General features: G+C 45.4%; 44 protein-coding genes, 15 tRNA genes, 1 rRNA gene and 2 pseudogenes (1 of these 62 cut by a window edge). 16 read left to right on the forward strand and 46 right to left on the reverse strand.

Features of this window, described 5'->3' with window-relative positions; translation table 11 throughout:
- The 5 genes from BAZ21_RS12570 to BAZ21_RS30110 all read right to left on the reverse strand — a co-directional run.
- Nucleotides 1–917, reverse strand: the 5' portion of a protein-coding gene (locus BAZ21_RS12570) for a beta-glucoside-specific PTS transporter subunit IIABC (protein ID WP_068500787.1). 973 nt of this gene lie to the left of the window's left edge; 917 of the gene's 1,890 nt are visible here — the first part of the coding sequence; its start codon is at nt 915–917; its stop codon lies off the left edge, out of view.
- 250 nt (nt 918–1,167) lie between these two features.
- Nucleotides 1,168–1,998 (reverse strand): BglG family transcription antiterminator LicT, encoded by an 831-nt coding sequence (gene licT / locus BAZ21_RS12575; RefSeq protein ID WP_068500791.1) that lies wholly within the window; start codon nt 1,996–1,998, stop codon nt 1,168–1,170.
- 280 nt (nt 1,999–2,278) lie between these two features.
- Nucleotides 2,279–3,718 carry a 6-phospho-beta-glucosidase gene (locus BAZ21_RS12580; protein ID WP_068500794.1) on the reverse strand — a complete coding sequence of 480 codons (1,440 nt, stop codon included), beginning with the start codon at nt 3,716–3,718 and terminating at the stop codon, nt 2,279–2,281.
- A gap of 296 nt (nt 3,719–4,014) precedes the next feature.
- Nucleotides 4,015–4,353 (reverse strand): substrate-binding domain-containing protein, encoded by a 339-nt coding sequence (locus BAZ21_RS30105; protein WP_305953036.1) that lies wholly within the window; start codon nt 4,351–4,353, stop codon nt 4,015–4,017.
- Nucleotides 4,354–4,743: 390 nt separating this feature from the next.
- Complete coding sequence (locus tag BAZ21_RS30110; protein WP_305953037.1) at nt 4,744–4,875, reverse strand: helix-turn-helix domain-containing protein; 132 nt, start codon at nt 4,873–4,875, stop codon at nt 4,744–4,746.
- A 371-nt stretch (nt 4,876–5,246) separates the two neighbouring features.
- On the opposite strand from BAZ21_RS30110, the gene BAZ21_RS12590 reads away from it, so the two are divergent.
- From BAZ21_RS12590 to BAZ21_RS12635, 10 genes are all read left to right on the forward strand, one after another.
- Nucleotides 5,247–6,707 carry an L-fucose/L-arabinose isomerase family protein gene (locus BAZ21_RS12590; protein WP_068500797.1) on the forward strand — a complete coding sequence of 487 codons (1,461 nt, stop codon included), beginning with the start codon at nt 5,247–5,249 and terminating at the stop codon, nt 6,705–6,707.
- A gap of 24 nt (nt 6,708–6,731) precedes the next feature.
- Nucleotides 6,732–7,577, forward strand: coding sequence for a transketolase (locus BAZ21_RS12595; RefSeq protein WP_068500800.1), 846 nt, complete (start codon nt 6,732–6,734; stop codon nt 7,575–7,577).
- 3 nt (nt 7,578–7,580) lie between these two features.
- Entirely contained in the window at nt 7,581–8,516 is a 936-nt protein-coding gene (locus tag BAZ21_RS12600) for a transketolase family protein (protein WP_068500802.1), read from the forward strand.
- A 15-nt stretch (nt 8,517–8,531) separates the two neighbouring features.
- Nucleotides 8,532–10,073 carry a glycerol kinase GlpK gene (gene glpK, locus BAZ21_RS12605; RefSeq protein WP_068500806.1) on the forward strand — a complete coding sequence of 514 codons (1,542 nt, stop codon included), beginning with the start codon at nt 8,532–8,534 and terminating at the stop codon, nt 10,071–10,073.
- Between the two features lie 233 nt (nt 10,074–10,306).
- Nucleotides 10,307–12,253, forward strand: a complete 1,947-nt coding sequence (locus BAZ21_RS12610; protein WP_068500810.1) for a BglG family transcription antiterminator — start codon at nt 10,307–10,309, stop codon at nt 12,251–12,253.
- Between the two features lie 226 nt (nt 12,254–12,479).
- The gene (locus BAZ21_RS12615) at nt 12,480–12,833 is read left to right on the forward strand and encodes a PTS lactose/cellobiose transporter subunit IIA (RefSeq protein WP_068500814.1); all 354 of its coding nucleotides are present in this window, start codon (nt 12,480–12,482) and stop codon (nt 12,831–12,833) included.
- Complete coding sequence (locus BAZ21_RS12620; protein ID WP_068500817.1) at nt 12,833–13,132, forward strand: PTS sugar transporter subunit IIB; 300 nt, start codon at nt 12,833–12,835, stop codon at nt 13,130–13,132. Before BAZ21_RS12615 ends, BAZ21_RS12620 begins: the two co-directional genes overlap by 1 nt.
- A gap of 95 nt (nt 13,133–13,227) precedes the next feature.
- Nucleotides 13,228–14,532 (forward strand): PTS sugar transporter subunit IIC, encoded by a 1,305-nt coding sequence (locus BAZ21_RS12625; protein ID WP_068500819.1) that lies wholly within the window; start codon nt 13,228–13,230, stop codon nt 14,530–14,532.
- A gap of 75 nt (nt 14,533–14,607) precedes the next feature.
- Nucleotides 14,608–15,888, forward strand: a complete 1,281-nt coding sequence (locus BAZ21_RS12630) for an apiosidase-like domain-containing protein (RefSeq protein WP_068500822.1) — start codon at nt 14,608–14,610, stop codon at nt 15,886–15,888.
- 225 nt (nt 15,889–16,113) lie between these two features.
- On the forward strand, nt 16,114–16,359 hold the full coding sequence (locus BAZ21_RS12635; RefSeq protein WP_068500826.1) for a putative quinol monooxygenase: 246 nt from the start codon (nt 16,114–16,116) through the stop codon (nt 16,357–16,359).
- A 586-nt stretch (nt 16,360–16,945) separates the two neighbouring features.
- Here BAZ21_RS12635 and BAZ21_RS29600 read toward each other — a convergent pair.
- The 4 genes and pseudogenes from BAZ21_RS29600 to BAZ21_RS12655 form a co-directional block, all read right to left on the reverse strand.
- A pseudogene (locus tag BAZ21_RS29600) lies at nt 16,946–17,944 on the reverse strand (family 1 glycosylhydrolase); the annotation flags it as partial.
- 35 nt (nt 17,945–17,979) lie between these two features.
- Nucleotides 17,980–19,875, reverse strand: a complete 1,896-nt coding sequence (locus tag BAZ21_RS12645) for a beta-glucoside-specific PTS transporter subunit IIABC (RefSeq protein ID WP_068500828.1) — start codon at nt 19,873–19,875, stop codon at nt 17,980–17,982.
- 148 nt (nt 19,876–20,023) lie between these two features.
- On the reverse strand, nt 20,024–20,860 hold the full coding sequence (licT, locus tag BAZ21_RS12650) for a BglG family transcription antiterminator LicT (RefSeq protein WP_068500831.1): 837 nt from the start codon (nt 20,858–20,860) through the stop codon (nt 20,024–20,026).
- 268 nt (nt 20,861–21,128) lie between these two features.
- Nucleotides 21,129–21,722: a TetR/AcrR family transcriptional regulator gene (locus tag BAZ21_RS12655; protein WP_068500834.1), complete on the reverse strand. Its 594-nt coding sequence runs from the start codon at nt 21,720–21,722 to the stop codon at nt 21,129–21,131.
- Nucleotides 21,723–21,837: 115 nt separating this feature from the next.
- On the opposite strand from BAZ21_RS12655, the gene BAZ21_RS12660 reads away from it, so the two are divergent.
- Nucleotides 21,838–23,250, forward strand: coding sequence for an MDR family MFS transporter (locus tag BAZ21_RS12660; protein ID WP_256020781.1), 1,413 nt, complete (start codon nt 21,838–21,840; stop codon nt 23,248–23,250).
- Between the two features lie 529 nt (nt 23,251–23,779).
- Here BAZ21_RS12660 and BAZ21_RS12665 read toward each other — a convergent pair.
- The 7 genes and pseudogenes from BAZ21_RS12665 to BAZ21_RS12695 form a co-directional block, all read right to left on the reverse strand.
- Nucleotides 23,780–24,742: an alpha/beta hydrolase gene (locus BAZ21_RS12665; RefSeq protein WP_068500837.1), complete on the reverse strand. Its 963-nt coding sequence runs from the start codon at nt 24,740–24,742 to the stop codon at nt 23,780–23,782.
- A 179-nt stretch (nt 24,743–24,921) separates the two neighbouring features.
- Entirely contained in the window at nt 24,922–25,452 is a 531-nt protein-coding gene (locus BAZ21_RS29605; RefSeq protein ID WP_256020812.1) for a hypothetical protein, read from the reverse strand.
- A pseudogene (locus BAZ21_RS29610) lies at nt 25,370–26,349 on the reverse strand (serine hydrolase domain-containing protein). The gene BAZ21_RS29605 and the pseudogene BAZ21_RS29610 overlap by 83 nt, the downstream one beginning before the upstream one ends.
- A gap of 169 nt (nt 26,350–26,518) precedes the next feature.
- Nucleotides 26,519–27,880 (reverse strand): sensor histidine kinase, encoded by a 1,362-nt coding sequence (locus tag BAZ21_RS12675; RefSeq protein ID WP_068500840.1) that lies wholly within the window; start codon nt 27,878–27,880, stop codon nt 26,519–26,521.
- Complete coding sequence (locus BAZ21_RS12680) at nt 27,877–28,551, reverse strand: response regulator transcription factor (RefSeq protein ID WP_068500842.1); 675 nt, start codon at nt 28,549–28,551, stop codon at nt 27,877–27,879. The genes BAZ21_RS12675 and BAZ21_RS12680 overlap by 4 nt, the downstream gene beginning before the upstream one ends.
- 1,239 nt (nt 28,552–29,790) lie before the next feature.
- Nucleotides 29,791–30,585, reverse strand: a complete 795-nt coding sequence (locus BAZ21_RS12690; protein WP_068500845.1) for a TrmH family RNA methyltransferase — start codon at nt 30,583–30,585, stop codon at nt 29,791–29,793.
- Nucleotides 30,586–30,655: 70 nt separating this feature from the next.
- On the reverse strand, nt 30,656–31,318 hold the full coding sequence (locus tag BAZ21_RS12695; protein WP_068500848.1) for a potassium channel family protein: 663 nt from the start codon (nt 31,316–31,318) through the stop codon (nt 30,656–30,658).
- A gap of 162 nt (nt 31,319–31,480) precedes the next feature.
- On the opposite strand from BAZ21_RS12695, the gene BAZ21_RS12700 reads away from it, so the two are divergent.
- The gene (locus BAZ21_RS12700; RefSeq protein ID WP_068500852.1) at nt 31,481–31,714 is read left to right on the forward strand and encodes a small acid-soluble spore protein SspI; all 234 of its coding nucleotides are present in this window, start codon (nt 31,481–31,483) and stop codon (nt 31,712–31,714) included.
- Between the two features lie 152 nt (nt 31,715–31,866).
- Here BAZ21_RS12700 and BAZ21_RS12705 read toward each other — a convergent pair whose 3' ends face one another.
- The 3 genes from BAZ21_RS12705 to BAZ21_RS12715 all read right to left on the reverse strand — a co-directional run bounded on the left by BAZ21_RS12705 (nt 31,867) and on the right by BAZ21_RS12715 (nt 36,210).
- A complete protein-coding gene (locus BAZ21_RS12705) occupies nt 31,867–33,447 on the reverse strand; it encodes a peptide chain release factor 3 (protein ID WP_068500966.1) in 1,581 nt (526 codons plus the stop codon).
- A gap of 254 nt (nt 33,448–33,701) precedes the next feature.
- Nucleotides 33,702–35,258 (reverse strand): glucose-6-phosphate dehydrogenase, encoded by a 1,557-nt coding sequence (zwf, locus tag BAZ21_RS12710; RefSeq protein WP_068500856.1) that lies wholly within the window; start codon nt 35,256–35,258, stop codon nt 33,702–33,704.
- Nucleotides 35,259–35,445: 187 nt separating this feature from the next.
- A complete protein-coding gene (locus tag BAZ21_RS12715; protein WP_068500967.1) occupies nt 35,446–36,210 on the reverse strand; it encodes a YwmB family TATA-box binding protein in 765 nt (254 codons plus the stop codon).
- Nucleotides 36,211–36,455: 245 nt separating this feature from the next.
- Between BAZ21_RS12715 and BAZ21_RS12720 the strand changes: the two genes are divergently transcribed.
- The gene (locus tag BAZ21_RS12720; RefSeq protein ID WP_068500859.1) at nt 36,456–36,929 is read left to right on the forward strand and encodes a hypothetical protein; all 474 of its coding nucleotides are present in this window, start codon (nt 36,456–36,458) and stop codon (nt 36,927–36,929) included.
- Between the two features lie 76 nt (nt 36,930–37,005).
- On the opposite strand, the gene BAZ21_RS12725 is transcribed toward BAZ21_RS12720, so the two are convergent.
- The 10 genes from BAZ21_RS12725 to BAZ21_RS12770 all read right to left on the reverse strand — a co-directional run bounded on the left by BAZ21_RS12725 (nt 37,006) and on the right by BAZ21_RS12770 (nt 44,923).
- Nucleotides 37,006–37,656, reverse strand: coding sequence for a response regulator (locus BAZ21_RS12725; RefSeq protein WP_068500860.1), 651 nt, complete (start codon nt 37,654–37,656; stop codon nt 37,006–37,008).
- Complete coding sequence (locus BAZ21_RS12730; protein ID WP_068500862.1) at nt 37,634–38,713, reverse strand: sensor histidine kinase; 1,080 nt, start codon at nt 38,711–38,713, stop codon at nt 37,634–37,636. Before BAZ21_RS12730 ends, BAZ21_RS12725 begins: the two co-directional genes overlap by 23 nt.
- Before the next feature lie 15 nt (nt 38,714–38,728).
- Nucleotides 38,729–39,376, reverse strand: a complete 648-nt coding sequence (gene liaF / locus BAZ21_RS12735) for a cell wall-active antibiotics response protein LiaF (protein WP_068500865.1) — start codon at nt 39,374–39,376, stop codon at nt 38,729–38,731.
- A gap of 146 nt (nt 39,377–39,522) precedes the next feature.
- Nucleotides 39,523–40,227, reverse strand: a complete 705-nt coding sequence (locus tag BAZ21_RS12740; protein WP_068500868.1) for a PspA/IM30 family protein — start codon at nt 40,225–40,227, stop codon at nt 39,523–39,525.
- The gene (locus BAZ21_RS12745; RefSeq protein ID WP_068500871.1) at nt 40,227–40,712 is read right to left on the reverse strand and encodes a PspC domain-containing protein; all 486 of its coding nucleotides are present in this window, start codon (nt 40,710–40,712) and stop codon (nt 40,227–40,229) included. The genes BAZ21_RS12740 and BAZ21_RS12745 overlap by 1 nt, the downstream gene beginning before the upstream one ends.
- Before the next feature lie 7 nt (nt 40,713–40,719).
- Entirely contained in the window at nt 40,720–41,388 is a 669-nt protein-coding gene (locus tag BAZ21_RS12750; protein ID WP_068500874.1) for a PspA/IM30 family protein, read from the reverse strand.
- Between the two features lie 87 nt (nt 41,389–41,475).
- On the reverse strand, nt 41,476–41,787 hold the full coding sequence (locus BAZ21_RS12755) for a LiaF transmembrane domain-containing protein (protein WP_007432079.1): 312 nt from the start codon (nt 41,785–41,787) through the stop codon (nt 41,476–41,478).
- A gap of 127 nt (nt 41,788–41,914) precedes the next feature.
- Nucleotides 41,915–43,165 carry an MFS transporter gene (locus tag BAZ21_RS12760; protein WP_373441557.1) on the reverse strand — a complete coding sequence of 417 codons (1,251 nt, stop codon included), beginning with the start codon at nt 43,163–43,165 and terminating at the stop codon, nt 41,915–41,917.
- Between the two features lie 100 nt (nt 43,166–43,265).
- Nucleotides 43,266–43,817 carry a TetR/AcrR family transcriptional regulator gene (locus tag BAZ21_RS12765; protein ID WP_068500880.1) on the reverse strand — a complete coding sequence of 184 codons (552 nt, stop codon included), beginning with the start codon at nt 43,815–43,817 and terminating at the stop codon, nt 43,266–43,268.
- A gap of 326 nt (nt 43,818–44,143) precedes the next feature.
- Entirely contained in the window at nt 44,144–44,923 is a 780-nt protein-coding gene (locus BAZ21_RS12770; RefSeq protein WP_068500883.1) for a class I SAM-dependent methyltransferase, read from the reverse strand.
- Nucleotides 44,924–45,127: 204 nt separating this feature from the next.
- Here BAZ21_RS12770 and BAZ21_RS12775 point away from each other — a divergent pair, with 204 nt between their 5' ends.
- Nucleotides 45,128–45,838 (forward strand): class I SAM-dependent methyltransferase, encoded by a 711-nt coding sequence (locus BAZ21_RS12775; protein WP_068500886.1) that lies wholly within the window; start codon nt 45,128–45,130, stop codon nt 45,836–45,838.
- Between the two features lie 459 nt (nt 45,839–46,297).
- The gene (locus BAZ21_RS28495) at nt 46,298–46,465 is read left to right on the forward strand and encodes a ParA family protein (protein WP_141694970.1); all 168 of its coding nucleotides are present in this window, start codon (nt 46,298–46,300) and stop codon (nt 46,463–46,465) included.
- Nucleotides 46,466–46,760: 295 nt separating this feature from the next.
- On the opposite strand, the gene BAZ21_RS12780 is transcribed toward BAZ21_RS28495, so the two are convergent.
- Nucleotides 46,761–47,423 (reverse strand): nitroreductase family protein, encoded by a 663-nt coding sequence (locus BAZ21_RS12780; RefSeq protein WP_068500888.1) that lies wholly within the window; start codon nt 47,421–47,423, stop codon nt 46,761–46,763.
- A 189-nt stretch (nt 47,424–47,612) separates the two neighbouring features.
- Here BAZ21_RS12780 and BAZ21_RS12785 point away from each other — a divergent pair, with 189 nt between their 5' ends.
- Nucleotides 47,613–48,203: a TetR/AcrR family transcriptional regulator gene (locus BAZ21_RS12785; RefSeq protein ID WP_068500891.1), complete on the forward strand. Its 591-nt coding sequence runs from the start codon at nt 47,613–47,615 to the stop codon at nt 48,201–48,203.
- Nucleotides 48,204–48,629: 426 nt separating this feature from the next.
- On the opposite strand, the gene BAZ21_RS12790 is transcribed toward BAZ21_RS12785, so the two are convergent.
- From BAZ21_RS12790 to BAZ21_RS12865, 16 genes are all read right to left on the reverse strand, one after another.
- Nucleotides 48,630–48,708 (reverse strand) — tRNA-Leu (locus tag BAZ21_RS12790).
- Nucleotides 48,709–48,720: 12 nt separating this feature from the next.
- Nucleotides 48,721–48,795, reverse strand: a tRNA-Cys gene (locus tag BAZ21_RS12795).
- A 12-nt stretch (nt 48,796–48,807) separates the two neighbouring features.
- Nucleotides 48,808–48,879, reverse strand: a tRNA-Gly gene (locus BAZ21_RS12800).
- Between the two features lie 7 nt (nt 48,880–48,886).
- Nucleotides 48,887–48,961 (reverse strand) — tRNA-Gln (locus tag BAZ21_RS12805).
- 9 nt (nt 48,962–48,970) lie between these two features.
- Nucleotides 48,971–49,043, reverse strand: a tRNA-His gene (locus tag BAZ21_RS12810).
- A 17-nt stretch (nt 49,044–49,060) separates the two neighbouring features.
- Nucleotides 49,061–49,134: transfer RNA gene (locus BAZ21_RS12815), tRNA-Trp, on the reverse strand.
- A gap of 7 nt (nt 49,135–49,141) precedes the next feature.
- A tRNA-Tyr gene (locus tag BAZ21_RS12820) sits at nt 49,142–49,227 on the reverse strand.
- 4 nt (nt 49,228–49,231) lie between these two features.
- Nucleotides 49,232–49,307: transfer RNA gene (locus BAZ21_RS12825), tRNA-Thr, on the reverse strand.
- Between the two features lie 21 nt (nt 49,308–49,328).
- Nucleotides 49,329–49,401 (reverse strand) — tRNA-Phe (locus tag BAZ21_RS12830).
- Nucleotides 49,402–49,438: 37 nt separating this feature from the next.
- Nucleotides 49,439–49,515: transfer RNA gene (locus BAZ21_RS12835), tRNA-Asp, on the reverse strand.
- A 15-nt stretch (nt 49,516–49,530) separates the two neighbouring features.
- Nucleotides 49,531–49,607, reverse strand: a tRNA-Met gene (locus BAZ21_RS12840).
- A gap of 25 nt (nt 49,608–49,632) precedes the next feature.
- Nucleotides 49,633–49,708, reverse strand: a tRNA-Val gene (locus BAZ21_RS12845).
- Nucleotides 49,709–49,776: 68 nt separating this feature from the next.
- A tRNA-Glu gene (locus BAZ21_RS12850) sits at nt 49,777–49,848 on the reverse strand.
- Between the two features lie 16 nt (nt 49,849–49,864).
- Nucleotides 49,865–49,956, reverse strand: a tRNA-Ser gene (locus BAZ21_RS12855).
- A gap of 3 nt (nt 49,957–49,959) precedes the next feature.
- A tRNA-Asn gene (locus BAZ21_RS12860) sits at nt 49,960–50,035 on the reverse strand.
- Between the two features lie 66 nt (nt 50,036–50,101).
- A 23S ribosomal RNA gene (locus BAZ21_RS12865) occupies nt 50,102–50,179 on the reverse strand; the annotation flags it as partial.

Raw genomic sequence — 50,179 nt, forward strand, 5'->3', positions numbered from 1 at the left:
AGGCCCCAGTGAACACCGAAAATAACGAGCAACTGCCAACAAGCACCGAGGATTGCTCCAGCCAGCAGCGGACTAAAGCTGAACGCAGCAACGAGTCCAGCAGCAATCCCATTACCTACGTACACCCCGACTGGTCCGAAGACCATCAAAGTCAGAGGAAGCATAATAACAAGTAAGATCAATGGTGTAACAAAGTTTTTGACACTCTCATGCAAGAATCGATTGCACACTTTTTCCAACTTACTCATGACGATGACAGCTAAAATGATCGGAATGACGGTAGACGAATAACTCATCATGACAATCGGAATACCGAAGAAGTCCGTAGGTGTACCTTCCGTTTTCAATGTGACGATGGACGGGTAAAGCAACCCTCCGGCAATAGTCAGGGCAACAAAGATGTTACCTCCAAATTTCCGGGCTGTTGTAACCGCTAACAAGAGGGGGAGAAAATAAAACAAGCTGTCAGCTGCAGCATACAAAATCATGTAGGTAGTTTCTTTCGGCTGCAGCCAGCCAAGGTTGCTGGCGATCAGCAGCAAACCTTTCAAAATACCGGACCCGGCCATAACTCCGAGCAGCGGTGCAAAAATACTGGAAACGACATCTATAACGGCTCCAAATCCCTTGTTGCCTTTAGCCGATTTGTCTTCTTGTCCAGTTTCGCTCAAAATGTTGGAAACTTTGCCGATTGCATTATAAACCTCCGGCACTTTGTTGCCGACGACGACCTGGAACTGACCGCCACTCTGCTTGACCGTGATAATACCATCGGTTTTTTCCAGCTTTCCTTTGTCTGCCTTTGCCTCATCTTTTAGCACAAAACGCAGGCGGGTGGCACAGTGAACGAGCGATACCACATTTTCTTCTCCACCTACCAGATGCACGATATCTTTAGCCAGTTTTTCATAACTCATGTTAGACACCTCCATGTTCTAAGGGCATTTTACATATTTAGGCACACAAAAAACCTAAGCCTTGAAAAATAGTGGGCAATGGGTGTCCCGCGATTTTTCATGACTTAGGTTTTGCCTGCATAACCAGTAACAATCCCAGTTAAAACTTATTAAATTCCTGTTGCTCTCATAATATAATTAATCTGTCATATTTGTCAACAAAAACATTTAAGCGTATATTATTGATTCATTTTCGTCGAAAGAATTCGACTTATCTATTCACCACCCGTTCAATATGCACAGTCAGATACAACTTTTCTTCATTCGTCAATTCGTGATTGTATTCTTTTTTCACAAAAGCTCCGATTTTCTCCGTACAGGCCGCGGCTTCCTTGTGCTTTTCTTTGATCATGTCGTACAAATGGTCATAGTTATTTTCGTAGTGATTCCCCTTAAATACACGCTGGGCGAAAAATTTCAGATGCGTAATAAAACGGAAATAACTCAGAGAATCCTCGTCAAAATCGACCTTAAAATGATATTTGGCGATATTGATAATTTGCTGGATGAACTTCGTAATACTCATGGTTGTAATGACTTCCTCGTTCATTTCAGCGTTCACGATGTGAATCGCAATAAAAGCCGCTTCGTCTACAGGCAGTTCAATACTGAGCCTTTGCTTGATTTGCTCCAGCGTTTTCAGACCAATCGCAAATTCTTCTTTGTATAGCTGCTTGATTTCCCATAATAGCGCGTTTTTGATCTCCAAGCCTTCCCGGTATCTTTCCACGGCGAAATTGATATGGTCGGTCAAGGAAACATAAATATTTTCGTTCAGCTTTCTGTTCAGATTATGCTTGGCCTCATTAATGATTTCTTCCACAATCACGATCAAATCAAGCGGAACTTCACGCAGCAGCATTTTGAAGTTATCGGACGTCTGCTTGTTTTTCAGAGCAAATACCTTCTGAATTCTGGTTTCGTCCACTTTATCTCCAGGCTTTTTCTTAAAAGCAATCCCCCGGCCCATCACCACGAGCTCCGTACCGTCCGTCTGATAGACGCTGATTACATTGTTGTTGATGACCTTTGCTATATTCATCTCGATCCCCCGTTCTATATGCCAGCAAGAGCCACACCTATTCCACCCTTATTACTGCAAACCAAAAAAAACCAAAGCGCAGCAAATAAACAAGACCATAAAATCTGCTTATTCGTGGCTTAGGTTTTGCCTGCTGCGCAGTAACAATCCTAAAAAAATGATGGAATTGCGTCAAGTATAGCCCGAAGAGGGTCGATTGTCAACGCTTTCACCTAAGAAATGAAGACCGGAAATCCCCGGAAATCCGGGGCATCCGATCCTATTTTTTTTTATAGTTTAATTACTCGCCCAGGCTCTCGCCGTCAGATTGAATCACATTTTTGTACCACTGGAAGCTTTTCTTTTTAATCCGCTTCAACGAACCGTTGCCTTCGTTGTCACGGTCTACATAAATATAGCCGTAGCGTTTTTTCATTTCTCCTGAGGAAGCGCTAACGATGTCAATAGGTCCCCAGCTTGTGTAACCAATAATCTCGACCCCGTCTTGAAGAGCCTCACCCATTTCGGCAATATGCCGCTTGAGGTAGTCGATACGGTAATCGTCGTTGACCTCACCCTCAGGTGTAACCACGTCGTTGGCACCAAAACCGTTTTCCACTACAAATAATGGCTTTTGGTAGCGGTCATGCAATTGGTTGGCCGTGATGCGGAAGCCCTTTGGATCAATCGTCCAGCCCCATTCGGACTTGTCGAGATACGGGTTGGACACAGAGCCAAACACATTGCCGCTGGTCATGTTCTTGACAATTTCCGGATCTGTGCTGGTCGTCCGGCTCGAATAATAGCTGAATCCGATATAATCAACAGTATGATTTTTCAGAATGTCTGCGTCTCCCGGTTCCATCTCGATGTTCAAGCCGTGATCCTTGAAGAAGCGCTTCGCATAACCAGGATATTCGCCACGTGACTGTACATCGATGAAGAAGTAGGATTCGCGGTCTTTTTCCATCCCTTGATACACATCTTCAGGATTGCACGTATACGGATAGAAGCTGCCGGCAGCGAGCATACAGCCAATCTGGACATCCGGAATGATCTCGTGGCCCGCTTTTACAGCCAGCGCGCTAGCGACAAGCTGATGATGTGCGGCCTGGTACTGAATTTGTTTAACATTTTCGCCCTCTTGGAATACGAGCCCGGCGCCAAGGAAAGGCAAATGGAGCAGCATGTTAATCTCATTGAAAGTCATCCAGTATTTTACTTTATCCTTGTAACGGGTGAATACTGTTTTTGCATAGGTTTCAAACAGACCTACCAGTTTCCGGTTCCGCCAGCTTCCATATTTCTCAACAAGATTTACCGGAACATCAAAATGAGCGAGGGTCACCACCGGCTGGATGCCATGCTTATGCAATTCGTCGAACAGATCGTCGTAAAATTGCAACCCCGCTTCATTCGGCGCAGCATCTTCTCCAGTTGGAAAAATGCGAGCCCAGGCAATGGAAACACGCAGCGCCTTAAAGCCCATTTCTGCAAATAGCGCAATATCCTCCCGATAGTGATGGTAAAAATCAATTGCTCCGTGCGAAGGATAGAATTCGCTTTCAAGCGGGGTGAGTGAAGGAACGTCCCCCTTCATAATGCTTCTTCTCTTCTCTCCGGTAGGCAGCAGATCTACGAGACTCAGCCCTTTACCGCCTTCCAAATAAGCACCCTCGGCCTGGTTGGCTGCAAGAGCACCCCCCCATAAAAAGTCTTTAGGAAAAATAAAGTTGGACATGAACGTTCTCCTTCCAAATGTGTGATAAAAGGGAGACCAAGGGGAATGGATAATAAAAAAACCTAAACAAGCCAGAGTACACTTGAAGTGTACCCATGCCGGTTCAGGTTATGCCCTATCGGTAACATCCCATGAAAAGGTAATAGTATTTGAAGAAGACTCTAACAAAGATTTGGGTACCTGTCAAATTCTCTATTACGACGGCAATTCGCTGTTGCTAGCCAGTACCTCCATCAGCTGAGCGGTTGGGAGAAGCACAAGATTTACGCTCTACAAACCGGGTATCGACTGTGATTTTAATTGCATTTTAAGGCAACGGCAAGCTCAGCCATTCGCTCTTTCTCAACGCGGATCGTTGTCAACTCTGGTGTAATAATTAATGATTCATTAATATTATCGAACCCTATAACTGAGCATTCCTCGGGCACTTTAATCCCCATTTCGGATAATGTTTTAATCGCACTTATAGCAATGTAGTCACATTCACAAAACCATGCCGTCGGAAGTTGTCGGCCATCATTCAAATATTCAGTCAATTGTTTTTTAAGCGATTCCTGCGAGCTTAGAATGGTTGGAGCCACCGACAAACGCCGAGATGTGGGGATATCGATCTGATATTCCTCTAATGCTTCCATAAATCCTCGCTCCCGCCTGGTAAGCCCCTATTCGGTTATTAATACCGATAAATTGTACGGGCAGCGTGTCAAAACAAGTACCAAATTGGACATGATATGATGTATGTCTTCGATCTGCCAGCGTGTCAAATTTGTTCCGAGAATAATGGCGCCATCACTATATTTTTCCTCGAATACATGTTTAATTTCCTTTTCAAAGAATTCTACATTTACTGTCGAAAAGATTAGCTTATACCCTTTTTGGCGGCAGTTTTCTTCTATGAAATAAATCAGTGACTTAAAAAAGGGCTGTTGATCATATTGCTCGAAAACAATACCGGAGCTTGTGCACACTAGAAAAAGCAACGATTTGTCGCCTTTCTTCTGATGTGAGGTTCGGCTCTTCGGCATTTAACCAACTTGATGAGCGATTTGAAGTATGTGCTCTCGTGTTTCAGGGCTAATCCCCGGCTTACCACTAAAAGCAAGAGAAACAGCCGATTTAGAAACATTAGCCATTTGGGCGATATCTTCCATTTTCATAAATTTATTCTCCATCTATTCAAAATACAGGTAACCGTTAAAGTCAGTTTACATATATGAATAAACAGACACAATAGACAAGCATTTTTTTAAGTAAAATTAGTCACTTGATTTTATAATATTATTCCTAGAAATTTGGCGTAAAAGAATAAATATGCGTTATTTATTCTAAATAAAATATTCAAGCTTAGTTTATTTACCTAAAATAACTAAACTAAATAATATTTTTTTTAGAATCCAGCCAATTGACAGCGATTTCTAGAGGTGATACGATGACTTTGAAAGTAAAACAACATATATTTTAGTTAGTCTAGTTTAGTTTTGTTTAGTGGAAATTCAGTTTATTGACTTCTAGTAAAGGAGAGTTATTAATGAAAAAGCTGAAACTCGGTTACGCGCCTACACGACGATTCACCTTCAGTGCTGAGGATGCATTCCGCTACAAAATTGCCATTCGCAAACAAATCGAGAGCTTCGGGATGAACATCGACATTGTGGATTTGGAAGGACTTAATGAAGAAGGTTTGCTGTATGACGATCATATTAACGCTGACTTGATTATCAAACGTTTCAAGGAAGAGGAAGTAGATGCCGTTTTCTTTCCCCACTGTAATTTTGGAACTGAGGATACGGTTGCCCGTGTGGGCAAGGCGCTTGGCAAGCCGGTTCTATTGTGGGGTCCACGTGACGAGGCTCCTTTGGCCGACGGCATGAGATTGCGGGATACCCAGTGTGGATTGTTCGCCAGCGGAAAAGTGCTTCGCCGCTTTAATGTCCCATTTACCTATATAACAAACAGTCGCGTGACTGATCCGGTATTCGAACGAGGGTTTAACAACTTTATCTCGGCCGCCAATGTAGTACGACAGTTCAATAGGTTACGGATTCTCCAGATTGGCCCTCGTCCCGCTTCCTTTTGGACCATGATCTGCAATGAAGGAGAACTGTTGGAACGATTCGGTATTGAAATCCATCCGATTACGCTGGTAGATATTCAGCTTCGTTCCAAGAAAATTGCATCCGGGAGCAGTGCTGAACTTTCAGAAGCGATTGATTACATCAAAGAGAAGCTGGATTACAGTGAAGTCACCGAAGAGGATGTCAGACGAATCGCTGCACTTAAAGTAGCCATGAAATCCTATGCGATCGAAACTGGAAGTACAGCCATCGCCATCCAATGCTGGTCCTCCCTCCAGGAAGCTATGGGAATTATGCCTTGTCTGGCAAATGCCATTTTGACAGATGAACAAATTCCGGTCACTTGCGAAACCGATATTCACGGAGCTATTACTTCGGTTATGGTACAAGCGGCTGCGATGAACGAACTGCCGACCTTTTTTGCTGATATTACGGTACGTCACCCTGAGAATGACAATGGAGAACTTCTATTCCACTGCGGGAACTTTCCAGTATCCATGTCTATTGAGAACAAACCCAAGCTCCGCAAGCATTTCCTGTTCGATGATCACGCGCCAGGCACACATGAAGGACAAATCAAAGGCGGCGGCATGACAATCGCTCGTTTTGATGGTGACCACGGGGAGTATTCCATTTTCCTCGGCAAAGCTAAAGGGATTGAGGGACCTTATACCCGCGGCTCGTATGTCTGGGTAGAAGTCAACGACTGGCCGTTATGGGAAGAAAAGCTCGTCAAAGGCCCTTACGTCCACCACTCTGTTGGCATTCACGCTAACGTCATCCCGGCTCTCTACGAGGCCTGCAATTACCTTCCAGGCGTCAAGGCAGACCCGGTAGATCCTACCGAACAGGAGATCCAACGCTGGTTGCGCGGCTCCGATCTCACTGTCACCAAGTCGGGCATTATGGTTTAACTATATTATTTTCAGGAGGACACTATGGAAATCCGAGACTTGAAAATCAAAGCCGCACAAATCCGTCAGGACCTGTTCACCATTATTCATCGTGCCAAAACAGGGCATACGGGAGGCTCGCTGAGCAACACGGACATACTCACCGCTCTGTACTACGAAATCATGAATATTGATATCGCTAATCCTAAATGGGAGGAGCGCGACCGCTTTATTGCCAGCAAGGGACATTCCGTCGAATCTTTATGGTGCATTCTGGCGGATCTTGGTTTCTTCCCCAAAGAAGAGCTGGAAACCTACAGCCAATTCGGAACCCGTCTGATTGGACATCCGAACAATAAAGTTCCCGGTATTGAGATGAATACAGGCGCATTGGGCCATGGCCTCCCCATCTCAGTCGGCATGGCGCTGGCTGCCAAGCGTGACGGGCGATCCTACCGTGTATTCTGTCTGATGGGTGACGGGGAGCAAGCTGAAGGCTCCAACTGGGAAGCTGCTATGGCAGGCGCGCATTACAAACTGGATAATCTTGTCGGAATCATTGACCGCAACGGCCTGCAAATCAGCGGTACAACCGAAGAGGTTATGGGACTTGAGCCGCTGGATGAGAAGTGGGCCGCCTTCGGCTGGAATGTCATCTCCATTGACGGTAACAGCATGGAGGAACTGGTTCATGCATTCCGCAACATCCCCGAAATTGAAGGCAAACCAACATTGGTGCTGGCAAACACGCTAAAAGGAAAAGGTGTATCCTTTGCCGAGGGTGTTCCAGGGTGGCATCACCGTGTTCCAAGCGATGATGAACTTGAACGTGCACTGGCTGAACTACAGCAAAAAATAGACGAATTATCCGGGGAAGGACAGGTGAAATAAATAATGAACAAAATCCCAAATCGTCAGGTCATCTGTGAAACACTGCTTAGCCTTGCCAAAGAGGATCGGGATATTATGGTATTGGCTAGTGATTCCCGCGGCTCTGCTGCCATGGCTCCTTTTGCCGATGCATACCCCGAACAATTTGTGGAGGTAGGCATTGCCGAGCAAAATATCGTCGGTATGTCAGCCGGACTCGCGCACAGTGGTAAAAAGCCGTTCGTCACCTCTCCTGCCTGTTTCCTCAGCATGCGTAGTATTGAGCAAATCAAGGTAGATGTAGCCTATTCCGGGACCAATGTAAAGCTGATCGGGATAAGCGGCGGTGTCAGCTACGGTGCACTGGGAATGTCCCATCACTCCGTTCAGGATATTGCCGTGGCCAGAGCAATTCCAGGTTTAATGGTCTTACTGCCCGCCGATCGTCATGAAACCAAAAAAATGACCGAAGCTCTGGTTCAGCATAACGGAGGTGCATATGTGCGGATCGGACGCAATGCTGTTGAAGATGTCTATCCGTCCGATGATTACCCGTTCGAGATTGGAAAAGCTGTCACCTTACAAGAAGGGTCAGACATTACCCTGATTGGCGCTGGTGAGACCGTCCGTATCATTCTGGATGCGGCTGAGTTGCTCCAGCAGGCGGGTGTGAAAGCTCGCGTCCTCAATATGCACACGATCAAGCCTCTTGATGAGGAAGCAATCATCGCCGCAGCACGCGAAACCGGAGGCATTATCACCGTGGAAGAGCACAGTGTATTCGGAGGTTTGGGTGCTGCCGTAGCAGAAGTCGTGGTTCAACATCAACCCGTTCCAATGAAAATACTGGGCATACCGGATGAGCCGGCGATTGCGGGCAAAACAGCTGAAGTATTTGAACATTATGGGCTTACAGCTGAGAATATCAGCAAGATTGTGCTCGAACTGATTAACAAGTAAGGAGCTGTAGCTGTAATGACTATCGAGACCTATATTCTGGCGATCGATCAAAGCACTTCCGGGACCAAAACACTGCTGGTCAATCGGCAGGGCGAAGTGATTGCCCGTTATTCTTTGGAGCACAAACAATATTACCCCCGACCGGGCTGGGTTGAACATGATCCGCTTGAGATATATAACAATGTGCTTATTGCGGCGAAAGGCGTGCTGGAGAAAGCCGGGCTTTCTCCTTCCTCGCTGGCCGCAGTCACCATTACGAATCAGCGAGAAACGGCTCTGATCTGGGACCGTTCTACCGGCTTGCCTATCTATAATGCCATTGTATGGCAGTGCCAGCGGACGGCAGAGGCCTGCTCACGGTTGAAGGATGATGGCTATGAAGATATGATCCGCTCCAAGACGGGTCTAATGCTCGATCCTTATTTCTCTGCTGCCAAGTTCAAATGGATTCTGGATCATGTGCCTCATGCGCCCCAACTGCTTGCTGAAGGCAAACTGCTTGCAGGAACCATTGACAGCTGGCTGCTATGGAAACTTACAGGCGGTCAAATACATGCAACCGATTACAGCAATGCCAGCCGTACTTCTCTCTTTAACATCCATACCCTTGCTTGGGATATGGATTTGTGCAACATATTTGGTGTTCCCTCCTCCCTGCTCCCTGAGGTAAAAGCATCCGATGCCGTGTATGGCTATACACAGGAAGCGCAATTATGGGACGAACAAGTAGCTATATCAGGGATAATCGGAGATTCACAAGGTGCACTGTACGGACACCGTTGCTTTGAAACTGGCGACGCCAAAGCAACGTATGGGACTGGAACGTCGGTACTTATGAATATTGGCCCGCAACCCGTGCAGGGCGGTGAAGGTCTTGTCACAACGATTGCCTGGGGTGCTTCAGGAAAGGTTACTTATGCATTGGAAGCAGTTATACGCACGACCGGAGACAGCATAAAATGGACAAGGGATAATCTGGGATTGTTCTCGTCATTTGAGGAAATGCAATCCATGGTCACCGGATTGCAGGACAATGAGGGCGTATATCTGGTCCCTGCTTTTGTCGGTTTAGGTGCTCCCTACTGGAACCCTTCTGCGCGTGCCGCAATTCTGGGTATGACCCGTGGAAGCGGCAAAGCGCATATTGTGCGCGCAGCGCTGGAGAGTATCGGGTATCAGGTGAGAGATGCGGTAGAATTTATACGCGAACAATCCGGTGTGCCCCTAACTAGTCTACGTACGGATGGTGGGGCCTCATCTAACAGCTGGCTCATGCAGTTCCAGGCAGATATCCTGGGTACCCATGTTACCCGCTCTACCTGTGCCGAGCTGTCTGCAATGGGCTCTGTGTATCTGGGCGGTCTCGGAGTCGGATACTGGTCGGATCCAGAAGGCATCGTCACTGGTAACACCTCTGATCAGAATCTGTATGAATACTACACTCCTAGCATGGACGAATTCAGCCGCCAGCGGCTTTATACAGGTTGGCAGAATGCAGTGCAGATGGTAATACGTTCAGAACAACCGCATACACCATCTTCTTCCTCCAACTATTGATTCAATCTTCTTCATTATTTTTGAGTTTACTACAAGCTTCCGGTTATTTTGCAGGTGTTACACTTGAAATAATCGGAGGTTTTTTAATTTACCGGTAGATTTGATTTTACATCATCTTTGGATAATATCTTATATGTTATCAAACTCTAAAATCATTCTTAACAAATGAAGACAATACTTAGTTCAATGTACACTGCATTTATTCTGCTATACAGAAAGGGGGGGCACCTTGAATGAATGCACGCATGGTTTCAATTCTTCAGCACTTACTGGCTGCAGACGCTCCTGTCAAAAGTGATTATCTCGCCAAATTGATCCAGGTTACTTCACGTACCATCCGCAGCGATATCCGGGAACTGGATGAATTTCTATCCAAGCACGGGGCAGCAATTGAACCTGTTCGTTCAAGGGGATATGTACTGAAAATTACGGATAATCGCAGCTTTCGTGCGCTGCTGCAACAGTTGTTCCTGTCCAGTGAGCCCGATGATCCAGGTTCTCCCGGCTACCGGCAATTGTATTTAATAAAGCGTCTCCTGCTTGCTGATCATTATGTGAAGCTGGAAGACCTTGCAGATGAGCTATATATAAGCAAGTCTACGGTGCAAAATGATTTCAAACAGGTTAAACAAACCCTGCAAAGCTACGGAATCACCATTGACAAACGGCCGAATTACGGAGTCAAACTGAAGGGTGATGAAGTTCAGCTTCGGTTTTGCTTGTCCGAGTTTATTGTAAGCCGTTCCGAAGAACAAGGCGGAACACTTCATGCAGCACTGCGCATCGTCAGCCCCCGCGAAATGACACTGATCTGCGGAATCGTTCTGGAACAGACTCAGAAATATGAAGTGACGCTCTCCGATATCGCCTTCAATAATTTATCCATTCATATTGCGATCGCCTGCAAGCGTATCCGTGACGGAAACCGGGTAGCTATGCTTTCGACGGAAATAGGAGATCTGCGAAGCACCGATGAGTTTCGGGCTGCCGAGCATATTGTCGAGCTGATCGAAAAGGAATTGCAGTTGTCTTTTCCCGAAGACGAAATCGCCTACATTGCCATGCATCTTGCCGGAAACAAGTGGTTTGTCGGAATTGAAGGACAGCAAATAGAGGACATGGGACCCGAGAAGCTGCTGGACCGAAACATCTATGAACTGGGCAAGGGAATGCTCGCCGAGATCGACAGGGATTTGAACCTGAACATCAGCCATGATCCGGAACTGCTCATAGGTATCTGCCTTCATCTGAAGCCGGCGCTGAACCGGGTAAAGTACGGGATGAACATCCGAAACCCCATGCTGGATCATGTCAAGAGCAACTATCCTCTGGCTTTTCAAGCAGGAGTCATCGGTGCCAAGCTGATCGAGAGCAAGCTGAATATTGCGATCCCGGAAGCGGAGATGGGCTATCTGGCCATTCACATCGGAGCAGCCATCGAAAGACAGCGTATGAACACCCGGCCAAAACGCTGTCTGGTCGTCTGCACTTCAGGAGTCGGAAGCGCCCGGCTGCTCAAGTACAAACTGCAAAGCACGTTTGGCAGCCGGCTTGAAGTGGCGGGTACAACGGAATATTACAAGCTTCAGCAGGTTCCCCTGCATGAAATTGATTTCGTGGTGAGCACCATTCCCATTCAGCTGCCATTATCCGTTCCGGTCGTGGTAGTGCAGACGCTTCTTGGCGGCAGTGATATGGACAAAATTGAAGGTTTGCTGGCCGGCGAAGCCGAGTTTGCTTTTCACTACATCCGGGAAGATCTCGTATTTCTGAGACAAAATTTCACCACCAAGGAAGAGGTCATCTCTTTTCTGGGCCAAAAAATATATGCTGAAGGGCTGATCCGCTCTGCCGAAGGCTTTATTGGACTCGTTCTGGAACGAGAACAAGCTGCACCCACGGCTTACGGAAATTTGGTGGCCATTCCTCACCCTATCATTCCGCAAAGCAATCAAACCGTATGGGCAGTCTGCACCCTTCAACAGCCTATCGATTGGGGCGACAAACCCGTGCAGTTCATCTGTCTCCTAAGCATTGAGAGAAACGGCAAAGAACCACCGGCCAATATGTATAAACATCTCATGGAACTGGTCGACAATTCGGATATCATCCAGCAGATGTTAAAATGCGAAACGTACGAGGAATTTTCCAGGATTATCGTTAAATATAAGCTGTATTGATACCAAGCTCCGCAGTGCATCTGACTGATATTCACAGAACAGGTGCTGCTTCGGAGCTTTTTGAAATGGAAGAAGTCCGTCTTTGCAGGAAGGTCCCTCCCTGTTCTTGAGCAGTAACGATGAATGAATTTCCGCTACTGACGGAAAAGGCTTGTGTTTAGATCTCGGCTGTAAACCTTTACACTGAATCTGTAAGTTAAAGAGAAAAAAGCATGAGGTGAAAGAGATGGATGAGTATCAGGAAATCATAATGGGAATTATAACCAATGCAGGCGTTGCCAAGAGTAAGGCGATGGAAGCGATCGCTCTTGCTCAAAAAGGTCACACACAGCTGGCGGCAGAGCGTCTTGAAGAAGGTAAAGCCGAGTTGGTTAAAGCGCATAAATTACAAACGAGGCTGATTCAACAGGAAGCTGGTGGAACCGTCCACGAAATCACACTGCTAATGGTGCATGCTCAAGATCACCTTATGTCGGCCATCACAACTAAAGATCTGGCTGGACATATGGTTGAGCTTTACGCCAGATTGAATCGCTATGAAGAAATCACAAATCACACTTCAATCGGAGGGAACAACTAATGAAACAAATTACACTGGTATGTGCTGCAGGAATGTCCACAAGTATGTTGGTACAGAAAATGCAAAAGGCTGCACAAGCGCAAAACCTTGAGGTTGAAATCAGAGCCACTTCCGAAGGTTCTTTTAAAGAATATGCTGACAAGACGGATGTGCTGCTGATTGGACCGCAGGTCGGCTACCTGGAGGGAGATTTCAAGGCAAAATATGAACCTAAAGGCATTAAGGTAAGCGTTATCAACACGATGGACTACGGTATGATGAACGGTGAAAAGGTGCTGGGAGACGCGCTTAAGCTGTAAAGCTCAGGGTAGGTGCTCACCCACCTGTCAGAATGGAAGCGTTCTCTAATTTATGATATAAGCAAATGAAAGTCTAAAGCAGGAGTTGAATAAATATGGCCAACCAACAAAAATTCTCTCATAAGCTTCAAAAAGTGGCGGGCAAAATTCAGCAAAACCGTTACATGAGCGCAATTTCCAACGGGCTGATGTCCACCCTTCCCTTTCTGATTATCGGAGCTTTTGCAACCCTCTTCTCTGCGCTTGCTTGGGAGCCTTATCAGAATCTCATTGCACCCGTGAAGGGCATAATCGGGTTGGCATCGACGATGACCACTGGTATCATTGCTTTGTATGCAGTATTTTTTATAGCCTACAGGCTGGCGCAAGCTTTTGACAAGGACCCCCTTGTTCCGGCTGCAACCGCCCTTCTCTCTTTTCTGATCGTCACACCGGTTCAGACCTTTGATAAAGTCCGGGCCTTGCCGCTTCAATGGCTCGGTGCACAAGGATTGTTCGTCGCCATGTTCGTAGGCTTGATTGCCGCACGGTTGTATATTTGGATTGTCGACCGCAATTGGACGATCAAAATGCCTGACGGGGTCCCACCTACCGTTGTCAAAACCTTCTCAGGATTGATCCCGGCCGTCTTGGTAGCACTTGTGTTCGTCATCGTGGCCGGTCTGTTCATGCAGACTCCGTTCGGTACGGTTCACGATTTTATCTACACTTATCTCCAAGTACCACTGGAAGGATTGGGCGGATCACTCGGTGCTTTGATTGTCGCGCTGATCATTATGCAGGCTCTGTGGATGTTCGGGATTCACGGGGCAATTGTTACACTCGCTATCGTTAAGCCGATCTGGATGAGTCTGGATCTGGCTAACCTTGACGCTTTCCAGGCAGGCACTCCTCTTCCGAACATTATCGGGCTGGCTTTTTGGTACATCTATTGCAACTATGCACCGATGCTCGGCTTTGCCCTGCTGTTGGTTTTCCTGGCCAAGAGCAAACAGCTCCGCACGATCGGGAAGCTTGGTCTTCCGGGTACCTTTTTCTCGATTCACGAGCCACTGGTCTTCGGGATTCCAATCGTATTGAACCCGTTGCTGGCTATTCCGTTTATCGTTACTCCTATTATTTGTGCGGTACTCGGCTATATTGCCACCAACATCGGCTTGTTGCCGATGCCAATCGGGATTTACCCGGCTTTCGGAACCCCTATCTTTGCTCTGGGCTTCATCGAAGGCAGCTGGAGACTGGCCGCCGCACAACTGGTGCTCATCCCGATCAGTATGCTGATCTACTATCCGTTCTTTAGAGCGCTGGATAAGCAGGCTCTGAATAAGGAACGCGAAGCGCAGGAGCAATTGGAACAACAGCAAGCGAGTGAAAATGCAGCAAGTCCTGTCATCTCATAATAGAAAAAAAAGCAGAAACGGCGAACGGCAAACGGTCGCCGTTTCTGCCATTACAACCGTTAGGAGAGAAAACTTTTGATTAAACTGAGCATCGCTGAGAACAAACGTTATTTCGTTAATGAGGGTACTCCTTTTTTTTATCTGGCCGATACGGTTTGGAGTGCGTTTACCAACATTACGCTGGAGGAATGGGCCTATTATCTGGATCATCGGAAAAGTCAGGGATTCAATGTCCTGCAAATCAATTTGCTGCGCCAGTGGGATGCAAGCGGCAGTGATTTAAGCTACGAACCGTTCGCACGTGTCGAGGATGGCAGCTACGATTTCTATACGCTGAACGAAGAATACTTTACCAGAGCAGAGACGATGATAGAAATGGCGATAAATAGAGGCTTTGTTCCTGCACTGGTTCTATTGTGGTGTAATTATATCCCGGATACCTGGGCCGCCAAGCTTCGTGAGGAGAAAAAGATGCCGCTTGAGGCAGTGGAACCTTATGTGCGTTATGTTGCCGAGCGTTTCTCCAAATTCTACCCCATTTATATTATAAGCGGTGACACCGACTTCCCTTCCGAGCGTGCCAACCAATATTACCGGATCGCTCTTCATACCGTAAAGCAGCACAGCCCGCAATGCCTGACCACTCTGCATATTCAAGGAAGATTAGCGGTATTGCCTGAGGAATTTATAGATGATCCCCATTTGGATTTTTACATGTATCAGTCAGGACATAATTCACAATTTCAACCAACGGCTTATACGCTCGCACTGGATTTCTATAATAAGCCTGTCACCCGGCCAGTGCTAAACTCGGAGCCCTGTTATGAGCAGATGGGCTACAGTCGGAAAGTCTATGGCCGTTTCAACCGCGCTGATGTTCGTAAGGCAGCTTGGCAAAGTCTTCTCTCCGGAGCCTCTGCTGGCATAACCTATGGAGCCCACGGCATTTGGAGCTGGCATCGGAAAGGCAAAAAGTTCGGAGTAACTGGGGAGGGATTCGACAGTCCATATGATTGGCAGTCTGCTCTTAAATTTGAAGGGGCATGGGATTATGGATTGGCCAAATGGCTCTTCGGGATCTACGGACTTACGGATATGCAGCCTTGGAACATTGTGCTTAAAAATACAGAAGAAATCCGTGCGGCTGTAACCGCAGATTACACGAAGGTCGCCATCTATGTTCCGATCAACACTGTGCTGAAGCTGGACGCGGATCTTAGTGAGTACGATTTCACGGTCATTGACCTGGAGAATCGTCGTTTTGGCACAACTTCAATCTCTGTGCAAGAGCAAATCACGATCATCGATATGCATGATTTCGAAGCGGATGCCCTACTGATCGGCATTAGAAAATAACAGCCCGTCAATTCCGGTTTACCAAAAGGGCAGCGGATAAGTATACGAAAAGTTTATCGCTATTATCGGCTGCAAAATAAATGAACAAATCATCAGAGACCAGCTCCATTTGAGCCGGTCTCTCTTTCAAAAAGTGATCTTTGATCGATTGTTGAAGTAGCAGAGGAGATTAGCTAGTACAAGAAGTATTGAACATCAATATTGATAATATGATAACGTGACACTCTGGTTGAAATGCTGTTGGAAGCTGCAAGTGGTATGAAATCAGTTGAAGGTTGTGATCTATATGTGGTAAACATTCCTGATAATGACCCTAATAGCATTTGGGTAACCGAAATATGGAGTGATCCTTCAACTCATCAAGCATCGTTGTCTTTAGACGAAGCAAAAGTACTCATCCAGAGAGCAAGACCGCTCATTGCTGGTATAGAGCAAATTAAACTTCGTCCGCAGGGCGGAAAAGGAATTTAGTCCACACAAGCACTTATCTTCTCATCGCCAAGTTTTATTGTCGCATCTCCCATAGTTTTATTCATCTCTGCTCCCTTCTGATGTTTTCCCTGAGATTGATATCGGAACATAGATGATGATTCATCACAAAAAAGAAATAGAGTGAAGAATACAGGAACTGTATCATAACTTAGACAAAATAAATTACAAACTTGCTCTCTACGACATTATTGAGGCTCAAAAAAACTCAAACAAAATTAAAATTTAACCGTGGATAGCTCACTCATGTTGCCAAAGCAAAAACACCTCCAAAGTTTCTCCTCACATCTTACGACATGGCGGCATTCTCTTGAAGGTGTTTTAATTTGTCTCACGCTATGGGGTCAGTCCCCTACGTTAGCAGCTCTATCTCCAGCCTTTTATCCTTCCTTGACACAGTCGTTAGGACTGTAAGTTTTCTCTTCGCGGAACCCTACACCATCTTCACTATTAATTGAAAATATAGGAGAAGCCCCGCTCAACCTATAGCCAAATTATTCATGCTCAAGCTACTTATAAGAAGGCCAGTTCTAATAAAACTGACTCCCTCCTTACCTTGGTAAATCGCTTATTTCTGGAAGTATTGCGCGCCATTTTTTGCAATAACTTCTTTGTACCAATGAAAACTTTTCTTTTTAATTCTTCTAAGCGTGCCAGAACCATCATTATTTCTGTCAACATAAATGTAACCATAACGTTTCTTCATTTCACCAGTACCGTTGCTTACGAGATCTATTGGCCCCCAACTTGTATATCCCATAATGTCTACACCATCCTGAATAGCCTTGGCGACCTCAGAGAGATGCTCCCGCAAATAAATGACACGGTAACCATCATTAATCACGTCGTCTGCTTCCAGGATGTCTGCTGCACCCAGACCATTCTCCACAATAAATAATGGCTTCTGATAACGGTCATATAATAGGTTCAGAGCGATTCTTAGACCAAGCGGGTCAATCTGCCAGCCCCATTCCGATGAAGGCAAATAAGGATTTTTGACACCACCGAAGAGATTGCCAGCCATAGTCTCCTTCCCCTCCGGATTTGGCTCACAGCACGGCTCATGTAGTAGCTAAAGCCAATAAAATCAACAGGGTAGCTTTTTAGAATAGGATTTCCCCTTCTCCTTGCAGAGCCGCAAAAACATCCTCCGGTGTACTCGTCAATGGATATGCAGGAATATAAGCCAACATACATCCGATTTGGGCATCAGAAATAGCTTCATGACAAGCCTTAACGGCTAGAGCACTCGCTACGAACTGATGGTGTGCAGCCTGATATTGAATCTGTTTCTTGTTTTCTCCTTCTCGGACGATAATTCCACCGCCTGTGAACGGATAATGGGCAAGAAAAGTGCGATATCTTCTTTATACCGATGGTAAAAATCGATAGCTTCGTGAGGGGGATATTTGCCTTCGGGAATTTCCATAATCGGCCCTGTAATTCCATAAGGCAATACATCTGCTGTGGACAATCCTTTTCCATCCTCTAAAAATGCACCTTCTAACTGGTTGGCCGCTACAGCGCCGCCCCATAAGAAGTTTTCCGGAAAACTGTATGTGTTGGATTGAAAAGGTGAGTCTCCTTTCTGACTAGTTTTGCTTAGACAACAAGCGTCAGCAACTTATCTTGTGCCAAAACCGATGAGTTTGTTGTTTCAATAACATCCAAATAATCGCCGGTATTCGAGATTATAACTGGAGTGATCGGATTATATCCGGCTTCCTTAATCTTCTTAAGATCAAAATCAATCAATAGATCCCCTTTGCGGACCTGATCTCCTGCCTTAACCCGAGGGGTGAAATATTGCCCTTTTAATTGAACGGTGTTGATTCCAATGTGAATCAATATTTCCGCACCACTCTCAGACAAAATAATTACAGCATGACCTGACTTGAGGATTGTGCCAATCGTACCGTTCACTGGAGATACGGCTTGGCCAACACTCGGAATAATTGCAATCCCTTTCCCCATAGCACCTTCTGCAAAAGCAGGATCGGGAACTTCAGTTAAGGATTTCACATCTCCTGTTAATGGGCTGAGGAGTACCTCTTTCTTCAAGATCTGCGAAACACCAGTAAGGTTGACACTTGCTTCCGGTTGAACAGCCTTTACTTCTACTGTAGGAGTTGCGTCACTTGGCTCAGTCACTGCAACAGCTTTTTTGTCTTGGTATCCGAAAAGAATCGTCAGAATCAAACCAATCCCCATGGCGGCGGCAATCCCTATTAAATAATACCCGACAGGTTCAAATGCACCGATTGAAAAAATATTTTGGAAGACAAATGCTGTAGCATACGTATGGAAACCGCCATTAATCGCCCCTCCGACAGCTCCGGCAATAATAACATATGGGATCGTGCGCTTGTAACGCAGCAATATCCCGTATACGGTCGGCTCAGAGACACCGGCTAACAACAGACTTAACGTAGAGGAACCGGCAATTGATTTCAAAGACTTTTCTTTAGATTTAAGGAAAACAGCCAGTGCCACCCCTGCCATTGCAAAGTTAGAAGCTGCCCACATCGCAAGGATTGGATCGGTTCCATTCGTAAGATTTGCCAGAACGATCGGAATAATGCCCCAATGAAGACCAAAAACAACAAGGAAAAAGATTAATCCGCCAATTACAGCTCCTGTTAACAGCCCGCTTACTCCCATGAGATAATTAATAGCATCTGCTATCGCGTTTCCGATATATACTCCAAATGGGCCAAAGATCATCGCAGTGAGTGGCACAATGATGACTAAGGATAATAACGGAACCAAAAACGTCTGCAGCTCTTTATGGATGATTTTCTTTAGATATTTCTCCACGTAAGAGAATATCCAAATAGCTACGAATACCGGAAAGACGGTTGCTGAATAATCCATTAAGACTACAGGAATGCCTAGAAAGGAAGAAGTATCTCCATTAGCCAATAACCCCGTAAAGTTCGGTTCCATTAATGCTGCACCGATAACTCCACCTACATAAGGATTGGCGCCAAATTTGATCGCTGCAGTGACGCCCAGGAATATAGGCAGGAAATAGAAGACGGCATTAGCTGCTGCAGCCAGAATGAGGTAGGTTCCACTTTCCGCAGATACCCAGCCAAAGGTTGTGAACAGGGTTAAAAAAGCTTTTAGTATCCCCGCTCCGGCCATTGCAGGCAACAGAGGAGAAAGACTTCCGGAAATCACTGCAAAAATTGTGGACAGAATCTTCTCCTTAGGTTTATCTGCATCCTCTGATGCAGAATTCCCTGTCCCAAGTTTGCTAGTTTTCATAATCTCTTGATATACGTGTGCAACGTCATTTCCGATAACCACTTGAAATTGACCGCCACTTTCTACGACTGTCAGCACTCCTTCTAAGCTTGTCAGCTTCTCTTTATCGGGTAAATGACTGTCTTTTAAATTAAATCTCAACCGGGTTGCACAATGGACAAGATTCGTAACATTCTCCTCTCCACCGATGTTCTGCACGATATCTTTCGCTAATCTTTCGTACTTCATTTGTGCTCGCTCCTTTAGACCTCATTCTGGTTTATATGAAATAAAAAAACCTGAATAGGTGATTAAGTACACTGAAAAACAGTACACTTATCACTTATCCAGGCTTTGCCCAACTAATGGTAACAACCCTGCAATTTATTGTAATAGGCTAATCTCTGCTGGTCACACGCCTAATATGGAGCATGAAATAGACCATTTCACCTTCGGTTGTCTCAACTTGATACTCTTCCCGTAAATATGCCCTTACCTTCTCACTGCAGGCAAAAGCTTCAGGATACTTGGCAACGACTTGTTCGTAGAGCTCATCATCCTCAGAAGGAATCGATTCATGCCGCATGGTGCGATAAGAAAAATATTTTAAGTGAGTCACAAAGCGGCTATAATTTAACGAATTCTCATCTAGCTCAATCCCATAATGAAGTGTTACTATATTAAGAATTCCTTGAACCATCTGGGTAACCATCAAGGTCTGTTCCATTTCCTGACCATCCTGCTGACCATTTACAAAATGCATTGCGATAAAGCCAGCTTCATCTACAGGCAGTTTAATTCCGGTTTCCTTTTCAATTAAGTGTAAAGCATGCATTGCCGTGTGATATTCTTTCGGATAGAACTTCTGTATCTCCCAGAGCAGCGCATTCTTGAGACTCAATCCCTGCGCGGAGCGCGTAATTGCATAACTAATATGATCTGTAAGAGCCAGGTAGATATTATCACTAAAGGAAGTGTGTAGATCCTTTACTGCATAGCGGATAATTTGATCTGTCAATTCTAGATGCTTTGGAGGAATCTCACTCAGTAATGTAGATAGCCGCTCAGATAATTCCTTAGTCTCCATCACGAAGGTCTTTTCAATTTTTGATGGATCTATATTTCCACCTGGATTTTTCTGATAGGCTAGTCCCTTTCCAATAACAATGATCTCGGATCGATTCGGCCCTTCAACCAGTGCAACATTATTGTTAAATATTTTTTTAATCCTCATGAGTTCGCCCACTTTATATTTTTTACTAACAAAAAAAGCCTAAACTAATCCTAAACTAAATATAATTTAGCACGGATTGGTTTAGGCTTTGCCTGCGATGCAGTAACAACCCTAATATTAATTGTAGATTTATTATATAAGATGGAGAGAACGTTTTCAACAAAAAAATAATCTCAAATCTGGATTTGAACACCTGTCGCTTAATTTTGGAATTGCATAGCTCATGGAAAACGTTCTTTTTGTTATTGAAGAGGGGCGGAATTGGTAATCACCGCTTTAACACAAGTGGCAAAAATACTTCGTCCACAATCTCAGCAATCGTCTGCTCAGACATTGGTCTATTATAAAGTATTAACTCATTGCGGGCCAAATCTGCTGGCAAAGTAAGTATCCGGGGCGTAACGGTTTCGGCCGACACCTCTCCTCGGTCAACAGCTCGCTGTAGCACTATTGTCATTGTCCTGTTATGACGTCCTTCGGGGAATAGCACGGATGCAAGCGGCATGGCCCCGATTTCTGTTACGAGCCCATAGAAAGCCTTCATCATCACTTCGATAATGTTCTGATTCATCAATCTAAGCACGCCGCAAACATCATCTCTCAAATTCCCGTAATCGGGCACCTCCTCCAGCGGCAGGGGCACGCGTTCCTGGATCGCCGCCAATACAATTTCAGCGCGGTTGGCCCATCGCCGGTAAAGTACGGCTTTGCTTGTTCCCGACCGTTCCGCCACTCCATCCATCGTAAGATTAGAATATCCTCGTTCTTTCAACTCTTCCCATACCGCTTGTAGTATAGCCGCTTCCAGTTCTTTGCCCCTGCGTCTGCTTTTCAATTTATCTTGGTGTTGAGAATTGGACATATTGTTCTCATACTCCTTAAAAAAATTCGTTGCGTTTCATATAGCGATAGTATATCATAAATGCAAATAAGAAACTCATAGTTTCTTATTTGCACGATCAAAGGGAGGTTTCAACTTGCAAAAACAAAGTTCCGAAACGCTTGAATCGGCTGAACAGCAGGCGGCCGCGAAGAAAATGATGTGGATTCTAATGGTCGGTATTCTGGCCCCGCTATTCGACACGACGATAACCAATGTTGCTATTGATACGCTGGTTCGGGAATTTAATACCTCGGTGTCGACCATTCAATGGGTTATGACCAGTTATCTGCTTGCGCTTGGCATGGTCATTCCCATCACCGGCTGGGCCGTGGAGCGATTTGGGGGCAAGTCTATGTGGATTTTTTCGCTTTGTATGTTCTTGCTTGGTTCTGTTCTATGCAGCTTGGCGTGGAACGTGGAGAGCCTGATTTTTTTCCGTACCATACAGGGGATCGGCGGGGGATTGCTGATGCCGATTATGCAGACCTTGGGAGTACGTGCCTTCGGAGGGCAAAATATGGGCAAAGGGATGGCCACGGTCGGTTTGCCGGCGCTGCTTGGACCGATTTTGGGGCCAGTGCTGGGAGGCCTCATCATTAATCATCTGAACTGGAGATGGATTTTTCTGGTAAACATTCCACTCTGCATCGTTGCCATCATTATGGCGTGGAAGGGGCTGCCCAATGAAGAGCGCAGAACCCGAACGTTGCGGCTGGATCTGCTGGGACTGATGCTGCTTTCTCCGGCCATCGTTCTCATTATTTGCGGTCTTGGAGAAGTAAGCTCCAACCACGGTTTCGGCCATGTCGCGGTTCTCGTTCCCGTTTTAGCGGGTTTAGCACTTTTGGCTGTGTTTGTCGTTTATGCGTTTCGCAAAGGAAGCGAAGCGTTGCTTGATGTTAGGCTATTTCGGGTGCGTTCTTTAGCCGTATCCACGATACTGCTCTTTTTATCCGGCCTGACCACCTACGGGGCGATGCTTCTGCTGCCGTTATACTTCCAGCAAGTCCGCGGCGAATCCGTGCTTATATCCGGTCTGCTGCTCGTGCCGCAAGGGGTCGGGATGCTGCTGACAAGATCGCTTGCCGGCAAACTAACGGATCAGATCGGTTCGAGACCCGTCGTTCTTGTCGGAACCATGCTTACCTTGCTTGGAACATGGCCATTTACACAACTTAGCGCGGATACGAGCTATTATTATTTGAGCGCAGCATTGATCGTGCGGGGGGCAGGATTAGGGGCTGTGTTTCTGCCGGTCATGGCTTCCGCCTATATTGGCCTGTCTTCGAAGCAAATCCCGCATGCCAGCAGCACCACTCGTATTATGCAGCAAATCGGCGGCGCCTTTGGCGCATCGGTTATCGCTATTATTTTGCAGATTAATTCTGTCATGCCACATGACCCGACAGCTGTAGCTGTTGCGTTCGATCATGTGTTTATCTGGTCGATTGCCTTCTCTGCACTGGCGCTAATTCCGGCGACACTTCTGCCGAGAATAAAAAGATAAATTCGAGTGTGGTTTTCATTCCGCGGACAACAGGTCTTTTATTCGGCCCCATCGGTCGTATCGTATTTCGTATCTTCTACATAATAACCTTAGAAAAAATAAGATCGTATTTTAAAATTGTCCTGATGCATCAAAGTTTTCTTGATGATCAGGACTTTTTGAGATGTGCCAAATTTGATTACAAACGGTGCCAATGTGAATTACAACTCACACCACATCTGTGGGTTATAACTTCATTTGAGACTAAAACAAGCTTATAATGGCTGTTTTTATAACATTAATCAAAGATATTTATAACATCTAGTAGGATAACCGTACTTTTTCTATAAGATGCAGTGAGACAATATTTTTAACTGGTATTGCACGGTTGGTTTGGGACAACCTTGTCCTTTTGGCGAAGGACTACGTATTGTACGTAAGCAGGCTCAGCAAGACCGCCTTCGGTATGTCTACGAGTGCGCCCAAAAGGGCGTTCCGTTTCATACGGTTTGCGAGCGATTCAATGTTGCCTAATCATCTTTGGAATTTTCTATATCCGTTTTTGCTCATTTATAGGTTTTATTCCATTCATAAATTCCCTAAAATTTTCCATAATTTCTTTGGACCGGGTATGGTGCAAATAGTGCCCTCCTTCAAATGTCATCACTTTTCCATGTACAGAGTTTTTTATTTGCTCCTCATGAAGAGGTATCCAGCCTTCCGTTTCGGTATTATTCGCTTGTAAAAAGAAAATAACTGGAAGGTTCGTTGGAAAGGTCAACTTTTCAGCAGCTTTAAAATTAGGAATGATATGTTCGCCTTCACTTAAGATGTTGGGATTAAACATGTTTTTGAGCGTAAGAATTCTAATTTGTTCTCTTGTTTGATCATCAACGGTCGGTGTAACCAGTTGGTCAGGGCTCAGTTTCATTAATAATCTCGAGAAACCTGATTTTTTGAGCAGTTTATACGTTTCTGCCGGGAATGGATCATCCTTACCACCTTGCGTTGGAACGCTGCTATCGATTCCGACAAATGCACTAACTTCGTTTTCATATTTGTTCACATAATCCAGTCCGTAAATGCCTGAAATGGAGTGGGCCATGAGAATATAGCGGTCAATATGAAGACCTTGTAAAGATTCGTGAATTTCACTTACCATGTTATCTAGGGTTCGTTCTTTTTCGGTAACATCACTTAGTCCATAACCAAAAGGCTCAATTACGACGACTCTGTAAAATGGAGACAGCTCATCCACTAACGGCTTATAATCCAGAGCGGGTGCTGCCGTTCCGAAACCAGGTAATAGCACGACCGTTTCTTCGCCTTTCCCTTGAATCGTAACATTCATATTTTTACCGTCGACAAGTACAGACTGCCCGTAGGGTATTATTTTTCCTTGCTCCGATTTACTGCTGATTATATTGGCTATAAAAACAATCGCAATAAAGAGTCCCATGGCTGCAACTAATACGCCTATGGATTTAAGCATAAACACAAGTAATTTTTTCATGGATTTAAACCCTTTCCTATTTATTTTTCTATGAAATGACAAACTTGGAACTGGCCTCGCCTGCAAAAACACTCCTACCATCCTCTGGTAACAAGACTTGATTCTTACCGCTAACCACGGAGTGGTTCATACAATTCCCTCCTTGATCATATACAGCAAATGAGCTATTCGCAGGTAATTTAACTGTCATTAGCTTTCCTTTGGCCGCGGTTGGCACTGAAAACCATAACCTCTTTGGATAATTCATTGGTTTCAAGCCTCTCAGCGCTGTACTCCGAGATAGCCGTTTGTCCAAGCCTTGGTACGCTTATATATGAACGGGACCACAAGTAGGTACGACCATTTTTCTCCACAACAAATTTTATCTTTTCGGTGCCTTCTTCATTTACAAAAGAGCCATCTGCCGTATACGTATACTTTTGGGCAGGACTGTTTGGAGCGGCAATTGTGAATACAGACAGTTCTCCAGCAGTACTCATATCTACCTTTAACACAATGGAACCGCTATAAATCCCTGTATACAGGGATAATTCCTGTGGCATATCCGCTTTTACAGGTATACCATATGATTTATCCTGCTTCAGTTCCTGAATTACATTTTTTCCCTGAAGTGCACTAAGCAGCAGTTCATTCGCCAACATTTGAGCGATTACGCTTGAACCCTCTGAAGAAGAGATCACAGCCGCAGCCATGTTCAGTTCTGGGAGCACAACTAATGATGAATGATAGGACATAGTATCTCCTACCTTTGGTTAGTGCCTTGATACCGTATTGGTTAAATGGAAACAGGTTCACACTATCCCATCCTAATCCGTATGCAAAAGACGCATCGTTATCTTCCGGCCACATGCCTTTTTTATACTCTTCTTGTTCCATGGCTGTTATCGACTCCTTAGAAAGAATGCCCTTGTTCTTTTCCGTGAAAATCTGTGAGAATTTAACGAGATCTTCAACTGTAGAGTAGATGCCGCCGGTACCGATAATATTATAATTCTCAATGGGGAGTTGTCCCTTGTAAGCAGGGGAATAGATACCAGCCATTGCCGTTAAATCCAAAGCATCCAGCGGAGTTTTTGTATGATTCATTGCCAGAGGCTCTGTAAAATACTTGTATATAAATGTTGTAAAGCCCATGCTGCTCCTGGACTGCCTTTAAGCTTTGAGTCGCCAATTGCGTTAGCAAGGTATCGTGTGATTAGGGCTGCTTTACCGAGAAGACCGGAGGAATGATTCAACAGCATGCGTGGTGTATCTGTTTGTAACGGGTGTCCTTCATCTACAAGCTTCATCACAGCGGCCGCGAGTACCACTTTGCTCGTTGAACCCATCCCGTAAACCGTATTTGAAGTAAGGGAGATATTGTCGTTTAGGTCGTTTTTGCCTGCCTGACCTGAGACCACAATTTCTCCATCATCGATGAGCGCATATTGCACACTTGGGATGCCGTATGTTTCTGTCAGCAGTGCGGCCATTGCAGACATTGGGGCAAGCATCGTCAGAACGAGAGTTGCAGCAGCTATAGAATTTCTTTTTCTTGCTGTACTCATGCTCATCCTCATTTTTGTTACCTCTCTTGGTTTCACTCTCGGATTTACTCCTGTCTTCATCTATGTGTCGGACTACCTTAACGGGGGCGCTAAAGACAGCATAGCCAACCAAGATGTCCCCCTAATGACGACAATATGAACGGAATATGAACAGGCAAAAAAAAGCTGCGCCGTCACATGCAAGGAAGTGTGCACATGGTGGCGTAGCCTTGAGAAGGTATGAATCTAATCACCCTGCTGGTGTTGTGATTGGCAAGATGACAATGAAGGTCGTTCCTCGTCCGTATTCGCTCTCGACCCGGATGTCCCCTTGATGAAGCGATACGATCTGCTTTACAATGGCCAGTCCCATACCGCTGCCGTCATATTTCCGGCTGTGGGAACGATCGGCTTTAAAGAAGCGATCAAATATACGCTTTTGGTCCTCCGGGAGAATACCAATGCCCGAATCGGATATGCGGACCATCACGTTCTTGATATCCTGTTTGATGCTGACGTCAATCCTGCCGCCATCCTTGGAAAATTTGATACTATTGCCGAGGATATTGCTCCATACCTGATTTAACTGGTCATGATCGGCCGTGATTTTAACGGGCTGCAAATCAAGCTCGAACTGAATGTTGCGAGCTGACCATTGGGGTTGAATAGCGACGATTACTCGTCTGATCTGTTCATCCAGACTGAGCGTGACGAGTCGCATCTGCGGTGACTGCGAGTCAAGAAAACTCAGCTTTAGCAGACTATCACTCATTTTGGACATTCGCGCAGCCTCAGTGATGATAATATCGAGATAACGGCTTCGTTCGTGATCCGGGAGGTCTACCTGCTTGAGCGCTATAGCATAACCGGAAATGGAAGTGAGCGGAGACTGAACTTCATGGGACACATTTGTCACAAATTCCCTGCGCATCTGCTCAAGCTGCTGTAGATCGTGCATCATTTCTTCGAAGCTCCGAGCCAAAGTACCTAGCTCACCCTTTTGTTTAATATTAAGCTTGACGTTGAAATCTCCCGCAGCTATACGCCGGGTCGCTTCTGTCAGCTTTTTGATCGGTCTCACTAGGAACATAGCCGCAATTAGAATCAATAAGCTTCCTGCTATCAACGAATAGATCAAAAAAGTTACAACAAACTTGATGAAAAATGAGGTGGAAGAGGGAGTGAGCGGCTCTACAAACATTGCTCTGGTTCCCATTTCAGTTTTTATCGGCAACCCCAAGAAGATCGTATCGATCCCATTGGCTTGAACCCTTCCTCCATCCAGCACTTTCTTCACTTGTTCCGTAGTCACAGGGAAAGCATGGTGTCCTGTAAGCTCTCCGTAGGATTGGAACTGATCCGTTTCTTCATAGATTCGAATGTGATAGGAATTGAGTTGCTTCATTTCACTTATAAACAATTCTGCTTCATGTAACGGCAATGTGTCGTAGATGCGGACGATGTCCTGGCCAAAATCAAGTAAGGTGATTTGCAGGTTTTCGTTTAATTTATCTTGAAATATCCAGGTTGCCGCAAAAAAAGCAATGATCGTGCCCACGATCACGGAGACCAGAAAGGTCAGGACTACGCGTGTATATAAGGAACTGATCATTCCTGTACCTCAAGCCGGTAGCCAAGTCCGCGCACCGTTTCGATACGAAAATCGGAGGTAGCCGCGAAACGTTCGCGCAGGCGTTTAATATGCACGTCTATCGTTCGATCATCGCCAGCGTAATTGATCCCCCAAACTTGATCGATCAATTGCTCCCGCGTATAGACTTGTCCCGGTATTCCAGCGAGTTTATACAGTAATTCGAACTCCTTGAGCGGCAAGGCGAGCGACTCCGTACCTCTCATGACCTTATAAATCTGCCGGTCCAGAATGACGTTGCCTAACCGGATGGTCTGCGTGGAGCCCATACGGTATCGTTTCAACAGTGTCTTGACGCGAGCCATCAACTCGAGCGGATCGAATGGCTTGGTCAAATAGTCATCTGTCCCGAGCTGGAATCCTTGCACTTTCTCCCAGGTTTCGCTTCTTGCAGTCAGCATAAGTAACGGAAGATCCGGATTGGCTCTTCGAAGTTCCTTGCATAACGCCCAGCCGTCCATGACCGGCATCATAATATCAAGGATGACCAAATCGACAGGCGTGGAGGCATAGATGGCCAGTGCTTCCTTGCCGTCAGCGGCTTCGGCCGTTGCAAATCCGTCGTTGCGCAAAAATAAACAGACGAGTTCGCGAATGTTCGCATCGTCGTCAGCAACCAATATCGTAGGCATTCGTTTCCTCTTTCCCTAAAAAGAATAATTCTTCGTTTGTGCAAGAGCGAAGAATGTCTACATATGCTACCTCATTGGTTGAATACATGCAACGGTATTGATGTAGAAATGATCTCTTTAAATTGTTATTGGCCCGCCCGGGCGCAGTTCAGATCGCATCCACGGCAGTACAGCGGCCAGATAGGGAGCGTGGCTTACGAGAACCCGGACGCCTCCCTGGTGTTGATTGCCGCCAACACCGGGAACGACTTTTTCTTGAATATTTTCGCTTTAGCTTGTCTGTTTATTTCATGTAAAATCATATTTCAATTACGATGAAATAAAACCACTCACTGGACTTACCATCTTTCAATCTGTTATCTTTTCAATATCCTTATGTTGTTTTGAATAATAAGTCTCTGAGCACCACTTAATTTGAGGCTCTCTATTCTTCTCATAAATTTTTATCAGTTGGTTTAAAACAAAAATCTTTTGTACAATATTTCACTAAAAAAGTTAAGCTGTTGATTATAAAAATTAATATCCTTTTGATAAGGATGGCGATCCTTTTGGTTCCTCTCATATACATCAAGAAGTTGAATATGTAAATTATATATATCTTTATAATTAATCATAATCTCCCCCCTTCTATTTTAGAGTCAGTATACCCATTTAGACAAGGAAATAGACAAATGATTCAATCTAATATTTCTTGGAAATTAATCAACAAAACACAAAAACTGATGAGATCGTTTCGTCCCAACTTAAAAATCACAATGTATAAACAGGCCTGTTAATTATCCAAATATCTCCGTAAGTTAAAATCTAAGTACCAAAGATGCATTCTCCAAATAGCAGGATGAGATTTGAATGAGTGCAACATTTTTCTTAAAACGAGTCATTTCACCTGCTATACATAAAGTAAAAAAGCCCCTTTTTAACGGGGCTATTTAGGTTAGATATTAGATTGTCCTGTAGCTAAAAATGTATATAACAAAATTTTAGCCGAGCAAAGGTAATTTTTCCTTCAGATAATGTTTGTCTCACTTCTTGTTATAAAAAATAGGCTATCCTTTTTCACAATAAACTAAGACACTTAGATTAATCATTAACAGATAATTTTGTGTTTACTTAGCCTTAATTCCCGATTTTACTGGCTTTTCGGGGATATTGCCTGTCTCATTTAGATGATATAAACAGTCTCATTTAGTAATATAATTAGTCTCAATTGATGTTATAAACCACACACCTTATGTGGATTTAGCTATAGCTCCGCTGTCTCATCGTCTCAAATAATAGCACCGTAGAAGCCATCGCTGCATTTAGCGATTCTGCTTGTCCCTGCATCGGGATAAACACCGATTCATTGACCATGCGTGCGGTGGCATCCGAAATACCTTGGCCCTCGTTGCCAATCACAAGCCAGGTAGATACACGCAAATCCACGGCATAGCATGACAGGCTCGCATCCAGCGAGGTGCTGATCAAGCGGGCTCCCTTGGTTTGAGCCTGCGGCAAAAGCTCCTCCAGACCGCCCTCGATCACGGGCAGGTGAAACAACGATCCCATGGTGGCGCGGATCGTTTTGGGATTGTACAGGTCGGCGCAGCCATGACCCAGAATGACGCCAGCCGCTCCGGCGGCGTCCGCACTGCGGATGATGGTGCCTACATTGCCGGGGTCCTGCACCCCGTCCAGCACCATCACCAGCGCATCCGGCTGCTCCAGCAATGCCGCAAATGCGCTGCGCTCCCCCTTACGCACGATGGCGAAGACGGACTGCGGCGTCTTCGTATCGGTGCATTTGGCAATGACCGCCGCCGACACGGGAATCCATTCCACCGGCTGGTCAGCTTGATCCAGGCCATTCAGCTCAGCGGGAATGCCCTTGTCCAAATCGTAAGCGACGCTTTCAACAGCCGCGTCTGAACGCAGCGCTTCCTGCACCAGATGAATACCCTCGACAATATATTTATGCTGGCGGGTGCGATGCTTTTTCTCCAACAGCTGCGCCCATTCTTTTACACGCGTATTATTCGGTGAAATGATTTCCATACGTTATCCGTCCGTTTCTTTAAAAATAAATAATTCTTAACTTGTCCTATACTTAAATACCAAGCCTCTCCTATGTAGCAAAAGCCAGCTCCAGCTTGGCCAGATCATCCTTATGACCCACAATAACCAGCACATCCCCCGATTCCAGCCGATCTTCTGCATAAGGTGAGATGTTCATTTCCTGATTTCTGCGAATCGCCATTACATTGCAGCCGAAGCGTGCGCGTATATCGAGCTCCTTCAGATTTTTTCCAATCATGGAATCGGCGGCCTTCATCTCCAAGATACTGTAGTCCTTGGACAGCTCGATATAATCCAAAATATTGGGAGATGTCAAATGATGGGCTACCCGCAGCCCCATATCCCGTTCAGGATAAACGACTTTATCTGCCCCAATCTTGTGCAGCACTTTCCCGTGTAGTTCATTTTGCGCTTTGACCACTAGAGCCGGTACACCCATGTCCTTGAGAATCAATGTCGTGAGGATACTGGCTTGAATATCTTCGCCAATCGCAACTACAATCACGTCAAAATTACGTATACCCAGCGCTCGCAGCGCTTCCTCATCCGTCGAATCGGCAGACACGGCATGCGTCACAATATTTGACATCTCCTGTGTGCGCTGCTCGTCCGAGTCAATAGCCAGCACATCAAACCCCATCTCGCTCAGTGCGGTGGCAACACTGGAACCAAAACGCCCCATACCAATGACCGCATACTGTTTTTTTGCCATTCCTTCTTACCTCCCGATCACCATTCTGTCCGTCATAGTATAGCATAACACGCTACAAACATAAATTTTGACATGCTTATGCCAAATGCTTCTTCATGTATACCCGGCTGTAGCCCAAGCCATAATACACCTGATAACTACTACAACATACGGGAGGTACACATGCCCATTACACTGGATTTACGACAAGCGATTGTTCACAAAGTTCACGGCAAATCAGAAGCTGATCTTACAGATATGATTATGGGGTCAGTGGATGGACCAGAGGCCGCTTTGCCTGGATTGGGTGTCATTCTTGAAGTCGCCTGGAAGCAAATGAGCTCAAACCAGCAGCAGGAGTTCGTCCATTTGGCTCATGAACAAATTGATAAAATCAAACCCGTCCCATTAACCTAGTTCCTACCGTGCAAGTTCTTGTTTATGTTTAGCCGTGCTTATGATTCTGCTCTTATCCGAAAATGACAATAGTCCACTCGCTGTAACCTTGAGTGGACTATTCGTTGTGTAGATCAAAATGACTAAGATCAGTCTGCTATGCTGACTAAACCTTATGGAGCCATCTCCAAAAACTTGGCTGTCGGATTTTTCTCTATAGCGGTACGCATAGCATATTCGTTTTCGAACAAGGCGACATAATTACCTTTTTTATCTTTTACCAGTGTAGAGTTAATACGGAACTTGCTCGGATCAATCTGATCATCCACGATCCAACGTGCAAATTGGAATGGCATACGCTGGAGCTGTACGTCTACTCCGTATTCGCCCTTCATGCGATATTCGAATACTTCAAATTGCAGTTGGCCGACAACACCCAATAGCGTATCGTCGAAGCTTACCGTATGGAACACCTGAATCGTACCTTCCTCAGTTAGCTGATCAATCCCCTTCTGATACTGCTTGTGCTTTAAGGCATTTTTCACGGTAACCTTGGCGAAGATTTCAGGCGAGAAGGTCGGCAATTCATCAAATACGATCTCGCTGCCTTGACTGAGTGAATCGCCAATACGGAAAATACCTGGATCAAACAATCCAATAATATCGCCCGGGAAAGCTTCCTCGACAATATCACGGTCCTGTGCCAGAAACTGCTGCGGTTGGGACAGCTTAATCTCTTTGCCCATCCGTACATGCTTAACACTCATCCCGCGTTGGAACTTACCAGACACGATGCGCAAAAATGCGATACGGTCGCGGTGAGCCGGGTTCATGTTAGCTTGAATCTTAAATACATAGCCGGTAAATTTCTCGTTTGTCGGCTCGATTTCCCCCGCTGTGCTGCGACGCGGCTCTGGTTTGGGAGCAAGCTGGAGAAAGTTCTCCAGAAACGTTTGCACACCAAAATTGTTGATCGCACTACCGAAGAATACAGGTGTTAATTCTCCGCGCTGTACTTTCTCCATGTCAAAAGGATCGCCCGCTACATCAAGCAGCTCCAAATCCTGACACAATTGGTCATGCAGATATTCACCCGCCATCTCGCGAATGATTGAATCATTATAATCCTCCACTTTTTGTACCTTAATCGTGGAGTGATCATCTCCCTGGAACAGCTCGACCTGATTCTTGACACGGTCATAGACACCGCACAGCTCCCGCCCTGTGCCAATTGGCCAGTTCATAGGAACCGAACGGATACCAAGCACCTGCTCCAGTTCTTCCATCAGATCAAAGGGACTGCGTCCCTCACGGTCCAGCTTGTTAATGAATGTGAAAATCGGAATTCCGCGCTTCGCACAAACTTGAAACAGCTTGATCGTTTGCGCCTCCACACCTTTCGCCACGTCAATCAGCATGACCGCGCTATCTGCGGCTGTCAACGTGCGATACGTGTCTTCACTGAAATCCTGGTGACCCGGGGTATCCAGAATATTAATGCGATGTCCCATATAATCAAATTGCATAACCGAGGATGTAACCGAAATTCCCCGCTGCTTTTCTATTTCCATCCAGTCACTCGTCGCATGCTTGCTTGCTTTACGCGCTTTGACTGTACCTGCAAGACGGATTGCGCCTCCGAACAGCAGCAGTTTCTCCGTCAATGTCGTTTTCCCCGCATCCGGGTGAGAAATAATCGCAAACGTGCGCCGTTTGTCAACTTCCTGTTGAAGTATATCTGTTGTTTTACTCATTTCACATATCCCTTCATGATCAAATCCATTGCATTCCTTGCTCAAGCTATTCATAAAAAGGCCATGATGCACGCCTAATTTCATCACCATATTTCATTATAAATACGATCTTATTTACATGTTTTAGCCTGCCTTTAACTTATAAATCAGGTGCAAACTGAAAACCTGAGACTAAGCTATTATAGCATACTCCGAACGCAAAGCATCCCCTTACATCCTGAACAGGACATAGGGGGATGCTGGACAAAACGGGATTACTGAGCGCCGCCTACCCGCCAGATGACATTATCTTCATCCTGACCGCTAACCGGCCACCACTTGAAGCCATCCTGCTCCAATAGCTTGTGGGCACCTTCCGGTCCCCATGAGCCGGCAGCATAGGTTTCCAGCGTATCCGGGGTTTGCTGCCATGCCTTGGCGATTCGGTCGACGAATCCCCAAGCTGTGGCAACCTCATCCCAACGCGTGAAGTACGTCGAGTCACCCTCAATCGCGTCCATCAGCAGCCGTTCGTAAGCCTCCGGTGAGTTGATGCCCACCATGCAGCTTTGGCAAAAATCCATAGCCAGCGGCTCAATATCTGATTCGGAGCCAGGCTTCTTGGCATTAATTTTAATATAAATGCCCTCCATTGGATTCACCCGGATGACGAGCAGGTTCGGCTCCAGCTTATGCTTTTGACCGAGATACACATTTGTCGGCATGCTCTTAAATTCCACTACAATCTCCGTTGTTTTGACAGGGAGACGTTTGCCCGTGCGAATATAGAACGGTACGCCCGCCCAACGGAAATTATCTACAAATACGCGTGAAGCAAAATAAGTCTCTGTGTTCGACTGTGGATCAACCTTATCCTCTTCACGATATCCAGGCAACTGCTGACCACGATAGCTTCCTTCTGTGTATTGGCCACGTACCACATTGGTCTTCACATCCTCAGTCGATTCAAAAGGACGCAGCGAGCGCAGCACCTTTACCTTTTCATCACGGATATCCTCAGGCAACAAACGACTAGGCGGCTCCATCGCAATCATCGTCAGCATTTGCAGCATATGATTCTGCCCCATATCGCGCAAGGCACCGGAATGATCGTAGTAACCTCCGCGCTCTTCCACACCTACCGTTTCACTAAGGGTAATTTGCACATTGGCAATATGCTTATTATTCCACAATGGTTCAAAGAAGGCGTTTGCGAACCGGATAACCTCGATATTTTGTACCATTTCCTTGCCAAGATAGTGGTCAATCCGATAAATCTCTTCTTCGGCAAATACCTCACGTATTTCAACGTTCAACTCTTGGGCAGATTCGAGGTCGTAACCAAACGGCTTCTCAATAACCAGACGATTCCAGCCCTTGCCATCCATCATGCCGCCTTCTTTCAGGCTTTTCGACACACTTCCAAATAGTTCTGGAGCCAAGGCCAAATAAAACAACCGATTTCCCGGAATGTTAAACTTGTTCTCTATAGACTCCGTCTGCCGTCTCAGCTCATGAAAGCCTTCCACATTGTTGATATCCAGCGATTTATATTCAAAATGGTCGGCAAACCCCTGCCATTCTTGATCATTCTCTGCCTTGTAGCGACTAAACTCCTGTATGGAAGCGTACAGGTCGTTACGGAATTCTTCCTCTGTGCGAGGGCGTCTTGCTACACCAATAACGGCGAAATCTTCAGCAAGCTTCCCTTCACGGTACAAGCTGTAAATCGCAGGAAATAGCTTGCGGCGAGCCAAATCGCCAGTAGCACCAAAAATAAACAAAACTGCACCTTGCGTCACAACAGATTCTTTAACAGGTATGTCAGCCATGAAGTACCTCATTCTTCCCATGTCAAGATTCCGCAATCCACAATCCTCGAAATCCGCATGTAGTATTGTGTATATTTAAACAAGATCATACTTGATTTTCGAAAAACATGGAACTAAAGATTTGATGACATTTTATCATATTCTACATGGATAAGCCATCCGATCAATCATAAATTTACCTTATAAGTCAGTATTCTATCGTAATAAGTGGAAACCCAAGTGAAATACGTGTATCCTGCTCTTCCCCATCTTCATGTACAGCCATCTGCATATGTACCTGATGCTCACCGCTTTGAATGCTTAACGGAAGCTTCGGAGCTTCATAGGATACAGCTACCGTGGTTGCATCTGTGTATCTTTCTTTGGCCTGCATGGAAAGGTTTCTAGCTAAGCTCTCCTCTGTCAGCTTCAGCAGTTGATTTACGGATTTCTCAGAATGCAGTGAACGCTGAACGGCTGTGTTCCACTGCGCTTGTACTCCAACAGACTTTAATAGCTCAGCACAGAGCTTATGAAGTCGGACCAATTGCTCACGTCCTGCATCGCTGCTGTCCAGTTGAACGACCACATACCATTGCTCAGCCTGCCGCTCCATCATGTTTAAACGCAAATTAAGGCTTTCACTGTCACGAACAGAACGATACACCGTGTGCCCATTTTCCACGAGCTTGTTTACAGCAGGCATATTCAGTTGATCGGCTATCTGTGCCGCTATAACCTCTGGATTTTCACCGTTAGCAGTCCAATCCCCTTGCCATTTCACAACCAGCTTATCCAGCGAACCGGGAGCCTGATCCGAGACGGTTAACAACGAACGCAATGCTTCTTCTGCCTCACGGGAATCATATCGAGTCGTCTGAAGCGCTCCATAACGCCAGCCAGTCAGTACCAGCACCGCTCCCAAGACTATGATAGCAATCATCCCTTTTTTTATCATCCCTGCTTTTAGCATCGCCATTCCTCCCGCTTCATAACCATCCGTTTCCAAATACGATCTGAATGCCTTCTTTTTTGGGTTGGCTTGAAATCTATTAATCTATCAATAGCATTCCCGTTACCGGAGGTTTTATACGCGCAAAAATGCAGCAATGCCTTTTAAAATATTCATCTGCCTAACTGGGTGTTCGACCATACATCGTAGGCACCGTGAGAATAGACTATGATCACAACGCATCTTAACCCAAAAGAGGTGAAATCATGTTTCCTATTTACCCTATAACTGAAACCAGCGTAGCACCTTATGGCGGCCAGCTGGTATGTGCAGTTATGCGTGATGGTACAAGGCACGTCGGCATCTTAAGCGGGTGCAGCAAGGGCAAGCTAATGCTGAACGGGTATCCTTCCTCCTCGCCCGGCAGCCTTTATGCCGGAAGCTATAGCAACAAGGAGAAACAACAAGCCAAGAAGGTATCCTCTAAAAAGAAAAAAAGGAATCCTAAAAACAAAGCAAATTCCTCTGCCAAACTAAATTCCTTAACTAGACCACCCAACCGACCTCTGAGCCCATCCTATCCTTATGACACCGGAGGATTGCCTGGAAATGGCTACGGTGGATATGGATATGGTGGACCAGGCTATGGCGGCGGGTATGGTAGATATGGCGGATATGGATTTAGAGCAGGACTTGCGCTAGATTTGGCTTTAATCGCCTTTTTGTTCCTACTTATCTAAGCATTGTGCATTGAACGCAAAAAAACCGGAGGGCAAGATGCGTCCTCCGGTTCTTTGTCTTCGTTTACTCTACGTCCTACTCTGCTAATCCGTTTTTATAGGCGTAGATTGCCGCCTGTGTGCGGTCCTCCACACCTAGTTTGGCAAGAAGGTTGGTGACATGGAATTTTACCGTCTTAATCCCGATAATCAGCTCATCTGCGATATCCTGATTGGATTTCCCTTGTGCCAACAACCGGAGTACCTCCATTTCTCGATCCGTCAGCTCCGCATGGGCGGGTGCCTCAGCCTGCGGCTGGCGGAAGCGATTCATCATCTTGGAGGCCACCTGCGACTCCAACACCGACTGTCCTCGTGCAGCTGCACGGATCGCATCTGCTATCTCGGATGCGCGGGACGTCTTGAGCAGATAGCTGAATGCCCCCGCTTCAATGACGGGATACATTTTTTCGTCGTCCAAATAACTCGTCAGCACAATGACCTTCGTTTCTGGAAGCAGACGCATCACTTGGCGTGTCGTTTCAATACCATCCATGCCATCCATGACCAGATCCATCAAAATCACATTCGGCTTATATTCCGAAGCCAATCGTATGCCTTCTTCCCCGCTTCCAGCCTCGCCAACCACCTCTATGCCTTCTTCCGTACCCAGCACTGCCGCAAGTCCAATCCGTACCATTTCATGGTCGTCTACCAGCAGTACGCTAATCGGTAATTCCGTTTCCATGATCATCGTTCCTTCCGCTTTCATCATTAATGACTGGCACCGACACCTCAATTCGTGTCCCTTTTCCCGGAGCCGTTATATACTGAATAGCTCCTCCAATCTCGCTGACCCGTTCCTGCATCGTGGATAATCCGTATGAAGTCTGCTTTTTCTCATCCAGTTCAAAACCAACGCCGTTATCCCGAATCGTCAAACGGATGGAATCCGGTCGTTGCACGATACGGATCTCCATGCGGCTTGCTTTGGCATGACGCAATGTATTAGACATGGCTTCCTGAACAATACGAAACAGGTGGTTCTCAATGCCTTTAACTAACTGTACTCCGCTCTCCATCTCAAAATCAATCTCCATCGGTACCTTCGCCTGCAGCTCCTGTATCAAATCACGCAAGCCTTGCTCCAGTCGTTTCCCTTCCAGATAGACAGGCCGCAGATGAAGCAGTAGCGCCCGCATTTCGGATTGTGCCACGGAAGACATTTCTTCAATCAGCGCCACTTGACGCTGCGCTTTATCAAAATCCTTATCCAGTGTCCTGCCGACAGCTGTCGCCGTCATGGAGATGGCGAACAATTGCTGGGATACTGCATCATGCAGCTCTCTGGCCAGCCGTTGCCGTTCCTCAACAATCGCAGTCACCCGGGCCTGCTCTGCCAGTTGGGCATTATTCGTAGACAATCGCTGCAAAGACGTAACCTGCTCCTGCCATTTGCGCCCGATTCGCTCCAGTTGCTCGCCCAGCCTGCCTAGCTCATCATGGCCCAATGGCGGCAGCTCACGTGCGGGGGTTCCCTTTTCCCACATCAGCAACGTCTCTCTCAGCATTTCCAGCCTGCTTTTAAAGCGATAGCTCTCATAAAATCCGTATATGGACCCTGTTCCAATCAACACCAGTATTACGGCTCCTGCAAATTTCAATATCATTCCCCAGGTCGGGAACGACTTCACATATCCATATGTATACAGCATATAAAAGACAACTACGCCCACAACAACACACAGGAGGATACCTTCACCCATACTGCGGGTTACCATGTTGGACGTTTTTTTATGACTCATCCCGGTTCCTCCTGATCAATAAAATCGGACGCGTACATCGCCCGCCAAGTATGAAATGATAAACTTCACTTTATATTCACTCTGTGCATAGTTCGGTGACTTCCAAACCATTCGATTGAGCATACCCGCTTCATGATCACGGTCAAACTGAATCTGCCCGAACAGCACGAACATTTCCACCTCTACACCGTAATTATCCGGCAGCGTGATATCAATATCACCGAAGATCCCCTGCAAAAATATGACGGGTTCACGTTCTTCCGGAATAGCCAACGTCAAATCAGCATCCACATCCCCAACCACATGCCATATACTTGTGCTGCGCAAGCTCCACGGCACTTCGTCCCATTTATGATTGGATATAAAATTGTGCTTGAATATAGAGCTTTGGCCTTTATGCAGCTTTCTGGAACGTGAATAAAAAGCAGCCAATGAGGTCAAAGTGACCACCACAAACAAGAACAAATGATCCAGTACCAACAGCCCGGCACCGATTGCAAGCATCGTATAGCCCTTTTTGATTTTGGAATTGCGAATCTTATATATTCCAATCAACATCAGGATCAGTGCAACCACGGAGAGGAAACCAATCCACTGACCGAATAAAATTATAATTCCGATGCCGATCCCTGCCAGTGCCAAGACTGATTTTCTTCTCTCCATGCTGCACCCCCTTTTTGTTTATACAGGAAGGAAAAGCCATAGTGGCGCGACTACCGCCATATGGCTTCTCGAACCGTACAGATTGAGCACTGTTATTGGCTAGTGTCCATCTATACAGCATATCATAATGTGGTGTTTCCGAGTAGTCAGTCCTTCTTGATATCTACAGGTTTAGCACCTGCCTGAATTTTGGACTTCAACTGTTGAAGCTGCTCATCCACTTTGAATTGTTTTTCAGCCTCTGCCGGATTGACATATGCTTCTCCCGGAGCTTGGCGGTAAGGAGCACGAAGTACGTCAGCCTCTGCCTCCATTTGCATGATTTTTTCTTCCATACGGTGGAAACCCAGCGAAGCAGATCCGCTTTCAATCGTGTGCAAACTGTTGATTTGCGACATTTGTTTTTTGGCTTTTGCCATTTGAGCGCGGGATACCAGCTCATTACGCTTATTGCGCATTTTGTAGAATTCATCCTTCATGTCGTGGAGCTGCTGTACCAATTCTTTGGCTTGAAGCTCAGCTTGTGTATGCAAGTCACGGTACTCATCCTGCTTTTGCACAAAATAAATCTTCTCGCCCAGCAGCTTGCGTGCTACTTCTTCCTGACCATTCCGCAATGCGGATTCGGCTTGCTTTTCGCGCTCATTGGATACACGCACGGCTTCCTCCAAGCGCTGTTTCATGCGACGTTCATTTGCCATTTGCTTGGCAACCGTTACCTCAGCCTCGTGAATTTCTGCCTCCATATCGCGCAGATACTGATTTAGCATAATAACCGGATCTTCCACTTTATCCAGCACTTCATTCACCGATGCTCTTGTCATATCCTTCATTCTTTTAAAGATTCCCATTATTTACGTTCTCCCTTCTCAAATTGCTCTACTTTTTTACGTAACTCTTCCAATTCCTTTTTCATTGCTTTTTTCTCGATATCTTCCATCATGGAATCCAGATCACTGTTGTGGCCTGTATTAAATTTGGATGAATGGCGGGCATCTTGACCAAACGGGTTCGAATTGCCGTATGCTCCGCCCTGATTGTAACCAGTTCCCTTTCCATACTGCGATCTTGTACTATTACCGCCATAATAGCGTGGGTCCTGATGGGTGTAAGGGCCGCTATCTGGACCAAATCCTCCATCAAAAGGAGATCTTGGCTCCTTGGAGATCACCAGCGCAGCAATCACATAAATCATAAATGTGGTACCTGCTGTAATAAAGAAACTGATCACAACCAGAATACGAATCCAAGTTGAATCCATTCCTGTTGCGTCGGAAAGACCGCCACATACTCCAGTTAATACTCTATCCCGGCTTGATCGGTAAATTCGGGTCATAATCAACTTACTCCTTCCCGCTGTTGTTCAGCTTGCTTTTCAGTCTCGCCCACTCTTGTTCGAGCAGCGATCCACCGCTTTGAGCATCCCTTGCATGCTCCTCACCCCGACGTAAATCACGCAGACTCAGCGTTTCTGCTTCCATATCGGCTACCCGGTCTTCCAAGCGGTTGAACATTCGGGGAACATTTCGTCCGCCGTATGTACCTGCCCGTTCGTTCATTTGCTGCTGGAGTCTCAATGTTTGTACACGTGCGGCATAATACTGACGCTTACTGTGTACCGTTTGATATTCTGTCTTTAATGTATCCAGCTGTTGCTCCAATTCACGTAGTGATTCACGGCTCTGCTCCCACAGCTCTCTATACTGCTCTTCTTTTTCTGCATACAGCATTTTTTCCTGAAGGGCCAGCTTTGCAACGTGTTCTTCATCTGCTTTCAAAGCCAGTAGCGCCTGTTCCTCCCGTTTGGCCTGCATGGACAATGCATGATCCAACTGCTGCTTCATCTGTCTTGTATGCACTGCATACTGCTGATGCAGTTTTTCCGCTTCAGCGATTTCCTGGCGGGTATTATATAGAAACTGGTCAATCAGTTGCACCGGATCTTGACTTTGTTCCAAATGCTCATTGAAGGTTGCTACGGTAATATCACGCATTCTTCGAAAAACACTCATTAGCGTCTGCTCCTTTCACATTTCGTATTTTCATAATTTTAATACTGCTTGTTTCCATAACCTTCTTCATTCCTCAAACTGTCACATTCAGTAGCGTCTTCTGCGGTCGCTCAGCATGGATACACCAAATATGATTAACCCAATTGCCAGCAGCGGCCCAATGAGCCAGGATAGTTTACCCAGTAAAATCAGTACCCCGAGCACAAGCACGATCCAGCCGAAGAGCGCATTTCCTCTTTTCACACCGTAGTAACCCAACATAATCATGGCTATCGGAATCAAGTAACCAATCAGATGTCCTACAAAGTAACCGAAAAACGGGGTAAACTTACCGAGCAGCAAAATCGAACCTAGCACGATCAGTACAATAGCCAAGCCATTCCCTTTGTTAACTCTCACGATCTCTCACCGCCTTTCACTGTGTCTTGCTTATGTCCTTATTGTACGCTGATCAAGCGTTCGTCAAAACGGACCCCAGACGGTTTTCGAACCTAGACCTTAGTCGAGGATATATACAGACCTGCGGCTATCCACCTCTACGCTGTTCTGCTACATGGGCTGTTGAGCGTGGCTCTCCCGCTTGCTTAAAGCGGAGTGAAAGGACGAGACACATCAATAATGCTATCGTTGCAACCATATAAGGCATATTGATATGAACATCAAACAGCAGCCCCGCAATCAGCGGTCCAATCACATTCCCCAAACTTGTATAGGAGGAGTTCATACCTGCCACAAACCCTTGCTCATCCCCCGCCTGTCGCGACAGAGAAGTGCTTACTGCCGGACGGAGGATATCCATAGCCAGAAAAATAATGAAGGTCGTTAACATAATCATCGCGTACTTTTCAGCAAACAGCGTTAGAAAAATGAACAGTCCACCAACAGCCAAACAGATGTGAATTACTTTTTTCTCACCAAAACGATTAATAATCCAGCCAAATATAGTTGCTTGCACAACTGCGCCCAAAATGGAGCCAGTCGTTATAATGATCGCAATATCCATCGGTGTAAAACCATATTTATGATCAACAAATAGTCCAAATACCGTTTCAAAGTTAGCCGGCCCAAACGCAACGACAAATACAATCAGTAAGCCCATAAAATAAGGAGAACGATAGGACTTGGCAAATTGCTGCAAAAGGTTTTCCCTTTGACGTGGAAGCTCTCTATTGTATTGCTGCTTTTCTTTGCTTAAGGATTCGGGCAGCACCAGCCAGGACAAGACAGCGGCTATCCCCGCGGCTCCTGCGGCTGCAAAAAAGGGAATACGTATTCCATATGTGGCGAGCAAACCACCAATCCCTGGTCCAATAATAAAGCCTGTGTTGATCGCTGCATTAATCATCCCCATTCCCTTTCCCCTTTCCTCGAATGAGGTCACATCAGCAACATAGGCCATAATAGAAGGAGTAAGAAGCGCTGCTCCTACCCCGCCCATGATTCGTGCAACAAACAAGATTGGAACAGAACTGGCAAGTCCAAAGACAAGCTCAGATAACATAAAAACGATCATGCCGAAGACAATCAATTTTTTACGTCCATAACGATCAGACCACTTTCCCGATAAGGGTGATAACAAAAGCTGTGTCAGTGCAAAAGCTGCAACCATCAGCCCCATTGATGAGCCATTCATCCCTAGCTCACTTATAAACTTAGGTAAAACAGGTACCACCAGGCCAATCCCCATGAATGCTAAAAAAATATTAAGCATCAACAAGAGCATTGCTCCCCGATTCCGTGTCAGTATAGACATAATTCCACCATTCCTTTTCTGTATCTCTTTATTTCTAAAAAACAACAAAACTTAAATTGTTTTATGAGTTTTCTCGCGAAGAAATGCCCTCTTCAAATATGCAACATATTGTTGAGGACATTTTCTATTTTTGGGCCAATCCAAATAACAAAATATCTGCGATAGAATAGGTAGCCTCCTTAACCGTAACACTGCTATCCAGAAAAAAACGCTGATCAAGCGTCAAATTTATAGAATCAATAATAAGTCTCATAATGAGCGCCTCGTTTTTATTTACAATAATCCCTTCCTGGATGCCCTGCTGGATTAATGTTCTGAGCTGGGGCCAATCACTCAAATCGGCATGCACTCTTTTCCAATGCTCAGGATAATATTTTTTCATTTGTTCCAGTATTCGCAAATCATAAAACTCATAATATTGCGGCATGACCCTGATCGCCTGCTTAATCTTCTCCAACAAAGTTAGTTGATCGTTTCCGATAATTTGCTCGGTGATTCGAATCATATCATCACTCGTACGCTCTATAAGCGTTTCTAAAATGAGTGCTTTGGATGAAAAATGCTCATATAAGGTACGCTTACTAATAGCGAGTCTTTTCGCAAGATCATCCATGGTAAATTTCAAACCACTTTCATGCGCTTCCTCCACAAAAGCTTCCAAAATCCTTTCCTTCATCTGCATCCCTCATTTCTTTCCACTCAATAAAACTAAAAACGTTTTTTCAGTACCATTATCCTACTACACACAGCAAATCCCCGTCAAATTTACCTGGGGTTCTCACTCAATTTGGAGTCGTACCTGCTATCCAGTCGGTAGCGGAATGCAAGGCCAAGAAGAGGAATCTAAAAAACCACGAAAAGCCTTGGGAAACCAAAGCTTTTCGTGGTTTATCGGGCACGTTATGCTGTTCATTCAGAGTCTAGGCTTTTCCACCAAACTTCTTGTTGATCGCATGAAATTCCAACAGTAGATTATCATTAATATCCTTTTGTGGCATAAGTTTACTTGGTAGCAACAAAAGTAATGTGACCGTATAAGTCAGTATTGTCGTCGAATGTGCTGATCAACCTGAATAAATATTGCTTGCTGTCTTGATCCTGGCAGGCATTATTTAGAATGTTAATGGTCCCCTCCCACCCTTCATCTACAATAAGTCCCTTTAGAGACAGCAGCGTCATGCTTCCCGTATTAACGTCAATTTTGCTGAACCCAGTCTCGTTAAACAGCGCACTCCAGGCGGACTCCATCATGGGCTGAGCGTTGACATAAAGTACCTTCTGGAGATCGTTCAGCCGCGAACGGTTTTCTTCCTTCTCCGGGTCAAGGCGTACCAGCAAATCATGGGTTGCCAGTCGTCCCCCGGGTTTCAGAACTCTCATAAATTCTTTGAGAGCTTGGCGCTTCTGCTCTAGAGGAAGCATCGACAACATGGCTTCATTAATAACAACATTAAATGATTCATCCGCAAACGGAAGGGAAAGAGCATTTCCAAACTCAATATGAACGGAGTTTTCCAAACCATGGGTTTTGATGTTTTCCCGGGCCTTCAGCACACTCGGTTCGTGAAGATCGATTCCGGTTACATTACAACCGTAGGTTTTGGCAATATGAATAGCTGTCGTCCCCATATTGGGAGCTACCTCAAGCAGCTTTGTATCAGGGGTGATTTGACACGCCTCCAGAATTCTTTCCGTTGCAGCCTTACCTCCTGGACGCAATCTGGTTTTACCCAGGGAGGCTAGAAATAGATGGGCGGACTTTTCATGGGCAGTTTTATTCATGTATGGGCACCTCTTTTATTTAATTGATAATAATTATCATTATCATACTCGCAGTATAAGGTCTCACTATAAACATGATTGTGATTGGAATCACTAGGTTCGTAAAAAAAAAGGAGTATATCTCTATTAAGCTGGTTAAACACCTTTATGTTGGACACCACATTTCTAACAATACAGTAATTGACTACCTGAGGAGCGAACAATATGACGAATTTCTATAAAGTATTAACCCCATATTATGATGAAATATTTCCTGCAAATGACAAGCAAATCAGCTTTCTATTCTCCTGTTTCCCAGCCGCTTCCACTTTGCTTGATGTGGGCGCAGGTACGGGCAACACTGCGATTGCTTTGGCAAAGGCTGGCTATATCCTTACTGCAGCCGAACCCGAACAAAGCATGACCGTTAAGATTAAGGAAAAATCAGACCGTGACCAACTTCATATAAAAGTGATGCCAAACAGCATGCAGCAAATACTCCAGTTAAATGCGACGTTTGATGGAATTTATTGTATCGGCAACACTCTTGCCCATCTGGACAATTTCAATGAAATATGTACATTTCTTCAAGCTGCATATGACATGCTGAATGAACAGGGTAAGCTGGTCATTCAAACTGTAAATTTCGAGAATGTATTACGTCATCAAAATTATTCCTTCCCGCTGATACAAAAAGATACGTTTACATTTACTCGTAAGTATGAGCCTTTAGATCATAAAATTAGGTTTACTACAATTCTGGAAGATCACTCAGATACTCATTCAAATACGATCCTTCTTTATCCTGTTACAAAAACTCAGCTTCAGAACGAGCTCCTGAATTGCGGATTTCATTCTATATCGGTATACGGTGATTATGGCAAGTCTCCCTATAACATAGAATCACCAGCGCTCGTTATTATCGCATCCAAATAGGTGACTTAATACTCATAATAAAAGATAAAACGGGACACTAACCATAACGTGTTATTGATGACTATTATTGAACGGCACACAAAAATCAGAACAACTACTTGAAAATAAAAAATAGGTTTGTAAAAATTGTTTAATACAATTTTACAAACCTATTTTTCGGTATACCAGCAAGAGAACTCGAACCTCCACGGTTTCCCGCTCGATTTTGAGTCATACATGCAATGATAGCAGAAATTAAGTCAAAGAAGAGGAATCTAAAACCCGCGAAAAGCCTTGTAAAATCAAGGTTTTTCGCGGGCTTTTGTGTTGAATTCAGAGCCTGTCTGACTTCCCGCGATCACCGAAAAAGAAGCCATTTTTAGACATTGGGAAGAACTCGGAAAGAACTAAAGCAGAACCAGCCCGCTCCCTTCCATTGACCAAATTAATGAAGCGCCAGCTTCAGGGAGGGTACATGCTATGTCCAAAACAACCGTTATCACCATTGCCAATCAGAAAAGCGGTACAGGTAAAACGACACCGCCTACAATCTCGCTTACGTCTTATCTGAGGATTAAACTTAAATTAAGTTTAGTAAAAGCTCAGAAATCACTACATCTAATTATTAGACTTCTTGCTTTTAAATAGTTCTTTTATTTTCACCTTTAAATTTTTGACTATTTTACTCTCCCTCCTATTTTTCTTTATCATCATCTCTTTAAACATCATTAAAAACCAAAATAGTATCAACGACAGAGCTAGCAGAAACATTGCATAATAAACATTCCACCATTTAGGAATTAGTTCAATCGGTAATTAGTATCGGAACAATGCTGTTGAAAGCAGTATAGCTAAGCTATATATTTTTGACAATAAGAATCTCAAAAAGCTCGATCTTCCGTTTACAAGAGAAAAAGCGGGTGCCAAGGTCTTTTACATTTTGTTATTCCATAGGCATTTCGTTAAAGAAAGCTACATCATCGACAGCCAGTCTTACCGCCGGATGACCGGGCTTCGTCGCCTTGCCGATGGCGATAAGCATAACAGGAGCATATCTCTCCGGAATATCGAACGCTTCTACAAATTTAGCCTGGTCATAGCCGCCCATCGGGACCGTATCATAGCCTTTAGCGCGGGCGACAAGCATGAGTTGCATTGATACTAGCCCGCCGTCGGTATAAACTTTTTGGCGGATGGCCTCGGGCGGCATGCTCGAATACATGCCGGTATAGCGTTCCACAAACGATTTAGCCGTCTCTGCAGGCATGTAACCAGCATCGACCGCCATTCCGTAAATTTTCTCGGCCAATTTATAACACTCCAAATCTCCGAGTACCGCAATGACAGCCGAAGCCTCGACCACTTGCTGTTGATTGAATGCGATCGGAAGCAGCTTCTGCTTCAGCTCCGGCGAGTCGATAACGAGAAACCGCCACGGCTGCAGGTTAGCGGCTGAAGGAGCCAGCGTGGCTTGCCGTAATGTTTCGATCAATTCCTCCCGCGAAATCTTGATCTCAGGATCATAGCTACGAACTGACCGGCGTTCTCGAATAACATCAAAAAAAAGTTGTTGCTCCATCGTTTGCGACGGTTGTGAAACCGACATGGTTCTCTCCTCCTTTTGGAAAAGCAGCATTCAGCATTTTGTTTCAATACAACATTAGTTGTTTGAACAACACTTGTTGTATTTATATGTTATAATAACAACCGAATGGTACGCAATCATCAATAACCATAAACCGTTGTATAGACAACACCATTTCTATAATGTCGTTTTATTGGGGAGATCTTAACCATGACAATTAAAAAAAATGAAGCTGATCCTCGTGTGATACGTACACGGCGACTCCTTCAAGACGCTTTTGCTTCATTAATTCAAGAAAAAGACTTTGAATCGATAACCGTTAGGGATATTGCAGAGCGGGCTACTGTTAACAGAGCGACTTTTTATGCGCACTTTGTAGATAAATTCGAAATTCTTGAGGCCAAACTAATGGAATCATTTATGACAATCATAAATCGTAGAATAAACGGTCACGAAGTATTAAATGAAGAAACAATTCAGAGTATTTTTCTGGGTGTATGTGATTTTCACAAGGGTCTAAGCACTATGTGCAAAAGAAGGTATACATCGCTTGGACCTGCATTCGAAATTCAAATAAAGGAAAAAATTCAAACGACACTTCTTTCCTTTATAGACAAAGACAAGATGCTATCGAGTCCAAACGCGCAATTCTTAATAAATACAGCTTCTATCATGTTAAGTTGGGGGATGTATGGGGCGGCTTACGTTTGGAACAATGAGGGGCGTCTAATAAGTGCGGAATCATTCGTTAAACAGACTATGCCCTTAGTGATGAACGGAGCCAAAGAACTGCTTGGATAGGTCCTGTCGCTATTGCTCTATCCTGCCCGTTCAGATGAAACCATTATCTTGAATCACCGGTTGTTATGTAACACAATGAATCATCCCCCTATCCTTGTATGCTGTACGACGGCCTGGCCCCAATCTCGTGATCATCCTTCCCGATCGTCGACTTGCACAGCATCTTTGTCTTGCCAATTCTGGATATGACCATCCGGGTGGATTAGTGAGGGAATGTTTGGTTGGGGGCTTAGTCTAAAAATAGGTCTGTAGGATGTAATAAGTTTACCGTAGCTAAGCGGGTTTAATAAACAAAGTGGGCTGCCGCTGGTATTACCCCGATTTGCAGAGTGGCAAAAAGTTTGGAACCGCGAGACTGTGTGGGGTACTAAAACTCAAATAAAAAAAGCTCACTAGAGAATGCCTCTAATGAACTCTTTTAGCTAATACCGGCGAGAGGACTCGAACCTCCACGGTTTCCCACTCGATTTTGAGTCGAGCGCGTCTGCCATTCCGCCACGCCGGCATATTCAAATTATGGAGGCGCCACCCAGATTTGAACTGGGGAATAAAGCTTTTGCAGAGCTTTGCCTTACCACTTGGCTATGGCGCCAGAGTATATCAAAGCGGACGACGGGAATCGAACCCGCGACCCTCGCCTTGGCAAGGCGATGCTCTACCGCTGAGCCACGTCCGCATGAAAATGGCTGGGGATATAGGATTTGAACCTATGCATGACGGAGTCAAAGTCCGTTGCCTTACCGCTTGGCTAATCCCCAAAACTAAAGGGCGGCCGATGGGGCTTGAACCCACGAATGCCGGAGTCACAGTCCGGTGCGTTAACCACTTCGCCACGACCGCCGCAAGTAATGAATATTTGGCAGGGGCAGCAGGAATTGAACCCACACCAACGGTTTTGGAGACCGTTGTTCTACCTTTAAACTATGCCCCTATAAAACTGGTGGAGGATGATGGATTCGAACCACCGAACCCGTAAGGGAGCAGATTTACAGTCTGATGCGTTTGGCCACTTCGCTAATCCTCCACAGTGGTGCCGGCGAGAGGACTTGAACCCCCAACCTACTGATTACAAGTCAGTTGCTCTACCAATTGAGCTACACCGGCAAAAAAATATTCATTTAAAAGTGGCTCGGGACGGAATCGAACCGCCGACACGAGGATTTTCAGTCCTCTGCTCTACCGACTGAGCTACCGAGCCTTATAATAAGGCTCTTCTTTAAAGAAAGTATTACTAATGGCGGAACTGACGGGATTCGAACCCGCGATCTCCTGCGTGACAGGCAGGCATGTTAGGCCTCTACACCACAGTTCCATAATAAAATTTAGTTGGTTGCGGGGGCAGGATTTGAACCTGCGACCTTCGGGTTATGAGCCCGACGAGCTACCGAACTGCTCCACCCCGCGATAGTAATAAATATTAGTTTTCAAATGGTGGAGGCTGAGGGGATCGAACCCCCGACCCTCTGCTTGTAAGGCAGATGCTCTCCCAGCTGAGCTAAGCCTCCACAATTGGAACACTTCTCATATAATACCATAATGAACTTTTTATTTCAAGCTCTTTATGGATTTTTTATGACCCGTAGGGGATTCGAACCCCTGTTACCTCCGTGAAAGGGAGGTGTCTTAACCCCTTGACCAACGGGCCATATACGAAATAATTCTGGCGGAGAGAGAGGGATTCGAACCCTCGAGACGCTTTTGGCGCCTACACGATTTCCAATCGTGCTCCTTCGGCCAACTCGGACACCTCTCCATATGGCTCCCCGAACAGGACTCGAACCTGTGACAACTCGATTAACAGTCGAGTGCTCTACCAACTGAGCTATCAGGGAATATTAAGCATTTTTTCAAGGTTACACCCTGAAAACTGGATCCGAAACTCCATTGCGTCCTATCTTTAGGATAAGCCCTCGACCGATTAGTATTGGTCAGCTCCATGCATTACTGCACTTCCACCCCCAACCTATCTACCTCGT

The organism is Paenibacillus kribbensis (genome assembly GCF_001705305.1).
In the GTDB taxonomy this organism is placed as follows: domain Bacteria; phylum Bacillota; class Bacilli; order Paenibacillales; family Paenibacillaceae; genus Paenibacillus; species Paenibacillus kribbensis_B.

Coding starts and splice junctions, on each gene's coding strand:
- BAZ21_RS12705 (WP_068500966.1), bottom strand. CDS start 33,447: ATGAGTAAAACAACAGATATACTTCAACAGGAAGTTGACAAACGGCGC.
- BAZ21_RS12715 (WP_068500967.1), bottom strand. CDS start 36,210: ATGCTAAAAGCAGGGATGATAAAAAAAGGGATGATTGCTATCATAGTC.
- BAZ21_RS12740 (WP_068500868.1), bottom strand. CDS start 40,227: ATGGGAATCTTTAAAAGAATGAAGGATATGACAAGAGCATCGGTGAAT.
- BAZ21_RS30105 (WP_305953036.1), bottom strand. CDS start 4,353: ATGGAAGCATTAGAGGAATATCAGATCGATATCCCCACATCTCGGCGT.
- BAZ21_RS28495 (WP_141694970.1), top strand. CDS start 46,298: ATGTCCAAAACAACCGTTATCACCATTGCCAATCAGAAAAGCGGTACA.
- BAZ21_RS12615 (WP_068500814.1), top strand. CDS start 12,480: ATGGATGAGTATCAGGAAATCATAATGGGAATTATAACCAATGCAGGC.
- BAZ21_RS12700 (WP_068500852.1), top strand. CDS start 31,481: ATGCCCATTACACTGGATTTACGACAAGCGATTGTTCACAAAGTTCAC.
- BAZ21_RS12655 (WP_068500834.1), bottom strand. CDS start 21,722: ATGTCCAATTCTCAACACCAAGATAAATTGAAAAGCAGACGCAGGGGC.
- BAZ21_RS12580 (WP_068500794.1), bottom strand. CDS start 3,718: ATGTCCAACTTTATTTTTCCTAAAGACTTTTTATGGGGGGGTGCTCTT.
- BAZ21_RS12600 (WP_068500802.1), top strand. CDS start 7,581: ATGAACAAAATCCCAAATCGTCAGGTCATCTGTGAAACACTGCTTAGC.
- BAZ21_RS12645 (WP_068500828.1), bottom strand. CDS start 19,875: ATGAAGTACGAAAGATTAGCGAAAGATATCGTGCAGAACATCGGTGGA.
- BAZ21_RS12750 (WP_068500874.1), bottom strand. CDS start 41,388: ATGAGTGTTTTTCGAAGAATGCGTGATATTACCGTAGCAACCTTCAAT.
- BAZ21_RS12590 (WP_068500797.1), top strand. CDS start 5,247: ATGAAAAAGCTGAAACTCGGTTACGCGCCTACACGACGATTCACCTTC.
- BAZ21_RS12775 (WP_068500886.1), top strand. CDS start 45,128: ATGACGAATTTCTATAAAGTATTAACCCCATATTATGATGAAATATTT.
- BAZ21_RS12745 (WP_068500871.1), bottom strand. CDS start 40,712: ATGACCCGAATTTACCGATCAAGCCGGGATAGAGTATTAACTGGAGTA.
- licT (WP_068500831.1), bottom strand. CDS start 20,860: ATGAGGATTAAAAAAATATTTAACAATAATGTTGCACTGGTTGAAGGG.
- BAZ21_RS12785 (WP_068500891.1), top strand. CDS start 47,613: ATGACAATTAAAAAAAATGAAGCTGATCCTCGTGTGATACGTACACGG.
- zwf (WP_068500856.1), bottom strand. CDS start 35,258: ATGGCTGACATACCTGTTAAAGAATCTGTTGTGACGCAAGGTGCAGTT.
- BAZ21_RS12610 (WP_068500810.1), top strand. CDS start 10,307: ATGAATGCACGCATGGTTTCAATTCTTCAGCACTTACTGGCTGCAGAC.
- BAZ21_RS12765 (WP_068500880.1), bottom strand. CDS start 43,817: ATGAAGGAAAGGATTTTGGAAGCTTTTGTGGAGGAAGCGCATGAAAGT.
- BAZ21_RS12770 (WP_068500883.1), bottom strand. CDS start 44,923: ATGAATAAAACTGCCCATGAAAAGTCCGCCCATCTATTTCTAGCCTCC.
- BAZ21_RS12720 (WP_068500859.1), top strand. CDS start 36,456: ATGTTTCCTATTTACCCTATAACTGAAACCAGCGTAGCACCTTATGGC.
- BAZ21_RS12620 (WP_068500817.1), top strand. CDS start 12,833: ATGAAACAAATTACACTGGTATGTGCTGCAGGAATGTCCACAAGTATG.
- liaF (WP_068500865.1), bottom strand. CDS start 39,376: ATGGAGAGAAGAAAATCAGTCTTGGCACTGGCAGGGATCGGCATCGGA.
- glpK (WP_068500806.1), top strand. CDS start 8,532: ATGACTATCGAGACCTATATTCTGGCGATCGATCAAAGCACTTCCGGG.
- BAZ21_RS12680 (WP_068500842.1), bottom strand. CDS start 28,551: ATGCCTACGATATTGGTTGCTGACGACGATGCGAACATTCGCGAACTC.
- licT (WP_068500791.1), bottom strand. CDS start 1,998: ATGAATATAGCAAAGGTCATCAACAACAATGTAATCAGCGTCTATCAG.
- BAZ21_RS12595 (WP_068500800.1), top strand. CDS start 6,732: ATGGAAATCCGAGACTTGAAAATCAAAGCCGCACAAATCCGTCAGGAC.
- BAZ21_RS12675 (WP_068500840.1), bottom strand. CDS start 27,880: ATGATCAGTTCCTTATATACACGCGTAGTCCTGACCTTTCTGGTCTCC.
- BAZ21_RS12665 (WP_068500837.1), bottom strand. CDS start 24,742: ATGAAAAAATTACTTGTGTTTATGCTTAAATCCATAGGCGTATTAGTT.
- BAZ21_RS12695 (WP_068500848.1), bottom strand. CDS start 31,318: ATGGCAAAAAAACAGTATGCGGTCATTGGTATGGGGCGTTTTGGTTCC.
- BAZ21_RS12730 (WP_068500862.1), bottom strand. CDS start 38,713: ATGAGTCATAAAAAAACGTCCAACATGGTAACCCGCAGTATGGGTGAA.
- BAZ21_RS12625 (WP_068500819.1), top strand. CDS start 13,228: ATGGCCAACCAACAAAAATTCTCTCATAAGCTTCAAAAAGTGGCGGGC.
- BAZ21_RS12780 (WP_068500888.1), bottom strand. CDS start 47,423: ATGTCGGTTTCACAACCGTCGCAAACGATGGAGCAACAACTTTTTTTT.
- BAZ21_RS30110 (WP_305953037.1), bottom strand. CDS start 4,875: ATGAAAATGGAAGATATCGCCCAAATGGCTAATGTTTCTAAATCGGCT.
- BAZ21_RS12725 (WP_068500860.1), bottom strand. CDS start 37,656: ATGGAAACGGAATTACCGATTAGCGTACTGCTGGTAGACGACCATGAA.
- BAZ21_RS12690 (WP_068500845.1), bottom strand. CDS start 30,585: ATGGAAATCATTTCACCGAATAATACGCGTGTAAAAGAATGGGCGCAG.